Consider the following 57671-nt stretch of genomic DNA (forward strand, 5'->3'; position numbering starts at 1 on the left):
TTTCTCGAGGCCAACAAGGACGAGATCGAAGCGGCCCGCAATCGTCAGCAGGCGGCCTTTGAGGCTGAACGGCAGGACTGGATTGCCAAAGGTCTCGATACGTTCGAGGAAGAGACGAACGATAATCAGGCTGATGAATCCCTTCTCCCCGAAGGTCACATGGGCGTGGACAGCCCGGTGCCCGGCAGCGTGTGGCAGCTTCCCGTTAATGTGGGCGACCATGTGAAAGTGGGGGACACTGTCGCCATCATTGAATCCATGAAGACCGAGATGAAGATCATCTCGCCTGCAACCGGAGTCATTACGGACATTCTCTGCCGCAAGGGGCGGGAGGTGCGTGGCGGCGAACGCATCATGGTTGTGCGCACAGACTGATACTTCCGAACAATCCGACGCTGACAGAACAGGAAAAAATCATGACCCTGCCAAACATGTTGCAGATAGCGCCCCTGCTTTCCGCCTGTCGCGCCGGAACGCTGATGCCCACAGACATCGTGCGGGAAGTTGCCGCACGTGTTGATGCCTATGCCGCCAAGGATCCGGCGGTCTGGATCAGTCGTGTGCCAATGGAGCGGCTTCTGGCTCGTGCCGCTGAACTGGAGAGGCTGCCTGCGGCTGACTTGCCGCTTTACGGTATCCCGTTTGCAGTAAAGGATAATATTGACGTCGCCGGTCTGCCGACGACGGCAGCCTGTCCGGCCTTTGCCTATGAGCCTCGGGAAAGCGCTGAAGTGATCAAACGGCTGGAAGCAGCCGGAGCCATTGTCATCGGCAAGACCAATCTGGATCAGTTCGCAACAGGACTTGTTGGAATGCGCTCGCCCTATGGCCAACCACATTGCGTGTTCAATGCGGACTATGTCTCGGGCGGTTCAAGCTCCGGTTCTGCTGTGGCTGTGGCGGCCGGGCTGGTGTCGTTTTCTCTGGGAACGGATACGGCAGGATCAGGCCGTGTTCCCGCAGCGTTCAACAACATCGTTGGTCTCAAGCCTTCGAGAGGCGTCCTCAGTACTTATGGTCTTGTGCCAGCGTGTGAATCCCTTGACTGTATCTCTGTTTTTGCAGGATCAACGACCGACGCATGGGAAGTTGAACAGGTGGCTGGTGCTGCAGATGCGCGGGCTCCTTTCTCGCGAACCTTCTCGCCACGTTCGCTGCCGCTCACGACATTCCGTTTCGGGGTTCTGTCGGCAGAAGATCGCTTTTTTGATGGTAACGAAGCCAATGCTGCTCTTTATGCTCAGGCCATAAAGCGCCTCGAACAGCTTGGAGGCACGCCTGTCGAGCTGGATTTTGCACCTCTGAAAGAAACGGCGGCGTTACTCTATAGCGGTCCCTTCGTTGTGGAACGTCTCGCAGCGATTAAGGATTTTTATCATGCGCATCGCAAGGATATGGATCCGACAGTTGGAACCATCATCGATGGAGCCGCAAACTATACGGCGACAGATGTTTTCGACGGGATCTATCGTCAGCATGCGTTGCAGCAGATTGCGCAGTGCATGTGGGATGATTTCGATGTCATGTTATTGCCGACCGCACCGCGTATCGTCACGAAACAGGAAGTCATCGAGCAGCCCATTGCTGCCAACAGTCTGCTGGGCGCTTATACCAACTTCGTGAATCTGCTTGATATGGCGGCATGTGCCGTGCCGGCCGGTTTTGCACCCGACGGCCTGCCTTTCGGAGTGACGTTCATCGCACCAGCCTTCACTGATGAGGACCTTGCTGCTTTGGCCGGGCGTTTCCATGAGGCTCTGGGGGAAGCCATCGGGGCCGCACGCACCGAAAAGCCCGATATTTCAGCAAAACTGGAGATTTCATCTTCCGGTCGCGTGCTGCTGGCGGTGGTTGGGGCGCATCTGAAAGGTTTCCCATTGCATTGGCAGCTTGAAAAGGAGAATGCCGTTCTGCGGGAGACGACACGCACAGCGCCCTATTACAGGCTTTTTGCCCTGCCTGACGCAACGCCGCCAAAGCCGGGTCTTGTAAGGGAGGCAGGCTTTACAGGCGCAGGCCTGGAAGTTGAAGTGTATGAGCTGGATGCCGCAGGTTTTGGACGGTTCGTCGCTTCCGTTCCGCAGCCAATGTCCATCGGACGCATCACGCTGGCGGATGGCAAGGAAGTCTGTGGTTTTCTGTGTAGCGAAGCCGTCGCCCGCAGTGGCACGGATATTACCGCGACTGGTGGCTGGCGTTCCTACATGCAGAAGAAGTGAAGCATACAGTCGTTCCGGCAGGGTAGGGGCATCGCACGCTTTACCAGCCGAAAGATTACGTCGCAGGGGCAGGACCGTGGCTAACGGACTGCCTCTTTTCGTTTTTGCGGGAATGGCGAGCCTGTCATGGTTGTACGGTTCTCTACGCGCTGCTGGCTGTCTCCTTCATGCCTGATGTCTGTTTCCCTGATCCTTCGACAAGCCACCCTCAGAAAAACGGACGTAGCGCCTCTGAAAGTCCTTGTTACGGTGTCAGAACAACGATGTTAGCTTCTTCATAGAGTCAGAATTAATCAGCTGACTGACAGGGTTTTCCTGCGGAGAGACATCGAAGCCATGACCTTTTCCCTCGTTGCACGTTGTTCCCGTACCGGCCAGTTCGCGGTTGCCGTGTCCTCATCCTCGCCTGCCGTGGCCGCCCGCTGTGCTTTCGCGCGGGCTGGAGTAGGGGCGGTCACCACGCAGAACGTGACTGATCCACGTCTTGGTCCGTGGGCGCTCGATCTCATGCAGGCAGGCGCATCAGCCGGAGAGGCTCGTGACATCATCGCCCGCACCTGCACGTTTCCCGCCTATCGTCAGATGACCCTGATCGATAAGGAAGGCCGGACTGCTCTGTGGTCGGGCGAGAAATCTCTCGGAATCAACGCCAGCTCTGAAGGGGTCAACGTGGTTTCGGCGGGTAATCTTCTGGCTTCGGCGGAAGTGCCGGAAACCATCGTGCGAAACTTCGAGCAGTCGGGTTCGGGCATGGAGCTTGGACAGCGGGTAGTGCAGGCCATGCAGGCAGGCCTGCACTCAGGCGGAGAAGCCGGTCCCGTGCGCTCCGCCGGCATGCTGGTGGTTGACCGGGAAGCATGGCCGCTGGCCGATCTCCGGGTGGACTGGGAAGATGATCCCATCGGACGTCTGGCGACCCTTTGGTCCGTCTGGAAACCGCAGATGCACGATTACGTCACCCGCTGCCTTAACCCCGAAGCGGCGCCGTCTTACGGCGTTCCCGGCGACGAATAATCCCTTCGCCGCCTGAGGCGCGCCGCGCGCCAAGCGGCTGCGCTGACGCTCTGTCGTTTCGATATCAAATCATTATGCCGCGCTTGGCTGCGGTCATGAATCAAGGAGACAGCCATGTCTGTCGAGAAAACCGAAGTCCTGGTGGTGGGAGCCGGACAGGCCGGTATCGCCATGAGCGAGCATCTGCGCAGCTACGGCATCCCGCATGTCGTGCTGGAACGTAACCGGGTGGCGGAGCGCTGGCGCAGTTGCCGCTGGGATTCCCTCGTGGCGAACGGGCCGGCCTGGCATGACCGCTTTCCTGGTCTTGCCTTTTCCGAAGACGGTCCGGATGATTTTGTCCCCAAGGAAAGGGTGGCCGACTATCTCGCGGCTTATGCACAGAAGATCGAGGCTCCCGTCCGTTGTGGCGTGGAAGTCAGGAATGTGCGCCGCAAGCAGGGAGAAACCGGCTTTCACATCGAGACCTCTGAAGGTGTGATCGAAGCCGAATGTGTCGTGGCAGCCACAGGTCCTTTCCAGATTCCGGTCATCCCCTCGGTTGTGCCGGAGAGCGAGGGACTGACCCAGATTCACTCGTCCACTTACCGCAATCCGGACCAGATTCCCGAAGGTGCGGTCCTTGTCATCGGTGCGGGTTCCTCTGGCGCACAGATTGCCGAGGAACTGATGCGCAGTGGCCGGAAGGTCTATCTCTCGGTGGGCCCGCATGACCGTCCGCCCCGCAGCTATCGCGGTCGTGATTTCGTGTGGTGGCTGGGCGTTCTCAACAAATGGAATGCGGAAGCCACGCCGGGCGTGGAGCACACGACCATTGCCGTCAGTGGCGCCAATGGTGGTCACACCATCGATTTCCGCCGCTTTGCCGCAGAGGGCATGACCCTGCTCGGACGCACCGAAAACTTCGTGGATGGAAAACTGACCTTCGCGCCTGATCTCGCCGGGAATATTGCGAAAGGGGACGCCAACTACCTGTCCCTTCTTGGCGAGGCGGACGCCTATGTCACCCGCAACGGTCTGGACCTGCCGGAAGAACCGTCGGCGCGTGATTTCCTGCCGGAGCCGGAATGCGTGAAGCATCCCCTGCTTGAGCTGGATCTGAAAAAAGCGGGCATCAGCACCATCATCTGGGCGACCGGCTTTGGTGTGGATTACAGCTGGCTGAAAGTGGAAGCGCTGGACGAGAATGGCCGTCCTCACCACCAGCGCGGTGTTTCCTCCGAACCGGGCGTCTATTTCCTTGGCCTGCCCTGGCAGACACGGCGCGGTTCGTCTTTCATTTGGGGCGTATGGCATGACGCAAAATACGTCGCGGATCACATTGCCAAGCAGCGCAGCTACATGGCGTACCGTCCGGCAGATGGAACGGCATGAGGACCGGTTGCCCTGATTGCCTCTTTCCCTGCTCCGAATGGGGTAGGGGGAATCAGATTAACTGAAGCAGAACGTCAGAAATAATTTCTTTTTCTGAAATCCAAAATCGTTTCAAACTCGCAACAGGATCATGCGGGAAGATGGCAGGAAATTTTTCAGCATTTCCATAGCCACCAGCCCGTTCCCGTTGCGCAGGACCATCCGCACCAGCCCTTACAGGGAGACACAGACCATGGCCCATATCCGCCTCCGTCCCTTCAACACGAAGGACACTTACCCCGAACAGGCGCTCGACAACGATCTCTGTCAGGCCGTCATCACGCGCAACACGATCTATCTGCGGGGGCAGGTGCCGCAGGATCTCAACACACGCGAGAATGTCGGCGTGGGCGACCCGATCGCACAGGCCGAGAAGGTGATGGACAACATCGAACTGCTGATGACCGAAGCTGGTGGCAAGCTGACCGATATCTGCAAGGTCACGGTCTATCTCACGGACATCCGCTACCGCGAGGCGACCTATCGTGTGCTGGGCCGTCGTCTCAAGGGCGTCTTCCCGGTTTTCACCGGCCTTGTGGTTGTAGCCCTCGCCCGCCCGGAATGGCTGATCGAAGTCGATGTGATCGCCGAACGCGAATGACCTGATGACACGCCCCGCCGACCATAGGTGTCGGCGGGGTTTTTCTGGCTCTCAATATTACGATTCCGACACAAAAATTCCGACGGGCATGCTCGCCGACGCCAGAGGAAGGAACCGACCCATGACAGACGCCGCGACGGCACGAGGCCCGGAGTCACGAGGCCCTGAGGCCCATACTATTTACCAGATCCCGCTCGACCAGCGGCACGGACGCCCGCGCGATCTGTTCACCGTGTGGTTCGGCTCCAACATCATGATGCTGACCATCATCACCGGCGCGCTGGCGACCACAGTGTTTGGGCTGCCGTTCTGGCCAGCCCTGCTCTCGGCGGTACTGGGCAACATGATCGGTGGCCTGTTCATGGCGCTTCACGCAGCGCAGGGACCGCAGCTTGGCGTACCACAGATGGTGCAGACACGCGGCCAGTTCGGCTCCATGGGGGCGATGGCGGTCATCTGCCTTGTGGTTGTGATGTATGTCGGCTTCTTCGCCTCCAACCTCGTGCTGGGCGGTGAGTCCCTGCATACGGTGGTGACGTTCCTGCCCGAAAAGGCCTGCGTCGTCCTGCTTGGCCTCGTAAGCCTCGTGGCTACGATCTACGGCCATGATCTGATCCATGCCTACACCCGACTGATGACGGTGGTATCTGGCATCGCTCTGGCGCTGTGTTTCGTGTGGATCCTCTGCGTGAACGGCGTTTCATCCGCAACGCTGTCGCACGGCACGTTCACCATGTCAGGCTTCCTTGGCGGCCTGTCCACGGCGGCGCTCTGGCAGATCGCCTACGCGCCCTATGTCTCGGACTATTCGCGTTATCTGCCACCCGGCACTGGAAGTCGTCAGGCCTTCATGGCGAGCTACTGGGGTTGCGTGCTCGGTTCGGTCTTCCCCATGATTCTTGGAGGTCTGCTCGGCGTGATCGCAGGTGGCGGTGATGTGGTGGCCACGCTGACCACACAAGTCGGTCCGCTGGCGCTGTTCATCGTTCCCGTGCTGTCTCTGGGTATCGCGTCCACCAACGCGATGAATCTCTATTGCGGCGCGCTCTCGGCCATCACGGTCGTGCAGACCATCATTCCCTCATGGAAAGCAACGCATGTCGGACGTGCAGGCACAGCCATCATTCTGGCCAGTCTTTCGCTGCTGATCGCTCTGGGTGCGGAAGCAAACTTCATGGAAGAATATACCAACTTCATTCTTCTGCTGCTTTACGTCATGGTGCCCTGGACCGCCATCAACCTGGCCGACTTCTATCTGATCCGGCATGGCGAGTATGACGTTCCTTCCTTCTTCCGCGCTGATGGCGGCATCTATGGCCGCTACTGCTGGCCCGCGCTGATTGCCTACGTCTTCGGCATTCTGATCCAGATCCCTTTTGTCTCGAACGGTCTCTACACCGGCCCTGTCGCAAACATGCTTGGTGGTGCTGACATTTCGTGGATCGTGGGACTGATTGTCGTGACAGTGTTCTATATCTGGATGATGCGCAACGAGCGTCACGCCCAGCCTGTCATGAGTGGAGCTGACTGATGACCGCACAGAACGATTTCCCGACTGATTATGACTTCATCGTTGTGGGTGGCGGCGCAGCAGGCTGTGTGCTCGCCAACCGGCTGAGCGCGCGCAGCAATCTGCGTGTGGCGCTACTGGAAGCGGGCGGCCCTGACAACACGCCGCGCATCCATGTGCCTGCCGGCACCATCTCACTCTACAAAAGCCGAAAATATACCTACCAGTATTACTCCACACCGCAGACGCATCTCGACAACCGCCGCGTCCATGTGCCGCGTGGCCGGATGCTGGGCGGCTCTTCCTCCATGAACAGCATGATCTACATCCGCGGCGCTCGCTCGGATTATGACGGCTGGGAAGCGATGGGCTGCACCGGCTGGGATTATGAGTCGGTGCTGAAATACTTCATGCGCGAGGAAGACAACCACCTTCATCAGGACCCGCATTTTCATGGCACGGGCGGTGAACTGGTGGTGGATCAGCCGCGTGATCCGCTGGGTGTGTCGCGTCTGTTCATCAAGGCGGCCGAAGAGATTGGGCTGAAAGAAAACACCGATTTCAACGGAGCCCGGCTTGAGGGTGTTGGCGTCTATGACGTCACGCAGAAGGGTGGCAAGCGTCTCAGCGCCTATCGCGCCTTTGTCGCTCCCGTCCTGTCACGTCCGAACCTGCATGTGCTGACAGGGTGTCGTGTGGCTTCGCTTGTGACAGACGGGCGGGAGGTGCAGGGCGTCACCATAGAACGCAACGGAAAGTTCCACGTCCTGCGGGCGCACAAGGAAACCATCCTTTCGGCGGGGGCCATCGGTTCGCCGCACCTGCTGATGTCGTCAGGCATCGGTAATGCGAAAGAACTGCTGCAATCCGGTGTCCCTGTGGTGAGCGATCTGCCGGAAGTAGGCCGCAATCTTCAGGATCATATCGATGGGCTGGTAACCATCCGCTCGGATTCAGCCAGCACTCTGGGGTTCTCGCGATCCTCGCTCGGCTCCGTGCTGCCGGCTCCTTTACAGTTTCTGCTGCGCGGCAAAGGCTGGCTGACCACGAATTATGTGGAGGCCGGAGGTTTCGCCTCCACCCGTTATGCTGAAGGCGTGCCGGACGTGCAGTTCCACTTCGTGCCGGGCTATCGCAGCCATCGGGGGCGGCTGTTCGAGTGGGGACACGGTTTTGCGCTGCACACCTGCGTACTGCGTCCAAAAAGCCGGGGCAGCATCCGCTTGACACAGGACGGCAGCCGCAATCCGGAGATCGACTTCAATTTCCTTTCCGACGAACGCGATGCGCTCGTGCTGCTGGAAGGGGTGAAGCTTGCGCGCCGTATCCTGCGTGCCTCTCCGTTCGACGCCATTCGGGGCAAGGAAATGGCTCCGACCGCCGATCTCGAAACAGATGCTCAGCTGATGGACTATCTCCGTGCCTCCGCCAGCACCGTGTTTCATCCTTCGGGCACCTGTCGCATGGGATCGGATGCGGACAGCGTGGTCACGCCGGAGTTGAAGGTGCGTGGACTGAATGGGCTGCGTGTGGCCGATACGTCCATCATGCCGACGCTTGTTAGCGGGAATACCAACGCGCCGACGATGATGATCGGCGACAAGGCTTCCGATATGATCCTTTCGGAGCTTTGACATGACCAGTCCGTATGAGCTGCCCGTCCGCGATATCCTTGCGAAGCTGATTGCATTTCCTACAATCTGCCGCACGGAAAATGCGGAACTGATCGACTGGGCTGAAGGTTTTCTCCGTGATTTTGGAGCACGCTGCTATCGTGTGTCGGGCAAGGAGGAGGGGCGGTTCAATCTCTTCGCCAGCATCGGACCCGACACGCCGGACGGCATCGTGCTGTCGGCCCATAGCGATGTGGTGCCGGTGGAGGGACAGCCATGGACGACAGATCCCTTTGTCCTGACTGAACGGGATGGAAAGCTTTACGGACGTGGCAGCAGCGACATGAAGGGCTTCCTTGCCTGCATGCTTGTGGCGGCGCGGTACGCCGCCAGTCAATCCGGGCTGCGCGCACCCTTGCATCTGGCCATTTCCCATGACGAGGAAATCGGTTGTGTGGGCGTGCATTCGATGCTCCGTGATCTGGCTGCCCGTGGTTTTCAGGCGCGCGGCTGTGTCATTGGAGAACCAACCGGTCTGCGTGCTGTATCCGGCCACAAGGGCAAGCTTGCGGCGCGTATTGTGTGTCACGGACTGGCAGCACACTCGGCCAATCCTGATCGCGGTTGCAATGCCATCGGTCTGGCGACAGACATGGTGAAAGTCATTGAAGCCGTACAGGAAGCACTGAAAGAGACCGGCGCTCGGGACGAGCATTATGAGGTGCCTTACAGCACCATGCAGGTCGGGCTGATCCGGGGGGGAGTGGCGCTCAACATCGTGCCTGATATGTGCGAGGTCCAGTTTGAGATGCGTCTGCTGCCCGGTGTTGATCCGCAGCCTCTGCTTGACCGGTTGTGTGTGGAGGCGGACCGTCTGTGCTCGGAACGACCACATGCCCGCATCGAGATTGAGACCCTCAACACCTATCCCGGTTTGCATACACCGGACGACTCTTCCTTCCTGCACGAGATCATGCAGATAACTGGCGACAATGCGCCGTCACGGATTGGTTTTGGAACGGAGGGCGGCCTGTTCAGCGAATATCTGGATATGCCGGTTGTCGTCTGTGGTCCCGGTTCCATCGATCGCGCTCATAAGGCGGATGAGTTCATTCTGCCGAAAGAGTTACAGGATGGTGTGAAGTTTGTGGAACAGGTTGTGGATATGCTGGTTCATTCCTGAAAATCATCGCAGAGAGGGTGGAAAAGCTGATGCTTGTAATCTGGCATGCATAGCACCTCCATCCTTGCGTATATGCACGCCGATTGTAAAAGGCCATGCGCATGAAGCCACATCAAGTCTCGCAAAGAATTCAGGGGTCCATATTTAACAGCCTGCGCACGCGCTGTGTTTCCATCGCAAGAATATCGAGCAATTTACGGGCTTCGATCCTGAGCGGAGTCCAGACAGGATCACTCATTGTTTTCAGATGATTTTTCCGAATATTTGTCACGTTTATAATTTCGTCAGGGATGTTTTCAATATTCTGAAGTAACATTTTTATGCAGCACTTCTGATATAATGTGAGGTATTTTTCTCCCATGGAAAGAGTGTCATATCCATCACTCAGGGTGTCATTTTTCAACTCCCACGCTACATTGTAATATTGTAGTATTCTGCACTGCTCGATCACATCTTGTGCCAGTATGTCCAAGCAGTAGATGAAAAGCAGATATCGATTTGCGTAAGCGTCTTCTTCTTCGGAGAGTGTCATAAACTTACCTCGCAATTGAAGCTGTGTTTAGTCGTGGATTATACTTATGGAAAATTAATACTTATTATGATTTCTTGCGATAAAATGTATTAACTTGACATGGAGCCCTGACGGAAAATTTGAAAGATGAAAGCGTAGTATCTTTTACATTTCAAAGATTCATTTCACTGCGATCTCTGGTAAGCTCCATGCTTCAGGACAGCGGATTTTTCCGCCATATCCGAGGAGTTGCCAAGAGTGAAGTTCTCCCTGCGACAGATCGAATATTTCGTCGCTACGGCTGAAACCGGTTCCATCGTACAGGCCTCGCGCCAGATCCCCATCTCGCAGCCTGCCATCTCGGCCGCGATCGCGCATCTGGAAAGCGTGTTCGGTGTGTCGCTTTTCATCCGTCATCACGCGCAGGGATTATCGCTGACACCGGAAGGGCGCATGGTGTTGCAGGAGGCCCGTGGACTTCTTTCTCAGGCACAGGAACTGGGAAGTTCGCTCAATGGTATGTTGGGTCGGGTGCAGGGAGAAGTCATCGTCGGCTGTATGACCACGCTCTTTCCTCTCCTGGCCCCTGATCTCATTCAGAACTTTTCTGCAACCTACCCGGAAGCCCGGCTACGGGTCATTGCGGGGCACCACGAGGAACTGACGGAAAAACTGCGGGACGGAGAGGTTTCGGTCATGATCGGTTATAATATGCCGATGCCGCAGGCGATCAGCTTTCAACCGCTTTCCGCGCTTCCACCCTACGTGTTCACATCTGTCGATCATCCACTCGCAAGGATGGATCATGTTCGGTTGGAGGATCTTGTGGATGAACCCTTTCTTCTGCTCGACCTGCCTTTTTCGCGCGATTACTTCCTCCAGCTCTTTTCCTCGGCAGGCGTGGCTCCACGCATTGCAGGTCATTATCCCAGCATGGATGTAATACGTAGTCTGGCCGCAAGAGGTGTGGGGTTCGGGCTGGGAAACGCTCGACCGCGTAATCAGAATGCGCTCGATGACAAGCCTCTGGCTTATCTGGGACTGGAAGATGAGTGTGCGCCGCTGATCTACGGACTTTTTACCGTAACAGGTCAGCGTATCCCGCTAAGGGTCTCGGCTTTTCTTGATATGTGCGTTGAAACTCTTTCCAACAGGAATCTGCCCGGTACAATATGAGTTTTTTCTGACAAGAGTGCAATTGTCAGCAATCACTACACATCTGGCGGTCGGCTCCGGGAACCGTCAGCTAAGTGAGTGAAGAAAGAAACTGCATTCTGATATTAAAGGCATTTTAAAAACATGCGGCACTATCGTGCTGTGTCTGACAACCGATTCAGAACTGGATCATCTGGTCAAGAAATGCCCGGGCGCGTTCTGTGCGTGGCGCGGTGAAAAACTCCTGTGGAGGGGCCACTTCGAGAATGCTGCCCTTATCCATAAACACGATCCGATCTGCAATACGGCGGGCGAAGCCCATTTCATGCGTTACGCAGATGGTTGTGATCTGCTGGGCAGCAAGATCCTCCATGATCGCGACAACCCCGGAAATGGCCTCCGGGTCGAGAGCGGCTGTCGGTTCATCAAACAGAATGATCTCGGGATTCATGCTCAGCGCGCGGGCGATGGCGACACGTTGCTGCTGCCCACCGGAAAGCTGGATTGGATATTTCCCCGCCTGCTCGCCAATACCGACCTGCGCCAGATAACGCCGCGCGTCATCCTCCGCCCGTTCCCGTGGAGTGCCTCGAACCAGACGCGGAGCAAGCGTGCAGTTATCGAGAACAGTCAGATGAGGAAAGAGATTATAGTTCTGGAACACCATGCCCACGCGACCACGTAAGGTAGCAAGGTCGGTTTTGTCGTCGATGACCTGTCCGTCGATCATCAACGTTCCGCTATCATGTGGCTCAATGCGGTTGAAGCATCGGATGAAAGTCGATTTTCCAGAACCTGAAGGGCCAAGAACAACAATCTTCTCGCCCTTGTCGATATCGAGACTCAGGCGGTCAAGCGCTAGAAACTCACCGTAAAACTTGCTGAGATTGCGAACGGAGATCCGGATATCCGGGTTGGGTGCGGTGTCACTGACCATGGCCGGTCGCCTTGTTGCGGTCTGCCCAGGAGAAACGACGTTCAATCCGCTTCTGCAGGAAAAGGAAGAAGAACACCATCGCCAGGTAATAGACGAGGGCTGCTGAATAATACTCGGTGAACTCGAATGTGCGCGCCACCTGAATCTGGGTCACGGCCAGCAGTTCCTGCAATGAGATCACCGAAGCAAGCGAGGTTGTTTTCAGGAGACTGATGAACTCGTTGATCGTTGGTGGAAGGGCTATGCGGAGTGCCTGCGGAAAGATGACATAGCGATAGATCTGCGAACGTTTCATGCCCAACGCGTCGGCTGCGACCAACTGTCCCTGATCAACTGCGCGCAAGGCGGCGCGATTGATCTCTACCTGATAGGCGGATTCATTGATTGACAGGGACAGCCATGTTGCCAGAAACGGGGTGAACCAGCTTTCACGAAAGATCGGGAAGAACTGGGGCAGGGCGTTCCAGATGAACAGGAGTTGCAAAAGCGTCGGCGCTCCGCGAAAGACCGCGACATAGGCGGAAAGCAGCATCTGTAATGGTGAACGGGGGCCGTTGAGTTTCAGTGCCACCGGAATGGAGATGATGATGGCGGTCAGGTGGGACAGCACCGCAACAATCAACGTTAGCGCCGCGCCCTTTACAAACGCCATGGATGTCAAGGCGGAGAAAAAGACTTCAAGACTGAATGCGGAAGGGGTCGCTTTCTCGGTGAAAGCCTGTTCCTGTGCGTTGGAAATATTCCATTTCTTACTTAGATTTTCCAGAATACCTTGTTGTTTCAGCGTTGCGATTGTTTGTGTCAGGACTTCCTTATTGTGAGGATCTTTACTGATATAGGCACCGAACTCTCGAAAGTCAGGATTATCAGGTTTCAGAATGATCGTGACTTTTCCGCCCAGCTGTTTCTGGCGGTAATAAACTTCGACATCCTGAGTGATCAGCGCGTGCGCACGACCAAGCAGGACCTGCTGCACGACCTGATCCTCGGCCGGATACTGCTGAAGACCGATTGGCGCACGTCCCGATTGTATCAGCTTCTGGTTGGTTTTTTCAACAAGAGACGCATAACTGGTGCCGGACTGCACAGCGACGTTCAGTCCGGAAAGATCGTCCAGCGACATGATGCGTGGGGTGCCGGAGCGGGCAATGACCACAATGGATGAGTCCAGATAGGCCACAGCATCGTAATTTTTTTCGCGGCCTGCCTGCTTCATGATGCCGCTGACCACCATGTCGCATCGATGGGACGACAGGCCGGGTAGCATGCCCTCAAAGTCCATTGTCAGAATGGTCGGTTCGACATGCCATATGCGGCCGAGTTCGCGAGCAAGATCAATGTCAAATCCTGCAACATCGCGCGTATCTTGCCCATTCACGAAGGTCATTGGAGGAAGCGTGGGATCTGTGCAGACAGTAAAGTGACCTGCTGCTGCAAAAGATGGTACGTTCGTATCCTGGGTGTGTCCTGCTGGAGCAAGTGCGCACATCGCCACAAACAGACCCGTCGCGACGATCAGACGTGATGCTGACCGGTGTATGAAAGAGTGGATTTTCACCGGCTGACCTCATTGAGAACAGAGCGGAAAGCGGCTGTCATCGGTTCGCTGTCCTGCGAGGGGCGGGCGAGCAGATAAAAGCTGTTGGTCAGGGCGAGATCGTTAAACCCAACACGACGCAGGCGATCTTCCTGTACCATCGGTTCGGCGAACAGATCCGGAAGAAAACCGATGTAGACACCGGAAAGAATCAGAAGTGTGCGGGAATCGATATTGTCCGCTGCAGCAGAGAAATTCATCTCGCTGCGCAGTTCGTCCCAGCGCGGGGAGGTGGTGGCGTCCGAAACCTCGATCATGCGGGCTGCCGTCAGATGGGCCCGCGTGATTTCCTCATCGGTCATGGAAAAGAAAGGATGACGCTGTCCACAATAAAGGGAGGCTGTTTCCTGAAACAGCGGGGTCGTCTGCATTTCCGGACGTTGATGCGGATAAAGCGTGATACCCATTGTGGCTGACCCGTTGAGCACGGCAAATTCGACCTCACGTGGTGTCGCAGACCGTACATCCATGTAAATGTCGGGATAATGGACGGTGAAGCGCTCTATGGCCCTGACCAGAACTGTTTCACCATGAATCTGGATCGTGTCGGGGAGGTAGAGGCGGAATCGACCGGAGAGTGTGCCGCTGGCCTCATTGAGGCGCTTCTGAAAACTGTCAATATCGTCAAACAGTTTTCGGGTGGCATCCAGAACGCTTTCTCCCGAAGGGGTCAGGGAAAACCCGCTGCGACCGCGATGGCAGAGTGTCGTATTCAGTCTTTTCTCAAGCGATGAGATGTCGATGCTGACCGCAGATTTACTCTTGCCGAGAGCCACTTCCGCCGCCGCGAACCCGCCATGCTCCGCAACGGCGGCGAACACCCGCAGAAGTCGCAGATCGACTTCTGCGATCCGGCCCTGAAAGCCGGGGGTGCGGTTGGTGAAACTGGATGATGTGCGGCTCAGAGCGGTCTCCATTGTCGGATGCTTCGCATGTCGTTTCGAATGTTAAACAAAATCCGGAAGGTGGCGTCAACTGCTATCGAAAGACTTTACTTTTGTGATTGCTAAACCGAATGCACGGCATAAGCCTGATCAACTTGATGATTCAGGTCATCACTTAAGAGAATAACAAAGTCATATTGCGCTTTATGAAAATGCAGATCATGGTCGGTTTGCTTTATGTTGCAATGTCAAAATGAGTGGCGCGTGACGAGAGACAAAGGGATGAAAAAACTTGCTGTCAGTGCTGATGGACCAGACGCCTGGGAAAGCTGGCGGGAGGCTTTCGCCCGTGTTGCTCCAGACCTGCCCATAATTTCCTGGTTTGACCCGGCATTTGATCCAGCCGACGCCAGTTATGTTCTCGTCTGGGAGCCGCCCGCGGGCGAAATGACCCGCATGGCCTCCATGCGGGCCATCCTGAGCACGGGTGCAGGGGTCAATCATCTGGTCAATCGACCTGATTTCCCGGCGGGTGTGCCGTTGGTGCGCATGGGTGGCGATCAGACTGCTGTGCTCATGGCGGATTATGTGATGTGGGCGGCAATCGGGTTGTTGCGGGATGCGAAAAGCTGGACCCGTCAGCAGGAACAGCATGTCTGGCATCGCCTTCCTGTGTTTCGCAACAGTGCGGAAACGCGGATTGGAATTCTTGGATTTGGCAATCTTGGTGCGGCCGTTGCGCGTCGTCTTGCCGCGGCAGGTTTCATCGTTTCCGCCTGGTGTCGCAGTCCCCGTGAAGAAAAGCAGATCCCCCTGTTTTTCGGCGAGGAAGGACTGTCCGAGTTTCTTCCGACCGTCGATATTCTGGTCAATCTTTTGCCCAGTACGCATCAGACACGACACATCATTGATGCGGAGTTCCTCTCGCGCCTGAAGCCGGACACGGGTTTCATCAATGTGGGGCGAGGGGATCATGTGGTGGAAGAAGATCTTCTGGCGGCGCTATCGTCAGGACAACTGGATGGTGCTGTGCTGGATGTCGTGGCGACCGAGCCTCTGCCTGCCGGGTCGCCGTTGTGGGATCACCCGCGTATCACTCTGACGCCTCACATGGCGTCGGAAGCCTCACGTGATGCGCAGGCAGCCTATGTGGCGCATGCCATTGCGGAGCTGGAAGAGGGACGGACGCCGCCGCTCCTGTATTGCCCGGAACGCGGCTACTGAGTGCGTCAGACAATCATTGCTGTGTGAGTAAGGATAAGGAACATGCAGACATCGCCCACCGCGTCATCAGCGCAGGATGAACAGACTCTCCGTGAAGATCTGGCCGCAGCCTATCGCCTGCTGGCGATGTTCGACATGACGGACCTTGTCTACACGCATCTTTCGGTACGTCTGCCGGGCGAGGACCACCGTTTTCTCGTCAATCCTTACGGGCTTCTGTTCGAGGAAATCACGGCCAGTTCCCTGGTTGTGGTCGATGCGGAAGGGCACCCTAAACAGGCGACAAGCTGGCCCGTTAATCCGGCCGGATTCGTCATTCATTCCGCCGTTCATCGCGCCCGGCCGGACGCGGCCTGTGTCATGCACACGCACACACTTGCGGGCATGACAATCGCCGCCCAGACCACGGGTATTCTGCCGGTCAATCAGATGAGCATGGAATTCTATGGTCGTATCGGTTTCCACGGTTATGAAGGAATCGCTGCTGACGACAATCTCAGTGAACGCGAGCGGCTCGTCCGCGATCTTGGTGACAATATGGGCCTGATTCTACAGAATCACGGACTGCTGACGGTCGGCTCGACAGTGGCGCAGACATTTTACCGGACCTGGTATCTTGAACAGGCCTGTCGCATTCAGGTTGCGGTGCAATCGACCGGTGTGCCGCCTGCTCTGCCTCCGGAAAGCTACGTTCTGCGCGCGCGTGAGCAGTTTGAAAAAGATGAGGATCAGGGGAGGCTTCCATGGGCAGCTCTCAAACGCAAGCTCGACCGCGAACAGCCTGACTATCGCAACTGATCTGTACAACCCGGATGCACTGTCATCCGGGTTTCCTGTTTCCAGGAACATGCTGTGAAACAGCGCCTGTCGTTTTCCAGAAAAAATTTGTGACACTAAAGTAAGCTTTTGGAGCTTCTTAACGAAAGCGTATCGGTTATTGTTGTTTAATCGAAACAATCAAGCACCGAGCCAAGGGCATCCGATGAGAGTTGTGTTCCGTTCCCGTCCCCCTCGCCACGCCCTTTTCACTGCTTCCCTGCTCTGTGCAGCCAGTCCAATCGCTACGGCAGTCGCTGCGACTGGTCAGGGCAAGGATCCTGCGCACCGGGCAGCAGCGCCCCATTCCGCACAGCCTGCGAAAAAAGCTCTCAGAACGCGGGTTGCAGCGAAAGCTGATCCGGAAGCGATCACCGTCACCAGTTCCCGCGCACGCCGTTTCCATCAGATGGCCAACACCGTAAATACGCTGAGCGGTCGTCAGCTTGAGCAGTTTCATATTGTCAGCCCCAAGGAAATTGCGGCGTTTGTGCCCGGTGTGACGGCCGTGAACGCCGTTTCCGGCAGCACGCCGATCTTCTCGATCCGCGGTATCGGTCTCGATGATTATATTGGCACCAATATGGGCGGTATCGGGATCTATCAGGACGGTGTCTTTGCGCCTTATCCTGTTCTCTATAACGGTCAGATGTATGACGTTCAGACGGTCAGCGTCGAGAAAGGACCGCAGGGTTTCGAATACGGCCGCAGCACGACGGGTGGTTCCATTAATGTGGAATCTGTAAAGCCATCAAGCAAGTTCGGTGGTTTTCTTAACTGGGGCTACAGCAGCTACAACACCAACACCGGTAAGGGTGCGATCAACGTCCCGATTACGGATCATATCTTCAACCGGTTTTCCTTCAGCTATATCAAGGGTGACGGCTGGCAGCATGACGTCAATACGCACAAGCTGTACGGGGCGCAGGATATCCTCGGTCTGCGTAACCAGACCCGCTTTGATCTTGATGACCGCTCATCTCTCCTGCTGAACATTCACTATACCCGTGACCGTGGCACACCGATGTCGCCTCAGGACACCAACGTAGACCAGATGAACAATGTGCCTGTCGGCACTTATGGTGTTGGTCCGAATGCCAAGAACAATGCGGTGAATGTCGGGTCAAACCGTGCTTCCCGTGATGAGAATGGCGGCGGCGTCGGGCTCAACTTCACACGCCGGTTCGACTGGGGCACGTTCACGTCAGCCACCGGCATCGATTTCTATCGTCGTAGCAACTATGACAACTACGATGGTGAATCCGTGAATGTTGGCGATTACCACTGGAACGATACCTATATCGTGCAGTCGCATGACATGCATCTGCGCACGACGATCGCCAAGCGTCTGCATCTGACCGTCGGTGTCTATGAATCATACGACAAGATCGATGGCGCTTACACCAGTTATCGTTCCTTCCTGCTGGGTGGCCCCGATGGTAATCTGACAGATCGTTTTTCGCAGCAGAACCTGTCGACTGGCCTTTATGTCAACACTGTCACCAATATCGTCAAAGGTCTGGATTTCATCGCTGGAGGCCGTCTGTCCTATGACGAGCGTGGTTTCCACGGCGGCACCCATGATGATGGCGGCCTCCTGACGGGCGTTCCCGGCTCTTCGCTCAGCTACCTGAACAGCAATCACACCTATGAGCGCTGGACCGGAAAAGTCGGCCTGCGGTATACAATCGTGCCGGGCACGTTCGTCTATGGCACGATCTCGAACGGCTACAAGGCAGGCTCCTATTTCGCAGGTCCGGTCAGCTCCCCGAGCGCTCTTGATTATGTCCGCCCCGAGAATCTGATCGCCTATGAAGTGGGCGCCAAGAGTAGCCTGTTCCATGACAAGGTCATTCTGGAAGGCTCCCTGTTCGACTACGAATATCACAACCGTCAGACGCTATTCGTTGCTGAGATGCCGGGCAATATCACATCGCTCAGCCTTGGTCCGATCCCCCGGGCTAGAACGCGTGGTGGTGAACTGAGTGGCACGCTCCATAATCTGGTCCCGAACCTCGATCTGAACGGCTCGTTCGCCTATCTTGATGGTCGCTCGATTTCTTCAGTCACCAATATCAGTGGCCTGCCGCTTCTCTCGAACGTGGATGCTCATTCGGCCCTGCCGTTCGCGCCCCGCTTCTCGTGGAGCGCCTACGCCCGGTACGGTATTGACCTGATCCATAATTATCGTGCGACCGTGCAGGTCAACTACACGTGGAAAGACAACATGCTTGTCGCCCTTGGTGATCCGAATGGCCAGACCAGCAAGATCAGTTCAATGGGCATGCGGCTTGAGGTTGGCCCGAAGACCGGAAAATGGACGGCTGCTGTCTATGTCGACAACATGCTGAACAAGCACGGTAACACCTACTCCTACACGGGAAGTGACAACAGCCGCGTGCAGTATCTCCAGACACCACGCTGGGTCGGCTGTGACCTGCGTTACAACTTCTGAAGTCTGCTTCATGAAACTGGAACTGTTTAGAACACTCTGGGGCGATATGCGGGACTGGGGTGACATCATCCCGGAAACGCGTGAAGCCGGGTTTATCGGTCTGGAGGCACGTATCCCCCAGACCGCTGCGGAAGCCGTGGAAAAGGCTGCTGTCCTGCAAGGGGAGGGAGTGCCTTACATCGCCATCGCCATGACCGGTGGCGGTGTTATCCCACGACAGTCTGCAACAGTTTCCGATCATATCGATGACTTTCAGGGGTGCCTTGACAGAGCGGCCGTCATGGCTCCGCGCTTTATCAATGTGCTGGGCGGCAATGATCGCTGGGGCGCCAGCCAGCAGGCCGAGTTCATCAACAAGGCTCATGAACTGGGAAAAGAAGCGGGATTTACCTGTTCTTTTGAAACGCATCGTGCGCGTATCCTGTCCTCGCCATGGATGACACTTGATGTGCTGCGTCAGTGTCCTGATGCGGTCTTCACTGCCGACATCAGTCACTGGGTTGTCGTGTGTGAGCGGCTGCTTGACGATCCATGCGATGACTTCACACATTTTATCGAACGGGTTCATCATCTTCAGGCCCGTGTCGGTTATGATCAGGGACCGCAGGTCACCCATCCCGGTGCCCCTGAATATGCTGCCGCGCTCTCATTCCATCAGAAATTCTGGCAGTCTGTATGGGACTCACAGAAGAGGCGTGGCTACACCGTGACCACCATGACGCCCGAATTCGGGCCGGATGGGTATCTTCATACACTGCCCTTTACCAATGCCCCCGTGGCGGACCTCTGGGACCTCAATCGCTGGATCGGCGCTGAACAGATGCGTCGGTTCGCCCTCTGGACAAGCCGAGACTGATAAATCATGACGGCCACAGAAACATTCACATCCATTCCGTGCGTCAACATCGCCGGACTGTATTCCGACTCTCTGGCGGATCGTGAAGCGGTCGCCAGAGAGCTTGGCGACGCCGCCCGCAAGGTCGGATTTCTCTATATCGAAGGTCACAAGGTCAGCGACGACCTGATTGCCGGTGTCCAGGCGGCGGCAAAGGATTTTTTCTCCGAACCCTTCGACGAGAAGATGAAATATTATATCGGCACCTCCGCCACGCATAAGGGCTTCGTCCCGGAGGGTGAGGAGATGTATGGCGGCGACCGTCCCGACCACAAGGAAGCCTTCGACATCGGTTACGAGGTGCCGGCGGACAATCCTTTGGTGAAGGCTGGAACGCCGCTGCTGGGTCCAAACAACTGGCCGACGATCCCGCATTTTCGCGAACGCGCGGAAGCCTATTACCGTGCGGTGTTTGATCTCGGTCGGACCCTGTTTCGTGGTTTCGCACTGGCGCTCGGCCTGCCGGAAGACGCATTCGACGACAAGGCCAATTTCCCGCCATCCAAGCTGCGCATGATCCATTATCCTTACGACGGAGACGCCCAGGACGCTCCGGGTATCGGCGCGCATACGGATTATGAGTGCTTCACTATCCTTCTTGCTGACGCGCCGGGTCTGGAAGTCATGAATGGCAATGGCGACTGGATCGATGCGCCGCCCATTCCCGGCGCTTTCGTCGTCAATATCGGTGACATGCTGGAAGTGATGACAGCGGGTGAATTCATTGCCACGGCTCACCGTGTTCGCAAGGTCAATGAAGAGCGTTACTCTTTTCCGCTTTTCTATGCGTGCGATTATCACACCGAGATCAAGCCGCTCGCAGCGTTCGACAAGGAAGGCGCGTCTTATGAAGCGATGATGATCGGCGATCACATGTGGGCGCAGGCGCTCCAGACCTATCGTTATCTCGTCGAGAAAGTAGAGCGCGGCGAACTGAAACGGCCTGAAGGCACCCGTAAAACGGCGACATTCGGGCATTTCAAGCGGGTGAAAGCGTAAGATATGCTTGTGCTGTGAATTACAGGCGGGAGTCTTCTTTTTGTAAACGGGACTCCATCTGTTTTCTCACAGCGTTATCGGCAATGCCCCCTTCCAGTTTCTCATTCTTCTTTATGACAATTGAGTGTGCGTGTAGTAATCATTTATCTGTTCTTTTTTGTCATCTGGAGAAGAACAGGAATTATCTGACACGCTTGTGATAAAGATAATGAAGATGTGAGCGCACAAATTTATTATTCCACATAACGGGGCCGTTACTGGCTATATCTCTCCGAATTTTACAGGATTTACTCAATCCTCAATCAAATCCGGAGAGATGTTATGAAGCGTTATCTCGCCGCTCTATGTGTCATGACCTGCATGACGGGTTCAGCTTTTGCCGACAGTCAGACCACACGCTCCGACCGGCAGCATATTGCCATTCAGCACGTCTCAAGCCGGAGCGACGTGTCCCGGACTGTTGCGCAGGCCAGCAACACCCAGTCATGTGTGAAGGTGTGGGTGAACCAGCAGACGCATGTCTATCACATGCCGGGCAGCTTCTGGTACGGCGCGACACCGAACGGACGCTATATGTGCATGCAGCAGGCTGTTGCAGGCGGCAATACACGGGCGTTTTTCTGAGCACACGTTCTGGCCCTGGGGGCGTGTCCTTTCCTGTACCATGCCTCACACGAGCGTGACACCAAAAAGTCCTGTTCATGCGACACCTGTATGACGCCTATCGCAAATGTGAGTGAAAATGCACTATTCGACCGTTGGGTGTCATTGGGTGGGCGTGTTAGGCAAAAATCCTGTTCAATGCCGGAAAATGGCATGAAATATGACGATTATCGAAGGAAATGCACGTCCTATGGCGAAAATAAAGGTCAAGAATCCGGTCGTTGAACTCGACGGCGACGAGATGACCCGCATCATCTGGCACTTCATCAAGGAGCGCCTGATTCTGCCTTATCTCGACATTGACCTGAAATATTACGATCTCGGGATCGAAAATCGCGACAAGACGGATGACAAGGTCACGGTTGAGGCTGCCGAGGCCATCAAGAAGTACCGCGTGGGCGTCAAATGCGCCACCATCACGCCCGATGAAGCGCGTGTCGAAGAGTTTGGCCTCAAGAAAATGTGGCGTTCTCCGAACGGCACGATCCGCAACATTCTTGATGGCACCATCTTCCGTGAGCCGATCATCTGCTCGAACGTGCCGCGTCTGGTGCCGCACTGGAGCAAGCCGATCGTCATTGGACGTCATGCTTACGGCGATATCTATCGCGCCGCCGAGACAAAGATCCCCGGTCCCGGCAAGGTGACGCTGAACTATGTGCCTGCCGATGGCGGCGAGCCGCTTGAGCTTGAAGTGCATGACTTCAAGGGGCCGGGCGTAGCGCTGGGCATGCACAACACGCGCGCTTCGATCGAAGGCTTTGCCCGGGCATCGCTGAGCTACGGCCGTGACCGCAAGTTCCCGGTCTATCTCTCGACCAAGAACACGATCCTCAAGGCCTATGACGGCATGTTCAAGGACGTGTTTCAGGAGATATACGACAAGGAATTCAAGGCCGATTTCGAAAAGCTGGGTATCACCTACGAGCACCGTCTGATCGACGACATGGTGGCCTCCGCCCTGAAGTGGGAAGGCGGTTATGTCTGGGCCTGCAAAAACTATGACGGTGATGTGGAAAGCGACATCGTGGCGCAGGGTTTCGGCAGCCTCGGTCTGATGACGTCCGTTCTGCTTGATCCGACCGGCACCATCGTTGAGTCCGAAGCTGCGCACGGCACGGTGACACGTCACTACCGTGAGCATCAGAAGGGTCGTCCGACGAGCACAAACCCGATTGCGTCCATCTATGCGTGGACGCGTGGTCTTGCCTATCGCGGTCGCTTTGATGAGACGCCGGATGTGGTGGCGTTCGCCGAGACCCTTGAGCGTGTCTGTGTCGAGGCGGTTGAGGCTGGTGAGATGACCAAGGATCTGGCGCTGCTGGTCGGCAAAGGCACGAAATGGCTCGATACGCAGCCGTTCCTTGATGCGATCGACACCCGCCTCCAGAAGGCCCTGAAAGCAGCATAATCCGCTGCTAACGGTTGGTTAGGGAAAACGCTGCATTCTGCTGGGATGCGGCGTTTTCTTTTTCTTGCCATCGGGTGTGTGTCAGCTCCAGTTTCGGGCGCATGGGCTGAGACCCCGCTTCCGGCCATGTCATGGGCAGCACATCCGCCTCTTGCGCAGGGTGGCAACAACGCTCAACCCTTCTGGTCGGCTGCACGCTCACCGTCGCCGTTTGCCGCGTCTGGCGGAGGCGCAGCAAGTGCCGGTGCGGTCATGTCAGGGCAGACTGCGTTGACGACGGGTGTACAGTCTCCGTTTCAGACCGCAGGAAATATTGCCCCGGGAGATGCGCACCTGTGCACAAACGCCATCCTGATGGCGGAACGCAGCACCCGCATTCCCGACCAGTTTCTTGTCGCCATGGCGCGTGTCGAGAGTGGCCGCCATATCAATGGCGAGATTGTGCCCTGGCCTTGGACGGTCAATGCGCAAGGCAAGGGTTATGTCTATGACAACAAGCGTCAGGCGATAGAGGCTGTCCACGCTTTTCAGGCGCAGGGCATCCGCTCGATTGATGTTGGCTGCATGCAGGTGAATCTCCAGCAGCATGCGAATGCCTTTCCTTCACTGGAGGCAGCGTTCGATCCATCCACGAATGCCATGTTTGCGGCACGTTTTCTGACCGATCTTTTCAGTCGGACGGGAAGCTGGCCCAGAGCCGCAGCAGCCTATCATTCCTTCACGCCCAACATCGGGTCCGCCTATCAGTGGAAAGTGCTGGAATCCTGGGCGATGCCATCAGGCGCAGATTCACCCCATCCTGCACCCTTAACGGCGATGGCACCCCATCATACGACCCCGCTGGCTCCATCCACGCAACCGGCCACACCCTATGTGACCACTAAAGGGGCTGCCGCTACCATGGCTTCCATGGGCGGCGGAGGTGGCAATACGGCAGCACCGGTTTCCGCGGGTCCGGCAGGAGGGTATGCAGCTCCAGCTTCCCGCCCGGCGTTTTCTGGTGGAGAGAGTGGAGGCCGTTCACTGGCGTCCTATCGTGCGAACCCCGTGCACATGGTGCGGCAGGCCATGCTCCTGTCACCAAGATTCTGACCCACACAACTAAAGATAACTCATCCGTAAGGAAGTTTTTCTTTCCTTGAGGCGACCATCACGTTCATCCTGCGTTAGGCATCAGAAGGCGGAAAAGCGGCCCTTCTGCAAGAGCTGATACATTTTTCCTTTGCTGCTGTCCTGCCAGACACAGAATGGAGTGTGTTTTCATGGATGCCCAGCCTACTGGTTCTGTCGATCATACTGATACTTCTGAGGACGAACAGCCCGACATCGGGCTTCTTTCTGATGATCTGAGCTCAATGGCCAGCGCGATCCTGTCGAGCCGACGACTGCATTGCCTGAAAAATGATGATCTTTTCGGCGTTTTTGATCAGACCGGTGATATCCTCTGGGGGCAGGACATTGCCGACGGACTGTACTACCGTGATACGCGTTATCTGTCCGGTCTGACTTTCCGTCTGGAAGATCAGAGGCCGATCCTTCTGTCATCTGTTGTTCGCGAAAACAACATTATGATGTCAGTGAATTTGACGAATGAAAATTTATCATTGCGTGACGGTACCCGTCTTGCTCACGATCTGCTGCATGTGTTGCGGTCGCGCTTCCTGTGGAACGGTGCGTGTTACGAGCGGATCGAAATACGTAACTTCGATATAAGCCCTCATGAAATCGTCTGTGATATGCGGTTTTTTGCCGACTTCGCTGATCTTTTTGAAGCGCGAGGCATGAAGCGTTCCAGACGGGGCGAGACGCTTGAGCCCGTGATAGAAGACGATACGGTCACTCTCTCCTATAAGGGGCTGGATGACCGCACGCGAACAACACGTTTGCGGTTCTGTCCTCGACCGAAAACATTATCGACAGATCGGGCGACATTCGGGTTTTCCATCAAGCCCGGGGAAAAGGTGCTTGTCCATCTGGAGGTCCAGTGTGATCCTTCGGAAAGGCAGCAGAGCACTGAACCGCCTCCGCGCGCCTTCCTGTTTGCTGCCGTGGCGGCCAGACGGGCGCTGAGAAACGCATCGTCCCGTGCCTCCGCCATCGCCACGTCGAACGAAGCATTCAATGAGGCAATCCGGCGGTCGATCTGCGACATCTACATGCTGTTGACGGAGAAAAAGACCGGTCCTTATCCTTACGCCGGTATCCCTTGGTATAGCACGGTTTTCGGTCGGGATGCGCTGATCACGGCGCTACAGACCTTGTGGCTCGACCCGCTGATTGCGAAAGGCGTTCTCCAGTATCTCGCCGTCAATCAGGCGGATCATGAAGACCCGCTGGCGGATGCTGAACCGGGTAAGATTCTGCATGAAGTGCGTCTGGGTGAAATGGCTGAACTCAGGGAAGTGCCATTCAGGCGCTACTATGGTTCGATTGATTCCACACCGCTGTTTGTCATGCTGGCGGGAGCCTATCTCGACCGTACGGGAGATGTCGGAACGCTCAGCCATCTCTGGCCGCATATTACGCGGGCCATTGATTGGATAGAGCGGTTTGGTGACCGCGATGGTGACGGCTTTGTGGAATACGGTCGTAAAAACAAGGACGGACTGGCCAATCAGGGATGGAAAGACAGTCACGATAGTATCTTTCATGCCGATGGCACTCTGGCCGAAGGACCGATCGCACTATGTGAAGTGCAGGCTTATGTTTATGCAGCGAGGCGGGCCGCAGCGGTGATCGGGCGCAGACTGGGACAGACTGCTTATGCGGCCCATCAGGATACGAGAGCGGACGCTCTGAGAGTCTCGTTCAATCTGAAGTTCTGGAACGATGACATCGGCACATACGTCATCGCCCTTGATGGGAAAAAGAAACAGTGCGTCGTAAGGTCTTCAAATGCGGGGCACGTGTTGCTGACCGATATGGTGCCGGGTGAGCGGCTGGATAAGGTTGTGCAGAACCTGATGAACCGGAAATCGTTCTCGGGTTGGGGCATTCGAACCATCCCTGAGGGAGAGGCCCGGTATAATCCCATGGCCTATCATAATGGTTCTGTCTGGCCGCATGACAATGCACTGATTGCCATGGGATTTGTCAAACATGGCCTCAGAAAAGAGGCGGCGCTTATCTTCAGCGGATTAAGCGATGCGGCGCTTCACACCGATCTTCGCCGTTTGCCGGAGCTTTTCTGCGGATTTACCCGCAGTCAGGCGGAGGGGCCGGTTCGCTATCCTGTGGCCTGCTCGCCTCAGGCCTGGGCGGCGGCGACGCTTCCGGCGTTGGTGCAGGTCGTCATGGGATTGCGTTATGATCCGGATAATGTCGCGGTCGAATTTGTCAGGCCGGTTTTGCCGGAGGCAATTCACTCCCTCAAGCTGTTCAATCTTGCTGTAGGTGGAGAATGGCTGACTGTGAGGATTGTGCGGGCTGGTGACGAGGTCGCGATCAATGTCGTTGAACGTTCTACTTCAATCCAGATGAAGATCATCAATTAGCAGGATGAATTAAAGGCGCCGATCGAAATACAGACAGTCTTTCGATCGGCGCCTTTTCAGAAGCTTTTGCAAGCCTGTAACGGGTGCAAGCTGTTACTGCGCGATGTCGTGCGCGGTCTTTTTCGTCCAGTTCACCGTGTCATGAGCGGCTTCCTTGGTGCCGTTCTTGGTCGCGTTCCAGCCCTTTTCACCTGTCTTGCCTGTCCATTTGGCTGCTTTTGTTGCGCCCTTCTTGGTGGCGTCCCAGCCCTTGACGGTTTCCTTCTTGGTCCATTGGGCGGCATTGGTGGTGCCGTGCTTCACAGAGGACCAGGACTGACGCACGGAGCGGCAGAGATCGGTCTCACAAGGCTTCTCTGGCGCATCTGCCGCCATCGCAGCAGGTGCCAGAGACAGGCCGGCCAGAAGAAGGAGGGCAGATGAGGTATGGAAGCGGATCGACATGTGAAAACTCGCTAAAAAACAAAAAAGTAAGACTGTCATTTTGAACAGCTTACGGCAAGTCCAGCATTTCCACTTCCGGGGATAGCTGTTTTACTGGTCGAGACCTGAACAGGTCAGACTTTCTCGATCGCGATACGGGCGTCTGTCGCCAGTTGATCCACCCGTTCATTTTCCGGCACACCCGAATGACCCTTGACCCAGTGCCAGGAAATATCATGCGGTTTGGCGGCGTCGAGCAGCCGTCGCCACAGGTCCATGTTCTTGACCGGATCCCCGGAAGCGTTGCGCCAGTTGCGGCGCACCCAGCCTGTATGCCAGCGCGTGATGCCATTGCGGACATACTCGCTGTCGGTATGCAGCGCGATCTTGCATGGACGTTTCATGGCTTCCAGAGCCTCGGCGGCGGCTGTCAGTTCCATGCGGTTGTTGGTGGTTTCCGGCTCACCACCGGACAGCTCCCGCTCATGCCCCTTGTAGCGGAGCAACACGCCCCAGCCGCCGGGACCGGGATTGGGTCTGCATCCACCGTCCGTCCAGATCATGACGATGGCATCGTCATCCTGAGTGGTTTCTGGAGCATCCTGTATTTCAGACACCGTAGACCCCGCTATTGCCCGCAGCGAGATGAAACCGGAGACGGTGGATATAATCCATCGGGTCCTTGCGTGTGACCATCGCGTCCGGCGGTGTGTTGATCCAGTCATATAGACGGGTCAGGGCAAAACGCATCGCGGCACCCGCGCAAAGCACCGGCAGGGCATCCCGTTCGGCAGCAGTGAGAGGCCGCACGCTTTCATAACCGCTGATCAGCTGCCGGGCGAAGGTCTCGTTGAAGCCACCATCTTCGCTGAAGCACCAGGCGTTCAGGCAGATAGCGACATCGTAGGCGAGGAAATCCGTGCAGGCGAAATAGAAGTCGATCAGGCCGGAAACCTTGTGGTCAAGAAAGAACACGTTGTCGGGAAACAGGTCGGCATGAATCTGTCCATGAGGCAGATTGGCCTGACTACCGGCTGCGGGCCATGCCGGAAGGATCCGGTTCAGAGCGAGATCAAGTTCTTCGAGAAGCTGTTTCGTCGTCTCGGTCTGTCGGTCTGAGCGAGCGGCATCCTGCAAAAGTGGTCGCCACGCATCGGGGCCGAGGCTGTTGGCGCGGACCGGTGGGTAGCTGCTTCCGGCGACATGCAGACGCGCAAGAGCTTCACCGAGTGGACGACAATGTTCGCTGTGAATATGGCGCGGCCAGACACCGGAGAGGAATGTCGTGATCGCGGCTGGGCGGCCTGCGAGTGTGCGGAGTGCTTCACCATCCCGACCACAGACGGGCAGGGGACAGGACACGCCTTTGGTTGCCAGATGACGCATGAAGCCCAGAAACCACGGCAGATCATCCGGATTCACACGCTTTTCGTAAAGCGTGAGAATGTAGTCGGATTCCTGGCCGTCTTTTTCGGTGCGCAGAAGGAAATTGCTGTTTTCGACACCTTCCGCGATGCCGCGAAAGGCAGTCAGATGCCCGATGTCGTAACCGACGAGAAACGCGGAAAGTTCCTCGTCGGTGATTTCTGTGTAGACGGCCATGAGTCTCTTTGCGTTAGCCGAGCGGGGCGGGAAGGCGGAAGGTGACGTTCTCTTCCTTCACGGTGCGTTCGTCGATCTGCAGCGTGTAACGCTTGGCCAGTTCGTTGACCATTTCCTGCACCAATGCTTCCGGCGCGGATGCGCCTGCCGTAATGCCCAGCGTCTTCACGCCTTCCAGCACGGACCAGTCGAGAGCTGCCAGCTTGGGAACAAGCAGGGCGCGCTTGGTGCCGGAACGCTCCGCCACTTCGCGCAGACGCTGCGAGTTGGAAGAGTTGGGCGAACCGATGACGATGACCAGATCGCACTCGGGAGCGATGGCTTTCACGGCTTCCTGTCGGTTGGTCGTCGCGTAGCAGATGTCCTCGCGCTTCGGACCCTCGATCAGCGGGAAGCGGTCGCGGAGAATGTCCACGATTTCAGCCGTGTCGTCGACCGAGAGGGTGGTCTGCGTGATGAAAGCCAGACGCGTCGGGTCAGCAGGCTGCACCGTCCGGGCTTCTTCTGCGTCGTTGATGAGCGTCACTGCTCCCGGCGGCAGCTGCCCCATCGTGCCGATGACTTCCGGATGGCCGGCGTGACCGATCATCAGGATGTGGCGGCTGTCCGGTCCACCATTGGCGTAATGACGCTCGGCTTCACGGTGGACCTTGGACACCAGTGGGCAGGTCGCATCAAGGTAAAGCAGGTTGCGACGCACGGCTTCAGCCGGAACGGTCTTGGGAACGCCGTGAGCGGAAAAGACGACATGACCGTCGGCGGGGACCTCGTCGAGTTCCTCCACAAAGATCGCGCCTTTTTCCTCCAGTTCCTCCACCACGGTCCGGTTATGGACGATTTCGTGGCGCACATAGACTGGAGCGCCGTAAGCGCGGATGGCTTCCTCCACCACGCGGATGGCGCGGTCGACACCGGCGCAGAAGCCGCGCGGGCCAGCCAGGAGCACCTTCAGGGCGCGTGTCTGGTCCTGCGTTTCGGCAGGCTTCAGGGAGAGAGTGGACTGGTCGGGCATGGTGTTCCCCAAACATTCGGCGGGCGACATTACGGGGCAACCGGCAGAAGCACCGGCTGGCCACAGGATCGGTTTTGCCTCGCCCTACGCAAGACGGGCGCATCGCGCAAGCCGTATCGTGATAAAGAGCTATCCTTCCCTTATGACACAAAACCGGGCGTTTGCCCCATATCTCATGTGACTGTTTATTTTTTTGTGTATGATTTCAGGCAGGCCCGGTTTTCGTGGACGCATTTCTGGTCGATACTCGCCCAGTGATCTGTGCCCACTGCATGACGCCTCCGTGTGAGGGGAAATGTGGCGTCAGGTCGTGTAACTTGTCAGTCTGGATTGTCGCATGGCCCGGTCTCCGCTTGTGTTTCTGCATTCTTTTCGTTCGTTCGCGGTGCGTGATCATCTATCGAGTCGCGTGGGGTTCATGAAATGGGGCGTGACGGGGCTTGCTGCGCTGATGCTGCCTTTGGCGCTGACCGGCTGCACCGAGAGCGATGACAATGTTTTCGCCCCGAGTTGCCCGGAGATGCATATTCCCTCTGAGGTGGCGGATTATTACAACTACTCCGCCAAGGGGCCTTCATTCGATCATCTGGTGACTCATGCGAGTCTCAGCAGTCTGAGCGGCGACTGCATGTCGAGCGGACGCAAGAATCTGAGAACGCGGGTTGGCGTGCATATGGTGGTTCGCAAGGGACCGGCGGCTCCCGGAGAGACGATCACTCTGCCCTGGTTTGTCGCTGTGGTGCATAATGACAAGATCGTCGGGAAACACATTTTCGAGCAGAAAGTCACGTTCCCGGCCGGACAGGACGCCGTTGCCGTTGATACGCGGCTTGTCACCGTCGATCTGCCGATCAAACCCACCACAATAGAAAACGGCTATCGTTTTGAGGTCGGGTTTCAGCTCAACCACACACAGGTTGCTTATAACCGCGAGCACGGGGTGACGGCTTCTTTTGTATCGAAGTGAGCAATATGGCTTTGTTTCGGGAATATGACTTTGCCCCGGAGTAGGGAAAACCTCAGGCTGCCCCGTTGCCGCATTGCGGGAAGAAAGCTAACCAAGTCACAAGGCCATGTCCGGTCCCGGAAGGTGTCGGACAGATCAACAGTCATGATGGCCAACTGCAATAATGGAGTGTCTCTCGCGTGCGTGAACGTCCCGTAAGCTTTCGTTCTGTTTCGTGCGGCGAGACGCCTGTTGCGAAGGGCGCTGGTCGGAAGGTCGCGGTTGTCCGGCGGATCGGTCTTCTGTTGGCCATGACCGGCATGATGTCCGGCTGTTCGTGGATATTCGGAACCCCGTCCCAGAGCGAGTCCGACGAGCATCCTGTTCTTTCCCTGTATGGCACCGGATCGAAGATGCTGTCGGGTTACGTGGGTAATGTCGTTGCTGACGAGCCACATGCCGCATTGGCCGCGATGACCGTTCTGCAGCGCGGAGGGAACGCCGCCGATGCCGCTGCCGCGCTGGGTCTGGCGCTGTCAGTGACACTGCCTTCGCGTGCCTCTCTCGGCTCCGGTGGTGCCTGTGTGGCGTGGCGTCCCGAGGACCGTGGGGCCGGACGGGCTTTTCTGTTCATGCCGACGGGTGATGCGCCTGCTGACCCTGTGTCAGGGAGCAAGGGTCGGGTCGACAGGCCTGCTTCTATTCCCATGCTCGCACGCGGTCTTTTCCTGATGCAGTTGCGTTACGGTAGTGTGGATTTTGCCGAGACGACACAGCCAGCCATTACGCTGGCCCGAAACGGTATCGAAGTTGGTTCGCAGTTGGCTGCGGATCTGGCCGTGGTGCAGGCGCCGCTTCTGGCTGACGAGAGCGCACGTCGTATTTTCGGACGCTCTGATGGTACAGTGTTGAAGGCTGGAGATATCTTCAGTCAGCGTTATCTGACCGGCACGCTTGAGCGGATACGCTCAGCCGGTTCCGGTGATCTTTATACTGGTGCTCTGGCTCAGGTTCTGGTGGCGTCGAATGAAACAACCGGCGCAGGTCTGACCATGGTCGGGCTGCGTGGGGCCGTTCCCATCGAAACGACACCTCTGACCGCAACCATCGGCAATGTGAAAGTATCCTTTGTGCCGCCTCCTGCGGACGGTGGCTACGGTATGGCTGCTGCATGGAAAGCGGCTGAAAACGGCCAGACTGCTGGCAATACCGGCGCGCGGGCTGTTGCAGGCTGGCGTGCAACCGAAGGACGCGCTTCTGTTGCGACTTTGACTGCACATGCTCAGGCCCTGCTTGATTCCGGAAAAATGCCGGGAGGAAGCAGTCTGCCAAACCTGCCTGCCTCGACGTCCTTTGCTGTTGTGGACAGGAAGGGTGAGGCTGTCGTCTGTGCCGTTTCGATGAACAACCTGTTCGGCACTGGGCGTGTCGCAGGTTCGACAGGCATTGTTCTGGGTGCGTCAGCCGCCCATCGCCCGCGCCCGATCCTGCCGGCTGGTATCGCTCATCAGGATGGTGTGTTTCTCGCTGCGGCGACTGCATCCGGGCAGGCTGATGCTGCTGACGCTGCCGGCGCTGCGCTATCTGGCGCATTGGCGGGAGACATCAAGGCTACCACGGCTAATGGTCGTGCCAATGCGATTTCATGCCGCAACGGTCTGCCGGGTGGCAGCAATCACTGTTTCGGGTGGGTCGATCCGCGCGGTAGCGGGTATGCAACGGGCTCTGACAGAAACTGAAATTGACGGATCGTAGGGTAGGTTTTCGGAACATTTCTACAGAGTTCAGAAGCTCGATTGTGGAAATGTTCCCGTAGCTTTTTTGTAAGATGCTCACGTGTTTTACAAACATGAGGCAAGGCAGGGTGCTGCCTTTGTCCCCTTTATTTAACAGATTGGGATCAAAGGGACCGCGTTCCTTGGGGGGGGCGGGGCAAAGCCCTGAAAAGTCTTCCTGCAAAGCATTTAGGTTCTTTAAAAATTGTTCTGGAAGCCGTTGAGTTTTTGCAAAAATGACATCCTGTTGTTCTGTTTGCTCAGACGGATTTGAATGATCTGATTATTGATTAGAGTCTGCGCCTGTCCAGCACGTCATCTGTAACGGCCAAATAGTAAGTTGAAGCGTACGGCATGATCTTTGGTTTCGAATGAAACCTAAGGGACGATTTTTCTAAAAACTGGTGTTTCTTGAACGCTGACGATGATCTGTGTTCAACGCCCAGAGCAAATAGGCCCATGTCCGTTAATCGGATTGATGCGCTCGTTCCGAAAGCTCAGAACGCCTTACCTAACAAAAAACGCGGCCTGTTAAGGCCGCGTTCCTTGGAAGTCCAACTCTGTCTGAAAGGATCAGACGGAGTAGTACATTTCGAACTCAACCGGGTGCGGTGTGTGCTCGAAGCGATACACATCTTTCCACTTCAGCTCGATGTAGCTCTCGATCTGATCCTTGGTGAAGACGCCGCCGGCCAGCAGGAACTCATAATCAGCTTCCAGAGACTGGAGGGCTTCACGCAGCGAACCGGCAACCGTCGGGATCTGCTTCAGTTCTTCCGGTGGCAGGTCGTACAGATCCTTGTCCATGGCGTCGCCCGGGTGGATCTTGTTCTTGATGCCGTCCAGACCAGCCATCAGCATGGCTGAGAACGCCAGGTAAGGGTTGGCGGTCGGATCCGGGAAGCGAACCTCGACGCGCTTTGCCTTCGGGCTCGTCGCATACGGGATACGGCAGGAAGCGGAACGGTTGCGGGCGGAGTAAGCCAGCAGAACCGGAGCTTCGAAGCCCGGGATCAGACGCTTGTAGGAGTTGGTGGACGGGTTGGTGAATGCGTTCAGCGCCTTGGCGTGCTTGATGATGCCGCCGATGTAGTAGAGCGCCGTGTCGGACAGATCAGCATAACCGTTGCCAGCGAAGGTCGGCTTGCCGGCTTTCCAGATCGACTGGTGAACGTGCATGCCCGAGCCGTTGTCGCCATAAATCGGCTTCGGCATGAAGGTTGCCGTCTTGCCGTAGGAAACGGCGACGTTGTGGATACAGTATTTGTAGATCTGCATGAAGTCGGCCGAGCGGACCAGCGTGTCGAATTTCGTGCCGAGCTCATGCTGGGACTGTGCGACTTCATGGTGATGCTTTTCGATCGGCAGACCCATCTCGCCCATGGTCGTCAGCATCTCAGCGCGCAGGTCGCCTTCGCTGTCGACTGGAGCGCAGGGGAAGTAACCACCCTTCACGCCCGGACGGTGACCCAGATTGCCCTCAGGATATTCCTTCAGGGAAGCGCCGGGGCCTTCGATACTGTCGAGCTGATACTTGCCGTAGTTCGGGCCTGTGCCAAACTGCACGTTGTCGAAGATGAAGAACTCTGCTTCCGGACCAAAGAAGGCGGTGTCGCCAAGGCCGGTGGACTGCAGATACTGCTCGGCGCGCTTGGCGGTTGAACGTGGATCACGGTTGTAGAGCTGGCCCGTTGCCGGGTCGATGATATCGCAGATCAGGATCAGTTGCGGCTTCGCGGAGAACGGGTCCATGACGGCTGTCGTCGGGTCGGGCAGCAGCACCATGTCGCTTTCATTGATGGCTTTCCAGCCACCAATGGAGGAACCGTCAAACATGAAACCTTCTGTGAAGGTGTCTTCTTCGATCGTCGTAATATACTGCGTGGTGTGATGCCACGTTCCGCGAGGATCGGTGAAGCGCAAGTCGACCAGTTCGACTGAGTTTTCGTTAATAAGCTCAAAAACCCGGGCTACTGCTTCCGACGACGCCTTGGTCGAACCGGTTTCTTTTTTCGCCATTAGTGCCTCTACCTGCCTGTTAGCGCCGCCAGAGCGGCCTCCAGATTTGCGGTCCGTCATTCCATCCCGTGGATGATCAGATCGATACCGCACCGAAACTTTTGTGTCCTATGCCGGACGTCCTAGCAAGACGGAAAAAGCATCCATCTTGCGGATTGTCCATCAGATGGCGTCTCCGCCGCGTTCGCCTGTGCGAATACGGACTGCGTCATCGACCGGGATGATGAAAATCTTGCCATCTCCGATTCGTCCGGTGCGTGCTGCATTGGAAATCGCCTCTACCGCCCGTTCCGCCAGATCATCGGGGCAGACGACTTCGATTTTCATCTTGGGAAGAAAATCAACGATATATTCCGCGCCACGATACAGTTCGGTGTGCCCTTTCTGGCGTCCGAACCCCTTCGCTTCGATTACGGTAATACCTTGAAGACCGAGTTCGTGAAGGGCGTCCTTCACCTCGTCAAGTTTGAAGGGCTTGATGATGGCCTCGATCTTCTTCATGTCCCTGTCGTCACACCAATTTCTGTTGCGGCCAAGCTTCTAGCATGTGAACGGCAGCGATTGAACTGCGGTTCAGGCAGAACAGTTGCACGGGTTTGGCCTGCGGGCAATCGGCTTGACACCGAAATAATCCCGCCGCAGGGCCGTTCAGCGCGGATTGTTGACGGACACCCGAACGCTGGGCTTATTTCCAGTCCCCTCATGCCCTCAGTGTCGTGAGGCTCATACCGCAGAGAACGCCTCCTTCTTTTCATCAGTCAGGCCCGGGGGTCACCGTGAAGCCATTGAATCATCAGTTGACGCAGTTGCCCACGACCATCTTCACGGTCATGTCGGCATTGGCCTCAGAACATGGCGCGATCAATCTGGGGCAGGGATTCCCTGACACGGAAGGTCCGGCCCATCTGACTGAAGTGGCGGCGCAGGCGCTTCAGGACGGACGCAATCAGTACGCGCCCCTGACGGGTCTGCCGGAACTGCGTGAAGCCGTCGCGCGGTCGAACGCTCGTTTCTATGGACTGCAGATCGATCCGGCCCGTGAAGTGATTGTGACGTCCGGCGCGACGGAAGGGCTGGCCTCTTCTCTCGCGGCCCTGCTGAATCCCGGTGATGAGGTGGTGGTCATTGAGCCAGCCTATGACACCTATCTTCCCATGATCAGGCTTCTGGGCGCTGTCCCGAAGCTGGTGCGCCTGACGCCCCCGGAATGGTCTCTGCCTCGCGATGAACTGGCAGCCGCCTTCGGGCCGAAAACCAAGGCGATCATCCTGAACTCGCCAATGAACCCGGTAGGGAAGGTCTTTTCTGAGGATGAGTTACAGTTCATCGCAGGACTGGTCGCACAGCATGACGCCTATGCACTGTGTGATGAGGTTTATGAGCATCTGACTTTCGGCGCACGCCATGTTCCATTGATGACCCTGCCGGGAATGCGCGAACGCTGCGTCCGGATCGGGAGTGCTGGAAAAAGCTTTTCAATGACGGGCTGGAAGGTCGGCTACATTACTGCTCCTGCTGCTCTGGCTGCTGTTATTGCCAAGGCTCACCAGAATCTCGCTTTTTCCACGGCACCGAATCTGCAACGCGCTGTCGCTGTCGGGCTGGATCAGGATACTGCCTACTTTGAGACTCTGGCGTCCGACATGCAGCTACGGCGGGATATTCTGGCGTCAGGCCTCAGGGAGATGGGTTTTTCCGTGCTTCCCTGTGACGGAACCTATTTCCTGACAGCGAATATTCGCGGGGTCGGAGAATTGATGACCGGTGCCGAAACCGATCTGGAATGGAGTCGACGTATGACGGTTGAAGCCGGAGTAACGGTTATTCCTGTTTCGGCATTCTATGATGGAGCCTTGCCGGGCGCGCCTTCCCATCTGGTTCGCTTTGCATTCTGCAAGAAGCCCATCATTCTGGAGCAGGCTCTTACGCGTCTGCGGGACCGCATCAGCCGAGGATAGAAAATAGCAATTTTGCTATTGACGGGGTGCCCCGCAATTCTCTATTAGCAGGCCCGCTGTGTGGCGGACGTAGCTCAGTTGGTAGAGCGCCGGTTTGTGGTACCGGTTGTCGCGGGTTCAATCCCCGTCGTTCGCCCCAGCATTTTCATAAAAAATCAAAGTGTTAAGTGAAGTTATCCCTTATGCATTTTAGGGATATATGCACTTTCGACGTCTGGCGCATTTCCGGCTTGGACGATTCCGCATCAAAGGAATCTAAGGAGTTGGGCTATCCTAAAGCACAGTTCTGGCGCAGCGGGCCCAGAACCGGTTCGCCATCTGTCTGAGCAAGCCTGTTTCACGCTTTTCCTTCGCTCGAAACAGTGCAGCAAACCTGTTACACGCATAGTTGTCTGTTTCCGTGGAGGCCCCATTGAAGGATCACGCCCCGACTTCCTTCGATATGGCGGAAGAAGCTTCCTACGACGAACTGAAAGCCCGATTAGCTGAGAAACCCGGCGATCCACTTCTTCTGCATGGTATTGCGAAAGCGGCCTTCGTACAGGGGCGGTTTGATCAGGCCGTCGGTTATGCGGGACTGGCGGTCAGAACCGATCCTCGTGCTGAATTTCATGTCACGCTTGGACTGGCGCTTCTCAGGCTCGGCCATGTCGAAGCCGCTTTAGGTGCGCTCAGGGTCGCCGTGCTGACGGACCCAAGCAATCCTTCAGCACAACTGGCTTTGTCTGAAGTCTGCGAGGCGGCTGGACAGCTTGTCGAAGCCGAGGCTGCTCTCCGTATGGCGCTGGATCTGCGGCCTCTGGAAGCGGGTTATCCGCTGGTCCTGTCGCAGTTTCTGGCCCGGCATGGCTACGCTACCGAAGCGCTGACCATGGCGCGCCGTGCCACACGGCTGGCCGCTGACGATGACGTCACAACGCGGCAGCATGAAGCGACACTCCTCAATGCAACTGGCGATCATGCCGCAGCCGAAAAGCGGTTTGCAGAAATATGCGCCCTTCGTCCCACTGACCCGGCTGCATGGGCCAATCATGGCGCCATGCTGTTTGAACTGGGTCGTCTGGACGAAGCCTGCACTGCGCTGGAAGAGGCGACAGTGCTTGGCCTACCCACAGCCGAGACACTGACCAATCTTGGTCTTGTGCATATGGCGCTTGGCTACCTTGATGAAGCGGAAAAGGATTTTTCCAAAGCGATTGCGCTGCGGCCGGGTGATCTTCGCGTCATTCTTAATCAGGCGACGCTGCTGAATGATCTGGGACGGCGTGAGGAAGCGGCGGATCTGTTTCGGCAGGTCATGCAGAACGCGCCCGGCACAGTGGATGCGGTAAGAGCGCGTTTCAATCTGGCCACTGTGGAACTGGCGGAAGGCCAATTTCCTGAAGGTTGGCATGATTTCGAGGCTCGGCGTCTTCTGCTTCAGCCGCTTCCTCGGTCTGATCTCCCTGACTGGGATGGCAGCCCGTCTGAAGAACCGGTCCTGCTGTGCGGCGAACAGGGTTTGGGTGATTACATCCAGTTTCTGCGTTTTGTGCCAATGGCGGCGGAGCGTGCGCCCATCCGTCTGCTGGTACCGGACAGTCTGGCTACGCTGGTCGAACAGTCTGTGGTGCTGCCCATCTGGAAGCAGATTCATGAAAGTGGTAGGCTGAAACTAATTACTTCAGCCAGTGACAAAATCGTGGTGGCGAAAGCCTCGCTTCTGAGCCTGCTCTCTCTTCTGGGCGTAGGGCGACCTTCGGAGGCAGTACCTTATCTTCGTGCCACGCCGTCTCTCGTTTTGCAGAACACGCAACTGCCACGCATCGGTCTGTGCTGGTCGGGTAATCCGGGTTACCGCTTTGATGGCCGACGTTCGATTGCGCCGAACCAGTTGGAACCCCTTCTGGAAATTGACGGCATACAGTGGGTTTCCCTGAACAGAGGTCAGGCACCATCAGGTTTTGAACCCCTGCCGGAAGACGGTGATATGGCCGCGACTGCCGCCAGAATCAGCACGCTTGATCTGGTGATTTCCGTCGATACGGCCATCGCGCATCTTGCGGGTGCGATGGGAGCGCCGCTGTGGCTCCTGAACCGCTTCGGTGGTGACTGGCGCTGGGCGGAGGGCAACTGGGACCAGCAGACGGGCCGTCATCTCTGGTATCCACAGGCGCGGCTATTTGCTCAGGAAACGGCGGACAGACCGGAGATCGCCTGGAGGGAGCCAGTTGCCAGAGCGGCGGAGGCGCTGCGGTCTTTCATCGCCAGCCGCGCGTAGTAATCATCCAGAAAAGCGAATGATGTATCAGGATTTTTCCTGCTTCTTGACCTCGTTCCAGACTGCATCAAGCTTTTCCACATCACACTCAGCCGGTGTCAGACCTTTCAGGGCGAGCAGGCTCTCGACGGCTTCAAAACGACGGGTAAACTTGCCGTTGGCCTGACGCAGGCAGGCTTCCGGATCGAGATCAAGCCTGCGAGCCAGACTGGCGACGGAAAAGAGCAGATCGCCCACCTCATCCTGAAGAGCCGCCTTGTCTCCGGACGCGATTTCCGCTTCCACTTCGGCCAGTTCCTCATGCACCTTGGCGACAACCCCCCCGACATCCGGCCAGTCGAACCCGACACGCGCCGCACGGGATGCCAGCTTGCTGGCGCGGAGCAGGGCAGGGAGCGCCAGCGGAATGCCCGCCAGTGCGCCATGTTCGGAACGCTTCTGCCGTTCCTGCTCCTTGTTCTGCTCCCACTGCGCGGTCAGAGCGGCCTTATCGTCGCCGATATCCTGCGCCTCTCCAAACACATGCGGATGACGGCGCACCATCTTGTCGGCAATACGACGCGTTACCTCGGCGAAGTCGAAACGCTCCTTTTCCTCGGCAATCCGGGACTGGAACACGACCTGCAACAGAAGATCACCGAGTTCATCCGCCGTCTCGTCCCACGCTTCCCGCTCGATGGCGTCAGCAACCTCGTAGGCTTCCTCGATCGCGTAAGGTGCTACGGTTGCAGGCGTCTGCTGCACATCCCATGCACATCCTGTCTCCGGATCACGCAGTTGCGCCATGATCTGAATAAGGCGTTCCAGTTCATGGCCTGCATCGGCAACGGAGGCGTCCATGAAAGAGTCTGAGGGGAAGGATTTGCTCATGGTGTGCTCCGTGGGTGCGGTGGTTTGGATCGTTTCAGGAGCGGCAAGAGTATCGGAAAGTGGGTCGGACTGACAGTGAGGTGTCGGTTATCGTCTCTTCCTCGACGATACACGGCGATGAGCATGTTTCCTAAACCAGACCTGCCTTGCGATCGTTGAACGGCTATGCATCGGACGCCTTAGCTGCGCGTCTCAGATCAGCCCAGTCCAGCAGGGCCATGAAGACCGGACCGAGCGCTTTGCCAATGTCCGTCAGGCCATATTCGACTTTAGGCGGAACCTGCGCGTGGACCGTGCGAAAAATGACTTTTTCCTGCTCCAGCGCACGAAGCTGCTGGATCAGCATTTTCTGAGAGATATCCGGAATAGCTCTCTGGAGATCTGAAAAACGCATGACCGGCCCCTCAAAAAGCCAGGCCAGAATCATCATCTTCCATCGGCCTTCGAGAATGCGAAGAGCGCACTGCATATCGGCGGCCGAGCGCGAACGAGGACGTGCATTGTAGATGGTTTTCGTATCTGAATCCGGCATGGTTACCTTTTGGTATGTATTGAACTTTTTTGTGCGTTCTTGTCACGATGACAGCACCATAGCACAGAGAAAGGCGCAACTGCGGTCCCGGCTGCACTCCCTGGCTGAAGGAAACATCTGCCATGACCATGCGCGCCTGGCGCTTCGACGCACTCTCTTCTCTCAGTGACCTTTCCGTGCACAGTGAGCCGATGCCCGCACCTCAGCGCGGCGAAGTTCTTGTAAAGGTGCGCGCTGTTTCGCTGAACTATCGTGATATCGCCCCCATTCTCGGTCGCTATGTCTGGCCAGCGAAGCCTGGGCTTATCCCATGCAGCGATGCTGCGGGGGAAATCGTCAGTGTCGGCGAAGGCGTGACGGTTTTCCGCCCGGGAGATCGGGTTGTCAGCAGCTTTCATGCCCGCTGGCTGGGCGGCAGACCGCCTGCCGGCTTGATGCTGGAAAGTTATGGCACCGGTTCGGACGGCTGGCTGACTGAATACAAGGTTGTCTCACAGGAAGCCGTGGTACCGCTGCCAGGGAATGTCTCGTTTGAAGACGGAGCTACTCTTCCCTGTGCGGCCGTGACGGCCTGGAACGCGCTCTCGGGCAGTACCCCCATGCGAGCCGGACAGACTGTCCTGACCCTTGGAACCGGTGGAGTTTCGATGTTTGCAGTGCAGCTTGCCAAAGTCGTGGGAACGACCGTGATCTCGACGACGTCCAGTGCGGAAAAGGCCAAACGGCTGAAGGCACTGGGAGCGGATCATATTGTCAGTTACAAGGATATTCCGAACTGGGGCCGATACATCAAGGATGACATCACCAGTGGAACAGGCGTGGACTGTGTCGTTGAAGTCGGTGGTCCTGCGACGATCAATCAGTCTCTCGATGCTGTTCGCTGGGGCGGGGAAGTTGTGCTGGTCGGCTTCCTGAGCAGTGACAATCCGGGAATTGACTATTTCCATCTCAAAGGTAGCGGTGCAGTCGTCCGTTCTGTCGCCGTGGGAGATCGGCCGATGCTGGAAGACCTTGTGCGTGCATGGACCGCGTCCGGCCTGAAGCCTGTGATCGACAGTGTGTTTCCCTTTGCCCACGCGCGGGAAGCATTTGACCATCTCATGGCTGGTGGGCATGTCGGGAAAATCGTCATTACCCTCTCGGATTGACCGACACGATGGTGGCTCTGCCATATTGCTCCGACCGCATGACGGCTGTTCTGGCGTGATCTTGGTAGTCTGGTGTGGGGCCGGTTGCACGTTCGGATGAACCGCAGTCGGACTGTCAGCTTCCCCGCTTTGACGAACTGCTCATTCTATCGAATAACACCCCCATGCCCTCCACTCGTTCCAAGAAAACCACACCAGCCGCCAAAGCAGACACATCCCGTCTCCCCAACGGCACCGCCATCGCTCCCCGTGATATGACAAAGCCGGAAATCACCCGCTTTCTGGCCGATCTGGCGAAGACATGGCCGGATGCGGAAACCGAGCTTGTTTTCAGCTCGCCCTATCAGCTTCTCGTCGCTACGGCGCTGGCGGCGCAGGCGACGGACAGTTCGGTCAACAAGGCGACGCCCGCGCTGTTTGCGGTTGCCCCCGGCCCGAAAGAAATGGTGGTGCTCGGCGAGGAAGCGGTCGGCGAATATATCAAGACCATCGGCCTGTGGCGGAACAAGGCGAAGAACATCGTCGCCCTGTCGCGTGATCTGCTTGCCCACCACAATGGTGAAGTGCCTGCGGACCGTGACGCTCTGGAAGCACTGCCCGGGGTCGGTCGCAAGACGGCGAATGTCATTCTGAACGTCGCCTACGGACTTCCGGCCATGCCGGTCGATACGCATTGCTATCGGCTGGCCAACCGGACGGGACTGGCGCGGGGGAAGACGGTTCTGGATGTGGAGAACGCGCTGGAAGCGCGTATCCCGCGTGAGCTGCTGCGGGACTCGCATCACTGGCTGATCCTGCAGGGACGGTATGTCTGCAAGGCCCGGCGGCCCGAGTGCTGGCGCTGCGGGGCGACGAAGGACTGCCTTTATCCTGAAAAGGAAATGATCGCGCCAAAAAGATAGGGCGGACTGTCCGCGTTCATCAGAAAACCACGATCGTCATGCAAATGTAATTGTTGTTGCGGTCATGATCCGGGGCTAAAGACCGCTCGCCCGTTGCGCTGCCTGCTCCTGTGTTCTAGGTGCAGGGACGCATTCTCAGGCAGGTCGCTGGCCATTGCATCAGAGAATTTGCCGCCGCCCGCTGTTCCGTTCTCTGGTTTATCCTTTGGTTCATAATGAAGACTCATGACCCCTGTATCGTGCGGTTCAAGGTCGCTCTTTCGGCGGTCGGTTCTGTCTTCGGCTCGCCTGTCCGGAACGCACAGCCATTGATGCGTAGGGTCGGGTGCGCCGCCGCATTGCTGTGCATGGGCGTGCTGACGGTTTGTTCGGCGCATGCGGATGGACAGGCACCCGTGCAGCACAGGGCGGATGGGAAGATCGTGGTGCCGGAAGGCTCGCCGGTGGACAGGCGTCTGGCGGTCTCGGCGGTCAGTGTCAGTCACTGGAACCGTGGCACGACCGCTCCCGGTGTCATCGTGGCGGAACCGGCCCGAAATGTAACGGTCTTTGCGCCTGCGACCGGAAGGGTGCTCGATGTCGCCGTCCGGGTGGGTGAGCACGTCGATGTCGGTGACGAAATTGCCCATATCCTCTCTGCTGACGCAGCGCAGGCATCTGCCGACGAACTGAAGGCGCAGGCAGCACTCGATCTCGCCAGTCGGATGCTCCGCCGTGCGCAGGGCGTGCTGGCGGCCGGAGGCGAGGCGGTCAAGGATGTGGAGACCGCAAAGACCGGCTACGCTCAGGCGCAGGCCGAAGAGCAACGCGCCCGCACGCATCTTGAATCCCTCTCCACCAGCGTCAATGCGGGCGGCGTCATCACGCTGCGTTCGCCGATCGAGGGGGCGGTCGGGAGCGTCAACACTACGGCGGGCATGAACGTGGTGGATCTGACGCAGCCGCTGGCGGTAGTGACCAACATCGCCGAGGTCTGGGCCGTCGCCAGTGTTCCCGAGCGCGATATCCGCAACGTGGAACTCGGACAGGCCGTCAATCTGACTCTTCCGGCTTTCCCCGGACAGATCTTCCATTCCGCCGTGTCCGGTATCGAGCCGATCATGCAGGCCGACACGCAGGTGCTGATGGTGCGTGTCATTCTGCAGAATCTGGATCGCAAGCTGCACCCGAACATGTATGCCAACATGACGGTCATGGCGCCGCAGCCGGAAACCATCTCCGTGCCGCAGTCGGCGCTGGTCATGAACAATGATCAGGTGACAGTGTTCGTGGAAAAATCCACGCATGTGTTCGAGCGCCAGATCGTGCAGGTGATCTATGACGACGGCGCTCTTTGCCGCGTGACCTCGGGACTGGCTCCGGGAGACCGTATCGTGACCACCGGCGCGGTCCTGCTCAACGATGATTAACGCCATCATCGCGGGATGCCTGCGTCAGCGTAAGCTCGTTTTTCTGGGTGCGTTCATTCTGGCTATCGCCGGGCTTTTCGCATGGCGCAACATCGCCATCGAAGCCTATCCCGATCTCGGCGCGGCGACCGTGCAGGTCTCGACACAGGTGCCCGGTCTGGCCGCCGAGGAGATCGAGCAGCAGATCACCATTCCGCTCGAACGGCAGCTCGCCAGCACGCCGGGGATCGTGGACACGCGCTCCAGCAGCACCTTCGGATTGTCCCTGATCACGCTGATCTTCAAGGACGGCACGGACGTCTATTTCGCCCGGCAGCGCGTGACCGAACAGCTGGCGCAGGTCTCCGTGCCCTATGGAGCGACACCGGGTCTTGGCCCTGTCACCGGACCATCCGGCGAGATCTATCGCTACACGTTGGAGTCCGACCGCGCCAACCTGATGCAGCTTTCGGATATCCAGCGCTGGATCGTCATGCCGGCGCTCCAGCAGATTCCGGGCATCGCGGCGGTTAACAATTTCGGCGGCTTCACCAAGGAGTATCAGCTCGTCCTCAATCCCGGCGCGTTGCAGCGTTACGGCATTGGTCTGAACGACGTCATCACGGCGATGCAGAATAACAACGCCAACGCCGGAGGAGGTCGTGTCACGCGCGGCGACCAGTCCTATGTGGTGCGCGGCTCCGGGCTTGTGCGCACACTGGACGACATGGGCGAGATTGCTGTCAACCAGCACCATGGCGTGCCGATCCTGCTGAACGATCTGGGGCGTCTCCAGATGGGGCATCAGGTGCGGGAAGGCATTCTAGGTAAGGATTCCAACCCGGACACGATCGAGGGGATCGTGACGATGCTCAGCGGTCAGAACGCCTCGCTGGTGCTGCAAAAGGTTCATGCTCAGGTGAAGCTGTTGCAGAAGCAGCTTGATCCGCTGGGCGTGAAGATCGTTCCCTATATCGACCGCGACACGCTGGTGAATGCGACCACCGACAAGGTGATGGACACCGTCTTCAAGGGCGTTCTGCTGGTGGTCGTGGTGCTGCTGGTGTTCCTCGGCAGTCCGCGCAGCGCGCTGGTGGCGGCGGTGACCATCCCGCTGGCGCTGGCGATGGTCTTCGTGATCATGGATCTGGCGGGGATGCCCGCGAACCTGTTTTCACTGGGCGCCATCGATTTCGGCGTGGTGGTGGACGGGGCCATCGTGGTGACGGAAGCGATCCTGCGCATCCGCGAAGAGCGACCGACGCAGAAGATCCAGATGAAGGATATTCTCGGAGTCACCAACCATATCGGACGGTCGATCCTGTTCTCGACGCTGATCATCATCGTGGCCTACAGCCCGCTGTTCGCGTTCGACGGGGCGGAAGGCAAGCTGTTCCGTCCGATGGCGTTTACGGTCAGTTTCGCGCTGTTCGGCGCGTTGCTCAGCGCCACGATGCTTACGCCTGCTCTCGCGTGGCTGGCCATGCGCAACCCGCACCGGCTGTTTCACAACCGACCGCTCGAATGGCTGCACCATCAGTATATCCACTGGCTGCGGCATATCGTGGACCGGCCGTTTCTGGCCTATCTCGGGGGTGGGGCGGCCTTTGCTCTGGTGATCGTGCTGGGGCTGAGCACCGGACGCGAGTTTCTGCCGGAACTGGATGAGGGTGCTCTGTGGCTGCAGGTGGGGCTGCCGTCCGGTATCTCGCTCGACAAGGCCAGCGCCATGGCGAGCGAAATCCGCAAGGCAGTGAAGGAGTTTCCCGAAACCTCCTACGCCATCACACAGCTTGGGCGGAATGATTCCGGCACGGACCCTTGGACGCCGTCTCATATTGAAATGCCGGTGGGGCTGAAGCCCTACAACACGTGGCCTTCCGGCGAGAACAAGGCGCAGTTCGAGCGCCGTCTGCGCGACCGGTTGCGGCAGATCCCCGGCATCAGCTTCGATATCAGCCAGCCGATTGAAGACGGCATGAATGACCTTGTCGGTGGCGCTCACTCACCGCTGGTGCTGCGTGTTTATGGTCAGGATTTCAGAGAGTTGCGACGAATCGGCGACGAGATCGTGCGTATTCTGCATGCCGTTCCCGGCACACGCGACGCTTCGATCTTTCAGGGACCGGAAATTCCGGAGCTTGCCATTACGGTGGATCGACCGGCCATCGCCCGCTACGGGGTTTCGGTCGCCGATGTGATGGCGGTGATCCAGAACGGCATCGGCGATGCGCCTGTCACGCAGGTCTATGTCGGCGATCGCACCTACAATATGACCGTGCGGTTCCAGCCGGACGAGACGGCCAACCTTCAGAAGCTGGGGCACCTGCCTCTGACCGGCACCTCTGGTGACCACATCCCGCTCGAAGCGCTGGCGAAAATCAGGCTGGGAACGGGCGAGAGCAATATTGCGCACGAATATAACCGGCGTCAGATCACCATCCGCGTAAACAATGGTGACCGGCCTCTGTCGCAGTATCTGACGGATGCCCAGACCCATATCGATCGTGAAGTCCATTTCGACACCACGAAATATCGTCTGGAATGGGCGGGAACCTTCCAGCAGCAGCAGCGGGCGCAGGCGCGTCTGAGCGTGGCGCTGGCCATCATGTTCGCCGTGATGCTGATGCTTCTGTTCGGCGAATTCCGCCTGTTCCGTCAGGCTGTGCTGGTGCTGGCCGTCGTGCCTCTGGCTACGCTGGGCGGCCTGATCGCTCTGCATGTGCGCGGAGAGACCCTGAACGTCGCCACGGTGGTCGGCTTCATCGCGCTGTTCGGCGTGGCGATCCAGAACGGAATCATCATGATTTCCAACATTAATCGCCTGCGCTCGGAGGGGAATTCTCTGCGTGACGCCGTGCTGGAAGGGGCTGGCGAGCGGTTCCGTCCCGTTCTGATGACGGCGACGGTCGCCTCCGTGGGCATGCTGCCCGCCGCGATAGCAACCGGCATCGGCACGGACGTGCAGCGCGGTCTGGCGACGGTCGTGGTGGGTGGACTGGGGATCGCCACCATCCTCACCCTGTTCATTCTGCCGACCTATTACGCCGAGATGGAAGCCATGTTCGAACGGCGTCGTCAGAGCCGGATGAATGCGCTTCAGAATGGTGACGGGGGAGACCAGTAATGAAGCGGTGTGGTCTTTCCAGAAGCTTGCCGCATTATGTGTGCGTCTCTTCCAGCGTCCTGATACTGGCGGGCTGTGCGATCGGTCCGGACTTTCATCGGCCCGCTGCGCCTGTCACGTCTTACGTTCAGGGCGGGCTGCCGAAGAGCAGCGGTGGTCGGGCCGGAGCGCAGTCGGCGCAGGATGGCGATCAGCTATTCCGGCCCGGCGCGGACATTCCGGCTGACTGGTGGCGGCTGTTCCATTATCCGGAACTCGATCAGCTTCTGAAACGCGTTCTGGCCCGCAATCCGTCTCTGGAGGCTGCGAAACAGTCGCTCTATGCCGCCCAGCAGGACAAGCTGGCTTCGGAAAGCGCGCTGTATCCGTCGGTCAGCGGCTACTTCAATCCGGCCCGTTTCAAGACCTCGCGGGCCTATTCCAATGTGCCGAAGGCCAGTTCGTGGCTTTACAATATGCACACGGCGCAGCTGAACATTTCCTATTCGCCGGACCTGTGGGGCGGTGTGCGCCGTCAGGTCGAGGCCGCCGCCGCCGAACGGGAGGCGCAGAAATACCAGCTTGAGGCGGCGTGGCTTACGCTGACGAGTTCCGCTGTGGATGCGGCGATTTCCTATGCGATGGTTCGTGAGGAAATTGCTGTCACCAATGTGCTGATCAGCCAGCAGGAGGGGGTGCTGCATTCCATGGAGATGCAGCAGAAGCTGGGCAATGTGTCGATGGCCGATCTGGCGCAGCAGCAGACGCTTCTGGCGCAGACCCGTGCGACATTGCCGATTCTCCGCCAGACGCTGGACGCCCTGCATGACGAGATCGCGGCGCTGGCCAATGATCCGCCGGATCAGCCGACCCCTGAGTTCGAACTGGCCCGCTTTACGCTGCCTGCCGAACTGCCTGTCAGTCTGCCCGCGCAGCTCATCAACCAGCGGCCTGACATAAAAACAGCAGAAGCCTATTATCACGTTGCCTGCGCGCATGTGGGCGTGGCGATCGCCAACCGTCTGCCGAATGTGCAGTTGGGATTCTCGCCGGGCTTTGCGGCTGCGACCATCGCGCAGATGGCGGCACCGGGTTTTGGGCAGTGGGAACTGGCCGCCATGCTGAGCCAGCCGCTTTTTGACGGGTTTGAGTTGCAGCATCAGGAAACCGGAGCGCGTCGCCGTTACGATGAAGCGGCGGCTCAGTATCGGTCAACCATCTCCACGGCGGTTGAGGACGTTGCGGATAGCCTGAATGCTGTCCACAATGATTCCGAGATGCTGATCCAGACAGAGAACGCGGCGCAGGCAGCAACGAGAAGCGCCGGCATCTCACAGGCCCAGTTGCGTCTGGGAGATGTCAGCCGGGTGACGATGCTGAATGCGCAACAGGCCGAATTGCAGGCGAAACTGGCTTTGGCGCAGGCGCAGGGCGCGAGGCTCTCCGATACGGTTGGGTTGTTTCAATCGCTGGGCGGTGGCTGGTGGAACCGCGTAGATGATCCGGCGAACCAGCGGAAAGCTGGAGGGAAACAGAAAGCGCAGCAAAAGGGCTGAGGCTATTTTAGAGCTGTCCGCAGGCGAGCCTTTGATGGAGTGGAGTAAAGTCCTCCCAAAACCTATCGCCAGATCGCTTCGTTTTCATCCTTGTAGCGATCGATGCCTATCGTGCGGATCCGTTTCATGTCGGCATGAGGCGGTAGACCGAACACCTTCCTGTATTCCCGATTGAACTGGGAAGGGCTTTCATACCCCACGCGAAACCCGATTTCCGCCACGGACATGGTGTCATGAAGCAGCATACGGCGAGCTTCCTGCATCCGTAGACGAAGACGGTATTGCAAGGGAGTCAGGTTGGTGGCTTGCTGGAACTTCTTGTAGAAGCGGGAGCGACTCATCCCGGCAAGAGAGGGGAGGGTGGTCATATTGCCATTTTCCGAAAAACTCTGTCTCAGAAAGGCGATGGCGCGATTGATGCCGGACAGGTCGCTCCGGTCATTGGCAATGTCATACAGCGTTTTCCCCTGTTCTCCCGCAAGCATCCGATAGATGATTTCCTTTTTGATCAGGGGCGCGAGAAAATGAACGTCCTGTTCAGAGCCCAGACAATTCAGCAACCGTAGGACCGTATCGAGAAGATCATCGGTCAATGCGCTGAGGCCCATCCCTGAACGGGAAGAAGGACGGGGCATGGCATCGGTGCCGCATGCTTCGATCACCTCCAGAATCTCCAGCGGAGAAAAGGAAATACAGGCTGCGAGGTAGGGTTTGTCGGGCGATGCTTCGGTGATCATGCCTGAGACCGGCAGATCGACGGTCGAGACGAGATACTGGCGCTCGTTATAGTCGTAGATTCTGTCGTAAAGAGAGACCTGCTTGCTGCCCTGCACGACGATGTAAATACGGGGTTCATAAACGAAGAGAACAGGATCGGTTTTCCGCTCGGATTTGTAGAGTGTCAGGCAGGAGATGTTGGTTCTGACGACTTTATCCTGACAGAGAGCAGCGACGCGCGACTGGATTTTCCTGAGGGTCTCGGAGGTCATGAATACAGTCCAGACGATTGGCTCTGTGGAAAATCAGGCAATTTTTTAGGAAGATCATTCTATCCCATTCATGCCTTTTGAGCGCAAACCTCACAACATGAAGGCGTAAGTAGGCTGTGTGTGGTGATGATGGTTCGTCTTGCCGTTTGTCATCCTGTGTGGCCGAAAGTCTCTCTCGACATCATTAAGAACGGGGATATCAACCATGACTGATCGCGTTGCTGTTATTACCGGTGGAAGCCGTGGCATCGGTGCTGCTGTTGCAGAACATCTCGCCAGAGATGGCTTCGATATCGCGTTTTCCTATGCGCGAAGCGAGGCGCAGGCCAACGAGTTGTGCAAGAAAATCGAGCAGATCGGGCGGAAAGCCAAGGCCATTCAGGCCGATGGCGCGACGGTTGAGGGCAACAAGAAGATCATCGCGGAAACCGTGAAGCACTTTGGACGGATTGATGCGCTGGTGTGCAACGCGGGCGCTTATCCGTACACAACCATCGATCAGGCCAGCATCGAGGATATCGAGAAAGTTCTGAACCTCAACGTCCGCGGCGTCATGATCGAGACGCGGGAAGCGCTTCAACACATGAAAAGCGGTGGACGCATCATTCTGATGGGCTCAGCTTTTGCAGGGCGTCTGCCGTTCCCCGGTCTGTCTCTCTATGGCGCGACCAAAGCGGCGCTGCGTGGCTTTGCGCAGGGTGCTGCCCGTGATCTCGGTAAGAAAGGCATCACCATCAACGTGGTTGAGCCCGGCCCGATCGACACCGACATGAATCCAGCGGATGCGGAGGGCGCGGCAGCGCTTGCGGGCTTCGTTGCGACCGGCGCTTACGGTCATGTCGGAGACATCGCCCGCATGGTGGCGTTCCTTGCCCGCCCGGATGCCGGGTATGTCACAGGCGCGGCCATTCCTGTGGATGGCGGCCTGCTGGCCTGATTGAAGCAGGAGAGGGGACACGCTGTTCGTGTCATGGCTGTCCCCCTCTTGAAACGATCCTGCCTTCAATCCACCTGAAAGGCGTAACTGTAGCGGCCGCTTATCTTCTTTCCGGAGAATGCGACGGTACGGTGATGTTTTGAGGAGCCTGCCTGATGAGGATGTTCACTCTGAAGGCGGGTTTCTGTTTTCGCGTCCCTGCGCTAAACCTGAGCCAGAACCAAGCTGAGTCTGGTGCGGGCAGGCGTGTGGCGGTTTCAGGAAGGCAGGATTGCAGACGATGGATTATATAATCGGCCAGAACCGTTCAGCGCCTCCCACCGGTAGCGGAGCCGGTCGGCATGGGGAGACGACACCGGTCACTCCGGGAGCGGCTCCGGGGCAGACGGCTGGCGGTGACATCATCATGGATGGCACCGAGGCCAATTTCATGCAGATCGTGCTGGAAGCCAGCCGCAATGTGCCGGTTCTTGTCGATTTCTGGGCTGACTGGTGTGGTCCCTGCAAACAGCTCACGCCGGTTATCGAGCGTGTGGTTACGGCGGCCAAGGGACGGGTCAGACTCGTCAAGGTCGATATCGAGGCCAACCGCAATCTTGCCGCGCAGCTGACCCGTGTGGGACTGCCGCTTCAGTCCATCCCGATGGTGGCGGCGTTCTGGAAAGGCCAGATTCTGGACCTGTTTCAGGGCGCGCTCCCGGAAAGTCAGGTCAAGCAGTTCGTCGAAACAGTTCTGAAAGCAACTGGTGGCGGTACGCTTCCAAGTGCCGATCTTCTGGTAGAAGCCGGTGCGGCAATGGAAGCGGGAGAGCCTGCCCGTGCTGCCGAGCTTTATTCCTCTGTTCTGGAAGATGAAGCCGAGAATCCGGCGGCCTGGGGCGGTCTCATCCGCGCCATGATGGCGCTGGACGATGAAGAAGCGGCAGCGGCGGCTCTGGCCGATGTGCCAGCGGCCATCACGACGCATCCGGAGATCGAAGGTGCGCGTGCCGAGTTGGAACTGAAGCGTGAAGGCCGGAAGGTCGCAGGAGAAGCCGATGAGCTTCGCAAACGCATTGCGGCCAATCCTGACGATTTTGAAGCGCGGATGGATCTTGCCAACGCGCTGAATGTCGCCGGTCATCGCGAAGAGGCTGCTTCCGAGCTTCTGGCGATCATCAAGGCGGATCGTGACTGGAAAGAAGGCGCTGCCAAACAGCTGCTGTTCAAGTTCTTTGAGGCATGGGGCCATACGGACCCGGCGACCGTGTCGTCGCGTCGTCGTCTCTCTTCCATGCTGTTCTCCTGAGGAGGAATGGGTCTGGCTACCGGTTCTCACTTTTTCGATGACAACACCCCGCGGAGAGTGCCCCGCCTCGGTGACATCACCCTTGCGGACCTTCCGGCGGAAATAGGGCTTTTTCCCCTGTTTGGCACGTTGCTGCTGCCGCGGGGGAAGTTGCCGCTGAATGTGTTTGAGCCGCGGTATATCGGACTGATTGAAGATGCGCTTGCCGATCAGCGACTGATCGGCATCATCCAGCCATTCAGCGAAATTGATGACGATGAGGATTTCGCTGCCGAACCGCATCTGTTTGAAGTCGGGTGCATTGGTCGCATCACATCCTTCGTGGAACGGCTGGACAATACATATGCCATTACACTGACGGGTATCAGTCGCTTCCGGTATCTGCGCGAGAGCGAAGGGGCGCGTGGCTATCGTCGCGCCCGTATCGATGTTTCTGCGTATGCAGGTGATCTGAATGAGATTCCTTCTGCGCCGTTCGATCGGAAACTGCTGCTGGAATCGCTCAAGGAGTATTTTGAGTCCCGCGGCATGGGGGTGCGGTGGGAAGTGATCGATCAGATGGCGGATGACGCCCTTCTGGTTGCGTTGCCGATGATCTGTCCTTTCCCTTCGCCGGAAAAACAGGCATTGCTTGAGGCGGATACGCTGACCGAACGGGCGCGGGTGTTGCAGTCGCTTCTTGATCTCTCCGGATCGCAGAACGGCGGCGCCCGGCCAGTATAGAATTTCTGTTTGTTTTTTGGAGACAGTCATGACGACCACCGAGACTTCGCCCCCTCTGGATCAGCGGCTTCTGTCTCTCCTTGTCTGCCCGGTGACGAAAGGGCCGCTGATCTATGATCGTGAGGCTTCGGAACTGATCAGCGAACGGGCCGGTCTGGCCTTCCCTGTCCGCGATGGGATTCCGATCATGCTGCCGGAAGAAGCCCGCGCACTTTGATCAGGTGTCTGCGACTTAGAGAGTGAGATGTGTCGTCCGGCCATAATGAGTGTTTCGCGATGGGTTATGGTTTTCACGCCCGTCGCCTTTCTGGCATCCTGCGGGCTGTCCGGGACTGACCCGAAGGCCGGGGATAATATCGATGTTCCGCCGGAGCGTCCCGGTCGCAATATACCTGAAGCGGCTGAGGCAGAAGAGCGCCACGAGCGGGAGGCGAACTATAAGACGCCGCCTGCGGGTGGCGGTGTAAGGGAGGGCTATGAGCCTGCGCCTTATGCCGGTACGGCGTTGCCGAAACCAGGCACATCCAACGCGACTCCCGATACCGAAGTCACATATGGGAAGCCGGATTCCGGGCAGAGCAAGCCTCGGTAACCTCTTAATGAATAGGAGGTATTTCCCTTAAACGTGTGACAACATCCTTTATTCGGTCGACAATACGTAACAAGAATACTGAAGTGACATCCCGGAGGCGACACAATGAAACTTTTGGCAGTACATCCGAGCGCATTGATGTACACAAGAGTGTTTCTGAGACTGGAGCCTCTTGGGCTTGAGCTGGTAGCGGGCGCTGCGAGAAACGCAGGCCATGATGTGCAGCTCATAGATCTGCAGGTTGAGAAGCATAAGGATTACTGGAAGCTGGTCGAGGAGTTCCGTCCTGATGCTATCTGCTTCTGCGGTAATTATCTGGCGAACATCCCTGAAATCGTCGATCTCTGTAAGGAGACGAAAGACCGTTTCCCGGATTGTTTCACCATCGTGGGTGGTCACTCCGTTTCCTTCATTCCGCAGGACGTTCTTGGTCTGTCGGAAGGCGCGATTGACTGTATTCTCAAGGGCGAAGGCGAGCCCAGCATTGGTCCACTGCTCGAAGGCTGGCTAAACGGGGATATTTCCCAGGTTCCGGGTGTTGTTACGACCAGGTTCGAAGGGCCACCTCCGACATTCGTCAAAAGCCTTGATGAGGTTCGTCCTGCCCGTGACCTGCTGCGTCACCGGAACAAGTATTTCATCGGCACGCTCGATCCGGCGGCTTCCATCGAGTTTGCTCGTGGCTGTCCCTGGGATTGCACGTTCTGTAGCGCCTGGACGTTCTATGGCCGTTCCTATCGCACGGCTGACCCAAAAGTCATCGCTGATGAGCTGGAGGCCCTGAAGGAGCCCGGCGTCTTCATCGTCGATGACGTTGCCTTTGTTCATGCCGAGCATGGTCTGGCGATCGCCGCGGAGATTCGCAAGCGCGGGATCAAGAAGGAATATTATCTTGAAACCCGCGCGGATGTCCTCCTCCGCAACAAGGAAGTGTTCAAGGAATGGAGCGAAATCGGTCTCAGTTACATCTTCATTGGACTTGAAGCGGTCGATGAAGAGGGGCTGAAAAAGTTCCGCAAGCGTGTTTCTGTGGATAGCAACTTTGAAGCGCTGGAATATGCCCGTTCACTGGGTCTGATGGTGGCGATCAACCTCATTGCGGACCCGTCATGGACAAGGGAGCGTTTTGAGACGATCCGTCAGTGGTGTCTGGAGATTCCGGATATCGTCAATATTTCGGTGACGACGCCTTATCCCGGCACCGAGATATGGCACAAGGAAGCACGTCGTCTGACAACGCGCGATTATCGTCTGTTTGACATTCAGCACGCGGTCCTGCCGACGACATTGTCCCTGCCTGAGTTCTATGAGGAACTGGTGAAAACCCAGCAGGTTCTGAACACCAAGCATATGGGATGGTCGGCTCTTCGGGATACGGTCGGTATTGCCGCCCGTCTGCTGAGCAAGGGGCAGACGAACTTCGTCAAGATGATCTGGAAGTTCAATTCCGTCTTCAATCCCAAGCTGCAACTGGCGGATCATATGCGCAGACCGCGCTATGAGATGCCGATTCAGCCGGACGTCGTTGATAAGATGAACGTCAAGGAACTGTATGTTCATGGTCCCGGAGGCAGGAAATCCCGCACCCTGGATGATGATACAGAAAAATTTGTGGATCAGACGCGTATGGGGGCTGACGCCTGAGATTATTTTTCAAGGTGGATAAAAATGGCTGGATGCTACGGTATTCCAGTCGTTTTTATGTATACCCTGTGGATGGGGACGATTAATAAGACACTAGAATAAACATTGAACGAATATCTTTGGACGTTTCTGTCCACGGCTTTTTTTACAGTGTCCATATAAAGATAGGCGTCAACGATTTGAAATATTCATTTCGTATGGTGTAGAGGCGCGGTTACAAATAGTTTCGTCGCAGGTATTTATCCTTCTTCCCTTGAGATATCTGCAGCAGAGTTATATCTTTTCAAACTGTTCAGTGACGATGACTGTTTTGGTGGTGTAAGGCCGTCCGCTATGTGTCGGGAGAGTGGATGCTGATGAGTGACCGACGCTTGGTTGTGGATTCAGGTTATGCGGCCTCTGGCATTGAGGAGACTCAGCCATTGGTGGAAGCCCCGGCTATACGCCAGTTATTGAGGGAACCTTATCCTTATCTCCACAGTATTCTGGCGATGGTCGTTCGCTGTCTGGACGCCATTTCCGTCGCAGCCGGGACGCTGGTTGCAGACTGGTTTGAGCAGGGCCCTTTTGCTCATTCTGGAGAAAGAGGCGTGGAAGCGGCCAGTCTGGTCGCTGTTATGGTTTTCTGTCTTTTCCCCAAAAAGTCAAAACTCCTTGCCTTTCCAAAAATCAGGCGTGCCAAAGCGCAGATTCGCTATCTGGTTACGCCCGTTTTTGCTGCATGCATTGCGTATGTCTGTTTCTCGGCCATTCTGTTGTCGGATGGGTTCGTGTCACTGAAAATGGCTGCCGCGTGGGCGCTGTTTGCATGTATTGCGCTTTCCGTCGAAAGGTCAGTGCTGACATTCTGCCTGCATCAGCCCTCCATCGTGACCAAGCTGCGCCGGCGGGTTGCTATCGTTGGAACGGGAGCTGTGGCAACGGATCTGGTGAACCGCCTGTGTTCGGATGCAGGGCAGGCCTATTCTCTCTTCGGTCAATTCGACGATGTTGCTCATTATGATGCTGACCGAAAACTGGATGGAACGCTCGATAATCTGATTCACAGGAGCCGTCGGGAGGCGCTGCACGCCATCATTCTGGCGTTTCCAGAGGCGGGGGATGCGGAGGCCAGGGTTCGTACTGTAGCGGTTGGTCTGAAGCCTGTGCTTTCGGATATTTACGTCACTCCAAATCTCGTCTCTGGTTTTGACCGTGTTCTTCCCTGCGAATTTCTGGGTGAGAATGCTGTCTTTGTGATTCAGAGACGACCGCTCTCCGATGTTCAGCTTATTGAGAAAGCGATTGTCGATTTTATTCTGGCTCTCTGCGTTTCCATCTTTCTCCTCCCGTTTCTTATCGGCGTTGCGATTGCCATAAAGTGTGATTCGAAAGGCCCTGTTTTCTTTCGACAGCCCCGGATCGGAAAGAACGGCAGGGAATTTATGGTCTACAAGTTCCGCTCCATGCATACCCATATGTCGGATCTCATGGCGGAACGTCAGACAAGCCGTGACGATCCCCGTGTCACGCGTATCGGAAAATGGTTGCGGCGTCTGAGTATTGACGAGGTTCCCCAACTGCTGAATGTGCTCAAGGGAGAAATGTCGCTGGTCGGTCCCAGACCTCATGCGCCTCACACGCGTGCCGGCGGTTTGCTACTCGATGACGCTCTGGCCGAATATGTTTTGCGTTATCATGTCAAACCCGGCATCACCGGTTGGGCGCAGATCAATGGTGCCCGTGGTGAGCTTGTCACGATTGACGACCTGAAAAAGAGGGTGGCTTACGATCTTGATTATATCCGCCGCTGGTCTCTTGTTTTTGATTTCAGGATCATGATTCTGACCATCATCAGGGAGGTCTTCAGTCGTCATGCGTTCTGATGTTGCGCCCAAGGAAAAATACAAACGGTTCTGTGGCCATGATTTCCCGGTCGTCGGGGTCATGGGGCTGAACCTGATGGATATTCCTCGTGAAGATATTGTCGCCTGTCTGATAGAGACTGTAAGGCAGAAGGGTGCGGCGAGGGTTATCAACGCGAATGCCCACTGTGTAACGCTTTCTCAAAAGCAGCCTTGGCTACGAGAGCTTTTTGACAGGGCTGAAATCGCGTTTTGCGATGGTGCCGGTGTCCAGTTGGCCTCAATGTTCCTGACGGGCAAGAATCTGCACAGGACAACGCCACCCGAATGGATTGGCAACATGCTATCCGCTCTGGGTGAGAAGGCAGATATTTTCTGGCTGGGCGGAGAGCAGGAGGTTGCTGAAAAAGGCGCGGCTGCCTTTGCAGCGAAATATGGCTGTCGGACCGCGGGTGTTCAGCATGGTTTTTTTGACGCCACTCCTGGCAGCCCGGAATCTGAGACGGTTCTCGCAAAGATTGTAGCGGCGAAACCATCGGTGCTTCTGCTCAATATGGGAATGCCGCGTCAGGAACAGTGGCTATGGGATAACTGGGACAGGCTGCCGCCAATGGTGGCGATAACGGCTGGAGCCCTTGTTGATCATGCGGCCGGACGCGTTTCACGCCCACCCAGATGGGTTGCGAATCTGGGGCTTGAATGGCTAGTCAGACTGAGCCGTGAGCCAACAAGGCTGTGGCGTCGATATCTGCTGGGGCTGCCTCGTTTTGGTCTGTATGTACTATGGTGGCGGTTATGCGCCCTGCTTGGTAAAAAAATGGTGTAATCCGCAGGGACGTGAGAACACTGATAAAATTTTGTTGGGTTTAGGATCTTTCTGGCATGCTTGATCGACCACTGGATTGCACTTTCGAGCAGCCAAGAGCTGAACCGCCTCCAGTAGCCGTAGGGGCGTATGGCCTCACAATGCGTTATCTGTCGATGGGGTGGCGGCACCGTTATCTGTTCAGCACTGTCGCCTTGGGGATTTTTCTTCTGGGTGCAGTGGCGGTGCTGTCACTGAAGCGTTCTTTTATGGCCCCTGCAACCGTGGTTGTCACAACGCATGTTGTGGACCCGATGGCGCAGTCATCAGATGCAAGCCAGTCTATTGAAGATGATGAACCTGCCACACAGTCAGCATTAATTGCCTCACGAGATGTAGCAGCCCTGGTTCTGAAGGAGCTTCCGCCGCCGCCTGCGCCGGTATCGCATAACTGGCATCATTTTCTGTGTGAACATGGTGTCAGACTGGGATGCGCTGCCGGGACGGAAACAGCAAGCAATAGTGCTGGAGTCATTGATCGCCAGATTGATGGCCTTCTGGCTAGTGTAACGGTGGAGCCGGTGCCAAGATCCCGTATTCTTACGGTGACGGCAAAAGCCGATACAGGTGAACGGGCGGCGGCTGTGGCAAATGCGTTTGTCACCAACTACCAGAAGCTGGCGTTGAATCAGCAACGAAGCGATCTGCAGCGTGAAGCGGAATGGCTGGATGACCGGACTACGGCGCTTCGTCAGCGC

50 protein-coding genes and 1 tRNA gene (2 of these 51 running past the window's edge) are annotated in these 57671 nt (G+C 57.1%); 37 read left to right on the forward strand and 14 right to left on the reverse strand.

The annotated features are described in order from the left end of the window. The 4 genes from uca to EMQ_RS14075 form a co-directional block, all read left to right on the forward strand. On the forward strand, window positions 1-375 hold the end of the coding sequence (gene uca / locus EMQ_RS14060) for an urea carboxylase (protein ID WP_010667967.1). Its footprint begins 3165 nt before the window's first position; only the last 375 of its 3540 coding nucleotides appear in the window; the start codon falls outside the window, past its left edge; it ends in the stop codon at window positions 373-375. A 41-nt stretch (window positions 376-416) separates the two neighbouring features. After that, the gene (gene atzF / locus EMQ_RS14065; RefSeq protein ID WP_018307815.1) at window positions 417-2219 is read left to right on the forward strand and encodes an allophanate hydrolase; all 1803 of its coding nucleotides are present in this window, start codon (window positions 417-419) and stop codon (window positions 2217-2219) included. Window positions 2220-2555: 336 nt separating this feature from the next. Further along, window positions 2556-3233, forward strand: a complete 678-nt coding sequence (locus EMQ_RS14070; protein ID WP_010667427.1) for a DUF1028 domain-containing protein — start codon at window positions 2556-2558, stop codon at window positions 3231-3233. Window positions 3234-3347: 114 nt separating this feature from the next. Further along, on the forward strand, window positions 3348-4607 hold the full coding sequence (locus EMQ_RS14075; protein ID WP_010667426.1) for a flavin-containing monooxygenase: 1260 nt from the start codon (window positions 3348-3350) through the stop codon (window positions 4605-4607). 52 nt (window positions 4608-4659) lie between these two features. Here EMQ_RS14075 and EMQ_RS14080 read toward each other — a convergent pair whose 3' ends face one another. After that, window positions 4660-4848: a hypothetical protein gene (locus tag EMQ_RS14080; RefSeq protein ID WP_132012086.1), complete on the reverse strand. Its 189-nt coding sequence runs from the start codon at window positions 4846-4848 to the stop codon at window positions 4660-4662. On the opposite strand from EMQ_RS14080, the gene EMQ_RS14085 reads away from it, so the two are divergent. From EMQ_RS14085 to argE, 4 genes are all read left to right on the forward strand, one after another. Further along, window positions 4840-5247 (forward strand): RidA family protein, encoded by a 408-nt coding sequence (locus tag EMQ_RS14085; protein ID WP_010667425.1) that lies wholly within the window; start codon window positions 4840-4842, stop codon window positions 5245-5247. The genes EMQ_RS14080 and EMQ_RS14085 overlap by 9 nt on opposite strands. Window positions 5248-5368: 121 nt before the next feature. Continuing rightward, entirely contained in the window at window positions 5369-6778 is a 1410-nt protein-coding gene (locus EMQ_RS14090; RefSeq protein ID WP_010667424.1) for a purine-cytosine permease family protein, read from the forward strand. After that, entirely contained in the window at window positions 6778-8391 is a 1614-nt protein-coding gene (locus EMQ_RS14095; protein ID WP_010667423.1) for a GMC family oxidoreductase, read from the forward strand. The genes EMQ_RS14090 and EMQ_RS14095 overlap by 1 nt, the downstream gene beginning before the upstream one ends. Window position 8392: 1 nt before the next feature. After that, window positions 8393-9553: an acetylornithine deacetylase gene (gene argE / locus EMQ_RS14100; RefSeq protein ID WP_010667422.1), complete on the forward strand. Its 1161-nt coding sequence runs from the start codon at window positions 8393-8395 to the stop codon at window positions 9551-9553. A gap of 130 nt (window positions 9554-9683) precedes the next feature. On the opposite strand, the gene EMQ_RS14105 is transcribed toward argE, so the two are convergent. After that, the gene (locus EMQ_RS14105; protein WP_010667421.1) at window positions 9684-10085 is read right to left on the reverse strand and encodes a hypothetical protein; all 402 of its coding nucleotides are present in this window, start codon (window positions 10083-10085) and stop codon (window positions 9684-9686) included. Window positions 10086-10322: 237 nt separating this feature from the next. Between EMQ_RS14105 and EMQ_RS14110 the strand changes: the two genes are divergently transcribed. Then, window positions 10323-11240: a LysR family transcriptional regulator gene (locus tag EMQ_RS14110; RefSeq protein ID WP_010667420.1), complete on the forward strand. Its 918-nt coding sequence runs from the start codon at window positions 10323-10325 to the stop codon at window positions 11238-11240. 157 nt (window positions 11241-11397) lie between these two features. On the opposite strand, the gene EMQ_RS14115 is transcribed toward EMQ_RS14110, so the two are convergent. The 3 genes from EMQ_RS14115 to EMQ_RS14125 form a co-directional block, all read right to left on the reverse strand. Beyond that, window positions 11398-12156 carry an amino acid ABC transporter ATP-binding protein gene (locus tag EMQ_RS14115; RefSeq protein WP_010667419.1) on the reverse strand — a complete coding sequence of 253 codons (759 nt, stop codon included), beginning with the start codon at window positions 12154-12156 and terminating at the stop codon, window positions 11398-11400. Continuing rightward, on the reverse strand, window positions 12146-13645 hold the full coding sequence (locus EMQ_RS14120) for an ABC transporter substrate-binding protein/permease (RefSeq protein ID WP_269208716.1): 1500 nt from the start codon (window positions 13643-13645) through the stop codon (window positions 12146-12148). The genes EMQ_RS14115 and EMQ_RS14120 overlap by 11 nt, the downstream gene beginning before the upstream one ends. 65 nt (window positions 13646-13710) lie before the next feature. Next, window positions 13711-14670, reverse strand: coding sequence for a LysR family transcriptional regulator (locus EMQ_RS14125; RefSeq protein ID WP_010667417.1), 960 nt, complete (start codon window positions 14668-14670; stop codon window positions 13711-13713). Between the two features lie 249 nt (window positions 14671-14919). On the opposite strand from EMQ_RS14125, the gene EMQ_RS14130 reads away from it, so the two are divergent. The 9 genes from EMQ_RS14130 to EMQ_RS14170 all read left to right on the forward strand — a co-directional run bounded on the left by EMQ_RS14130 (window position 14920) and on the right by EMQ_RS14170 (window position 26594). Continuing rightward, complete coding sequence (locus EMQ_RS14130) at window positions 14920-15861, forward strand: 2-hydroxyacid dehydrogenase (protein WP_010667416.1); 942 nt, start codon at window positions 14920-14922, stop codon at window positions 15859-15861. 42 nt (window positions 15862-15903) lie between these two features. Then, a complete protein-coding gene (locus tag EMQ_RS14135) occupies window positions 15904-16659 on the forward strand; it encodes a class II aldolase/adducin family protein (protein WP_010667415.1) in 756 nt (251 codons plus the stop codon). Window positions 16660-16843: 184 nt separating this feature from the next. Further along, a complete protein-coding gene (locus EMQ_RS14140) occupies window positions 16844-19132 on the forward strand; it encodes a TonB-dependent receptor (RefSeq protein WP_010667414.1) in 2289 nt (762 codons plus the stop codon). A 10-nt stretch (window positions 19133-19142) separates the two neighbouring features. After that, the gene (locus EMQ_RS14145) at window positions 19143-19988 is read left to right on the forward strand and encodes a sugar phosphate isomerase/epimerase family protein (protein WP_010667413.1); all 846 of its coding nucleotides are present in this window, start codon (window positions 19143-19145) and stop codon (window positions 19986-19988) included. A 6-nt stretch (window positions 19989-19994) separates the two neighbouring features. After that, the gene (locus tag EMQ_RS14150; protein WP_010667412.1) at window positions 19995-21026 is read left to right on the forward strand and encodes an isopenicillin N synthase family dioxygenase; all 1032 of its coding nucleotides are present in this window, start codon (window positions 19995-19997) and stop codon (window positions 21024-21026) included. A gap of 321 nt (window positions 21027-21347) precedes the next feature. After that, a complete protein-coding gene (locus EMQ_RS14155) occupies window positions 21348-21650 on the forward strand; it encodes a hypothetical protein (RefSeq protein WP_010667411.1) in 303 nt (100 codons plus the stop codon). Window positions 21651-21879: 229 nt separating this feature from the next. Next, a complete protein-coding gene (locus EMQ_RS14160) occupies window positions 21880-23100 on the forward strand; it encodes an NADP-dependent isocitrate dehydrogenase (RefSeq protein WP_010667410.1) in 1221 nt (406 codons plus the stop codon). A gap of 45 nt (window positions 23101-23145) precedes the next feature. Beyond that, window positions 23146-24192 (forward strand): transglycosylase SLT domain-containing protein, encoded by a 1047-nt coding sequence (locus tag EMQ_RS14165; RefSeq protein ID WP_010667409.1) that lies wholly within the window; start codon window positions 23146-23148, stop codon window positions 24190-24192. A 170-nt stretch (window positions 24193-24362) separates the two neighbouring features. Continuing rightward, window positions 24363-26594 carry an amylo-alpha-1,6-glucosidase gene (locus EMQ_RS14170; protein WP_010667408.1) on the forward strand — a complete coding sequence of 744 codons (2232 nt, stop codon included), beginning with the start codon at window positions 24363-24365 and terminating at the stop codon, window positions 26592-26594. A 93-nt stretch (window positions 26595-26687) separates the two neighbouring features. Here EMQ_RS14170 and EMQ_RS14175 read toward each other — a convergent pair whose 3' ends face one another. The 4 genes from EMQ_RS14175 to ispH all read right to left on the reverse strand — a co-directional run bounded on the left by EMQ_RS14175 (window position 26688) and on the right by ispH (window position 29631). Continuing rightward, window positions 26688-27038 (reverse strand): hypothetical protein, encoded by a 351-nt coding sequence (locus EMQ_RS14175; protein WP_010667407.1) that lies wholly within the window; start codon window positions 27036-27038, stop codon window positions 26688-26690. 113 nt (window positions 27039-27151) lie between these two features. Beyond that, window positions 27152-27580 (reverse strand): ribonuclease HI, encoded by a 429-nt coding sequence (rnhA, locus tag EMQ_RS14180; protein ID WP_048874256.1) that lies wholly within the window; start codon window positions 27578-27580, stop codon window positions 27152-27154. Window positions 27581-27626: 46 nt separating this feature from the next. Continuing rightward, complete coding sequence (locus EMQ_RS14185; protein ID WP_010667405.1) at window positions 27627-28619, reverse strand: homoserine kinase; 993 nt, start codon at window positions 28617-28619, stop codon at window positions 27627-27629. A 13-nt stretch (window positions 28620-28632) separates the two neighbouring features. Next, entirely contained in the window at window positions 28633-29631 is a 999-nt protein-coding gene (gene ispH, locus EMQ_RS14190) for a 4-hydroxy-3-methylbut-2-enyl diphosphate reductase (protein ID WP_010667404.1), read from the reverse strand. Between the two features lie 337 nt (window positions 29632-29968). On the opposite strand from ispH, the gene EMQ_RS14195 reads away from it, so the two are divergent. Further along, entirely contained in the window at window positions 29969-30598 is a 630-nt protein-coding gene (locus EMQ_RS14195) for a hypothetical protein (RefSeq protein ID WP_010667403.1), read from the forward strand. Window positions 30599-30777: 179 nt separating this feature from the next. Beyond that, a complete protein-coding gene (locus EMQ_RS14200; RefSeq protein ID WP_010667402.1) occupies window positions 30778-32316 on the forward strand; it encodes a gamma-glutamyltransferase in 1539 nt (512 codons plus the stop codon). 609 nt (window positions 32317-32925) lie between these two features. Here the strand turns inward: EMQ_RS14200 and glnA are convergent. Both glnA and EMQ_RS14210 read right to left on the reverse strand, forming a co-directional pair. Next, window positions 32926-34371, reverse strand: coding sequence for a type I glutamate--ammonia ligase (glnA, locus tag EMQ_RS14205; protein WP_010666747.1), 1446 nt, complete (start codon window positions 34369-34371; stop codon window positions 32926-32928). A gap of 162 nt (window positions 34372-34533) precedes the next feature. Then, window positions 34534-34872, reverse strand: coding sequence for a P-II family nitrogen regulator (locus EMQ_RS14210; RefSeq protein ID WP_010666746.1), 339 nt, complete (start codon window positions 34870-34872; stop codon window positions 34534-34536). Window positions 34873-35147: 275 nt separating this feature from the next. On the opposite strand from EMQ_RS14210, the gene EMQ_RS14215 reads away from it, so the two are divergent. The 3 genes from EMQ_RS14215 (at window position 35148) to EMQ_RS14225 (ending at window position 38589) form a co-directional block, all read left to right on the forward strand. Beyond that, window positions 35148-36329 (forward strand): aminotransferase, encoded by a 1182-nt coding sequence (locus EMQ_RS14215; protein ID WP_010666745.1) that lies wholly within the window; start codon window positions 35148-35150, stop codon window positions 36327-36329. Window positions 36330-36392: 63 nt separating this feature from the next. Further along, window positions 36393-36468: transfer RNA gene (locus EMQ_RS14220), tRNA-His, on the forward strand. A 273-nt stretch (window positions 36469-36741) separates the two neighbouring features. Then, complete coding sequence (locus EMQ_RS14225; RefSeq protein WP_010666744.1) at window positions 36742-38589, forward strand: tetratricopeptide repeat protein; 1848 nt, start codon at window positions 36742-36744, stop codon at window positions 38587-38589. 27 nt (window positions 38590-38616) lie between these two features. On the opposite strand, the gene mazG is transcribed toward EMQ_RS14225, so the two are convergent. Then, window positions 38617-39459: a nucleoside triphosphate pyrophosphohydrolase gene (gene mazG, locus EMQ_RS14230; protein WP_010666743.1), complete on the reverse strand. Its 843-nt coding sequence runs from the start codon at window positions 39457-39459 to the stop codon at window positions 38617-38619. A 163-nt stretch (window positions 39460-39622) separates the two neighbouring features. Next, window positions 39623-39991, reverse strand: coding sequence for a winged helix-turn-helix transcriptional regulator (locus EMQ_RS14235; RefSeq protein ID WP_010666742.1), 369 nt, complete (start codon window positions 39989-39991; stop codon window positions 39623-39625). 122 nt (window positions 39992-40113) lie between these two features. Here EMQ_RS14235 and EMQ_RS14240 point away from each other — a divergent pair, with 122 nt between their 5' ends. The 5 genes from EMQ_RS14240 (at window position 40114) to EMQ_RS14260 (ending at window position 48091) form a co-directional block, all read left to right on the forward strand. Continuing rightward, a complete protein-coding gene (locus EMQ_RS14240; protein ID WP_010666741.1) occupies window positions 40114-41139 on the forward strand; it encodes a zinc-dependent alcohol dehydrogenase family protein in 1026 nt (341 codons plus the stop codon). Between the two features lie 74 nt (window positions 41140-41213). Continuing rightward, window positions 41214-42041: an endonuclease III gene (gene nth / locus EMQ_RS14245; RefSeq protein WP_010666740.1), complete on the forward strand. Its 828-nt coding sequence runs from the start codon at window positions 41214-41216 to the stop codon at window positions 42039-42041. Window positions 42042-42280: 239 nt separating this feature from the next. Next, entirely contained in the window at window positions 42281-43450 is a 1170-nt protein-coding gene (locus EMQ_RS14250) for an efflux RND transporter periplasmic adaptor subunit (RefSeq protein ID WP_231367915.1), read from the forward strand. Continuing rightward, window positions 43443-46556 carry an efflux RND transporter permease subunit gene (locus EMQ_RS14255; protein ID WP_010666738.1) on the forward strand — a complete coding sequence of 1038 codons (3114 nt, stop codon included), beginning with the start codon at window positions 43443-43445 and terminating at the stop codon, window positions 46554-46556. Before EMQ_RS14250 ends, EMQ_RS14255 begins: the two co-directional genes overlap by 8 nt. Further along, window positions 46556-48091 carry an efflux transporter outer membrane subunit gene (locus EMQ_RS14260; RefSeq protein WP_010666737.1) on the forward strand — a complete coding sequence of 512 codons (1536 nt, stop codon included), beginning with the start codon at window positions 46556-46558 and terminating at the stop codon, window positions 48089-48091. The genes EMQ_RS14255 and EMQ_RS14260 overlap by 1 nt, the downstream gene beginning before the upstream one ends. 62 nt (window positions 48092-48153) lie before the next feature. Here EMQ_RS14260 and EMQ_RS14265 read toward each other — a convergent pair whose 3' ends face one another. Beyond that, complete coding sequence (locus tag EMQ_RS14265) at window positions 48154-49080, reverse strand: AraC family transcriptional regulator (protein ID WP_010666736.1); 927 nt, start codon at window positions 49078-49080, stop codon at window positions 48154-48156. Between the two features lie 205 nt (window positions 49081-49285). Here EMQ_RS14265 and EMQ_RS14270 point away from each other — a divergent pair, with 205 nt between their 5' ends. The 9 genes from EMQ_RS14270 to EMQ_RS14310 form a co-directional block, all read left to right on the forward strand. Further along, window positions 49286-50017 carry an SDR family NAD(P)-dependent oxidoreductase gene (locus EMQ_RS14270; RefSeq protein ID WP_010666735.1) on the forward strand — a complete coding sequence of 244 codons (732 nt, stop codon included), beginning with the start codon at window positions 49286-49288 and terminating at the stop codon, window positions 50015-50017. Between the two features lie 280 nt (window positions 50018-50297). Continuing rightward, entirely contained in the window at window positions 50298-51305 is a 1008-nt protein-coding gene (locus EMQ_RS14275; protein WP_010666734.1) for a tetratricopeptide repeat protein, read from the forward strand. 6 nt (window positions 51306-51311) lie between these two features. Next, window positions 51312-52028 (forward strand): LON peptidase substrate-binding domain-containing protein, encoded by a 717-nt coding sequence (locus EMQ_RS14280; RefSeq protein WP_010666733.1) that lies wholly within the window; start codon window positions 51312-51314, stop codon window positions 52026-52028. A gap of 28 nt (window positions 52029-52056) precedes the next feature. Next, complete coding sequence (locus EMQ_RS14285; RefSeq protein WP_010666732.1) at window positions 52057-52245, forward strand: Trm112 family protein; 189 nt, start codon at window positions 52057-52059, stop codon at window positions 52243-52245. Between the two features lie 66 nt (window positions 52246-52311). Continuing rightward, window positions 52312-52620 carry a hypothetical protein gene (locus EMQ_RS14290; RefSeq protein ID WP_010666731.1) on the forward strand — a complete coding sequence of 103 codons (309 nt, stop codon included), beginning with the start codon at window positions 52312-52314 and terminating at the stop codon, window positions 52618-52620. 105 nt (window positions 52621-52725) lie between these two features. Continuing rightward, complete coding sequence (gene hpnR / locus EMQ_RS14295; protein ID WP_010666730.1) at window positions 52726-54264, forward strand: hopanoid C-3 methylase HpnR; 1539 nt, start codon at window positions 52726-52728, stop codon at window positions 54262-54264. Between the two features lie 356 nt (window positions 54265-54620). Then, window positions 54621-56129, forward strand: coding sequence for an exopolysaccharide biosynthesis polyprenyl glycosylphosphotransferase (locus EMQ_RS14300; protein ID WP_158306044.1), 1509 nt, complete (start codon window positions 54621-54623; stop codon window positions 56127-56129). Next, on the forward strand, window positions 56119-56934 hold the full coding sequence (locus EMQ_RS14305; RefSeq protein ID WP_010665950.1) for a WecB/TagA/CpsF family glycosyltransferase: 816 nt from the start codon (window positions 56119-56121) through the stop codon (window positions 56932-56934). Before EMQ_RS14300 ends, EMQ_RS14305 begins: the two co-directional genes overlap by 11 nt. A gap of 56 nt (window positions 56935-56990) precedes the next feature. Further along, window positions 56991-57671: the start of a GumC family protein gene (locus EMQ_RS14310; RefSeq protein ID WP_231367914.1), read on the forward strand. The gene runs 1527 nt beyond the window's last position; only the first 681 of its 2208 coding nucleotides appear in the window; its start codon is at window positions 56991-56993; its stop codon lies off the right edge, out of view.

The sequence above is a fragment of the Acetobacter aceti NBRC 14818 genome (assembly GCF_000193495.2).
In the GTDB taxonomy this organism is placed as follows: domain Bacteria; phylum Pseudomonadota; class Alphaproteobacteria; order Acetobacterales; family Acetobacteraceae; genus Acetobacter; species Acetobacter aceti.

Coding starts and splice junctions, on each gene's coding strand:
- EMQ_RS14270 (WP_010666735.1), top strand. CDS start 49,286: ATGACTGATCGCGTTGCTGTTATTACCGGTGGAAGCCGTGGCATCGGT.
- EMQ_RS14195 (WP_010667403.1), top strand. CDS start 29,969: ATGGCCCGGTCTCCGCTTGTGTTTCTGCATTCTTTTCGTTCGTTCGCG.
- rnhA (WP_048874256.1), bottom strand. CDS start 27,580: ATGATCTGGACGGACGGTGGATGCAGACCCAATCCCGGTCCCGGCGGC.
- ispH (WP_010667404.1), bottom strand. CDS start 29,631: ATGCCCGACCAGTCCACTCTCTCCCTGAAGCCTGCCGAAACGCAGGAC.
- EMQ_RS14145 (WP_010667413.1), top strand. CDS start 19,143: ATGAAACTGGAACTGTTTAGAACACTCTGGGGCGATATGCGGGACTGG.
- EMQ_RS14210 (WP_010666746.1), bottom strand. CDS start 34,872: ATGAAGAAGATCGAGGCCATCATCAAGCCCTTCAAACTTGACGAGGTG.
- EMQ_RS14080 (WP_132012086.1), bottom strand. CDS start 4,848: ATGGGCCATGGTCTGTGTCTCCCTGTAAGGGCTGGTGCGGATGGTCCT.
- EMQ_RS14155 (WP_010667411.1), top strand. CDS start 21,348: ATGAAGCGTTATCTCGCCGCTCTATGTGTCATGACCTGCATGACGGGT.
- EMQ_RS14280 (WP_010666733.1), top strand. CDS start 51,312: ATGGGTCTGGCTACCGGTTCTCACTTTTTCGATGACAACACCCCGCGG.
- EMQ_RS14175 (WP_010667407.1), bottom strand. CDS start 27,038: ATGTCGATCCGCTTCCATACCTCATCTGCCCTCCTTCTTCTGGCCGGC.
- EMQ_RS14170 (WP_010667408.1), top strand. CDS start 24,363: ATGGATGCCCAGCCTACTGGTTCTGTCGATCATACTGATACTTCTGAG.
- EMQ_RS14075 (WP_010667426.1), top strand. CDS start 3,348: ATGTCTGTCGAGAAAACCGAAGTCCTGGTGGTGGGAGCCGGACAGGCC.
- hpnR (WP_010666730.1), top strand. CDS start 52,726: ATGAAACTTTTGGCAGTACATCCGAGCGCATTGATGTACACAAGAGTG.
- EMQ_RS14255 (WP_010666738.1), top strand. CDS start 43,443: ATGATTAACGCCATCATCGCGGGATGCCTGCGTCAGCGTAAGCTCGTT.
- EMQ_RS14300 (WP_158306044.1), top strand. CDS start 54,621: ATGAGTGACCGACGCTTGGTTGTGGATTCAGGTTATGCGGCCTCTGGC.
- EMQ_RS14235 (WP_010666742.1), bottom strand. CDS start 39,991: ATGCCGGATTCAGATACGAAAACCATCTACAATGCACGTCCTCGTTCG.
- EMQ_RS14120 (WP_269208716.1), bottom strand. CDS start 13,645: ATGTGCGCACTTGCTCCAGCAGGACACACCCAGGATACGAACGTACCA.
- EMQ_RS14140 (WP_010667414.1), top strand. CDS start 16,844: ATGAGAGTTGTGTTCCGTTCCCGTCCCCCTCGCCACGCCCTTTTCACT.
- EMQ_RS14070 (WP_010667427.1), top strand. CDS start 2,556: ATGACCTTTTCCCTCGTTGCACGTTGTTCCCGTACCGGCCAGTTCGCG.
- EMQ_RS14260 (WP_010666737.1), top strand. CDS start 46,556: ATGAAGCGGTGTGGTCTTTCCAGAAGCTTGCCGCATTATGTGTGCGTC.
- EMQ_RS14150 (WP_010667412.1), top strand. CDS start 19,995: ATGACGGCCACAGAAACATTCACATCCATTCCGTGCGTCAACATCGCC.
- EMQ_RS14115 (WP_010667419.1), bottom strand. CDS start 12,156: ATGGTCAGTGACACCGCACCCAACCCGGATATCCGGATCTCCGTTCGC.
- glnA (WP_010666747.1), bottom strand. CDS start 34,371: ATGGCGAAAAAAGAAACCGGTTCGACCAAGGCGTCGTCGGAAGCAGTA.
- EMQ_RS14265 (WP_010666736.1), bottom strand. CDS start 49,080: ATGACCTCCGAGACCCTCAGGAAAATCCAGTCGCGCGTCGCTGCTCTC.
- EMQ_RS14130 (WP_010667416.1), top strand. CDS start 14,920: ATGAAAAAACTTGCTGTCAGTGCTGATGGACCAGACGCCTGGGAAAGC.
- EMQ_RS14290 (WP_010666731.1), top strand. CDS start 52,312: ATGGTTTTCACGCCCGTCGCCTTTCTGGCATCCTGCGGGCTGTCCGGG.
- EMQ_RS14090 (WP_010667424.1), top strand. CDS start 5,369: ATGACAGACGCCGCGACGGCACGAGGCCCGGAGTCACGAGGCCCTGAG.
- EMQ_RS14085 (WP_010667425.1), top strand. CDS start 4,840: ATGGCCCATATCCGCCTCCGTCCCTTCAACACGAAGGACACTTACCCC.
- atzF (WP_018307815.1), top strand. CDS start 417: ATGACCCTGCCAAACATGTTGCAGATAGCGCCCCTGCTTTCCGCCTGT.
- EMQ_RS14125 (WP_010667417.1), bottom strand. CDS start 14,670: ATGGAGACCGCTCTGAGCCGCACATCATCCAGTTTCACCAACCGCACC.
- EMQ_RS14135 (WP_010667415.1), top strand. CDS start 15,904: ATGCAGACATCGCCCACCGCGTCATCAGCGCAGGATGAACAGACTCTC.
- EMQ_RS14165 (WP_010667409.1), top strand. CDS start 23,146: ATGCGGCGTTTTCTTTTTCTTGCCATCGGGTGTGTGTCAGCTCCAGTT.
- EMQ_RS14185 (WP_010667405.1), bottom strand. CDS start 28,619: ATGGCCGTCTACACAGAAATCACCGACGAGGAACTTTCCGCGTTTCTC.
- EMQ_RS14160 (WP_010667410.1), top strand. CDS start 21,880: ATGGCGAAAATAAAGGTCAAGAATCCGGTCGTTGAACTCGACGGCGAC.
- EMQ_RS14305 (WP_010665950.1), top strand. CDS start 56,119: ATGCGTTCTGATGTTGCGCCCAAGGAAAAATACAAACGGTTCTGTGGC.
- EMQ_RS14240 (WP_010666741.1), top strand. CDS start 40,114: ATGACCATGCGCGCCTGGCGCTTCGACGCACTCTCTTCTCTCAGTGAC.
- mazG (WP_010666743.1), bottom strand. CDS start 39,459: ATGAGCAAATCCTTCCCCTCAGACTCTTTCATGGACGCCTCCGTTGCC.
- argE (WP_010667422.1), top strand. CDS start 8,393: ATGACCAGTCCGTATGAGCTGCCCGTCCGCGATATCCTTGCGAAGCTG.
- EMQ_RS14275 (WP_010666734.1), top strand. CDS start 50,298: ATGGATTATATAATCGGCCAGAACCGTTCAGCGCCTCCCACCGGTAGC.
- EMQ_RS14285 (WP_010666732.1), top strand. CDS start 52,057: ATGACGACCACCGAGACTTCGCCCCCTCTGGATCAGCGGCTTCTGTCT.
- EMQ_RS14105 (WP_010667421.1), bottom strand. CDS start 10,085: ATGACACTCTCCGAAGAAGAAGACGCTTACGCAAATCGATATCTGCTT.
- EMQ_RS14095 (WP_010667423.1), top strand. CDS start 6,778: ATGACCGCACAGAACGATTTCCCGACTGATTATGACTTCATCGTTGTG.